Below are 56,753 nucleotides of genomic sequence, written 5' to 3'. Positions count from 1 at the left end.
TCGCCGACGGTCACCAGCGCCCGATCTGGCGGGACAACGGCGACCCGATGCGGCCGACGTTCACGCCGTCGGTGCTGGCCCGCAATGGGCACCGCATGGACAGGGACAAAAAGGAGTGCTGGTGCAACTTCGAGCAGCGGACGGGAAGAAAGTCGCCGTTCAAGTGTGGTATCTGCCATTCGTTCGTGACCGCCGGCCGGATCCAGTTCCTCAGCGATAGCACGCACGAGCTGGCCTGGCAGACGTTCGACCTTCCAGACTGGAGCTGAAGATGGGCATTTTCAATATGGCCGGCGGCGCCGTCGCCGGTGGCATCTGGAAGGTCGCCGCGATCGCTCTGGGCGGCCTGCTGGTGGTCGGAGGCGGCGCTGGCGGCACGGCGCTGTCGCTGGCCAGCTCCGCGCGCGACACGGCAGTCGTCGAGTTGAAGGCGGAGCAGCGCATTGTCGCCGCGTTGCGCGCCGGGGTCGACCTGCAGAACACGCGCATCGTCGAGCTCGGCAAGGAGAAGTTGGCCGCCGAGGCGCGCGGCGCCGCCGCCCGGCAAATCGCCGCGGCGAAGGGCCGCCGCTACGATGCAGCGCTTGCGGCCGCCGGCGCGCGCGCCGCCACCTGCGACGAGGCAATGCCGGCCGTCAACCAGTTGCTGAAGGACGTGAAATGAAATACATCATCCTCACGGTCGCGCTGCTAGCCGGCTGCGGCACGGCCCCATCGGCGACGCAGATCATCGACGTGCCCGTGTACCGGCCATGCCTCATCGAAGTGCCGGGCCGGCCGGCATTCGAGTTCGACAAGCTGCCGCTGGACGCCGCCGCCGGCGATCTCGCGCAACCGCGCCGACACGCAGGCTTGATCCTCTCCAATACCGCCGCCGCGCAGGCGTCCAACAATGGCACATCCCATTTGATTGGAGGTGCTATGCCCCACGTTTATACTGACGTCCACAACCTGGAGGGAAAGCCGACTGTTGGCAACGGGGATTGCGTTGCTTTGGTTCAGACATTCACCGATGTCGGCTGGACGGGCAGTTGGCGACCTTGGGTGCGGGTCATCGACGCCGGCTACATCAGGGTAGGCACCGTGATCGCAACGTTCGATAAGCACGGGCGCTACCCCAACAAGCCGACTGGAAACCATGCCGGTTTTTTTCTTGGAATGGGACCGCTCGATACCAAGACAGGTCGGCCGGATTACTTCATCATCATGAAGCAGTGGAAGGGGCTTCGGGTGATTAAGCAGCGCGCGATATACGGTAGAGGGCGACTTGCCCATATTCCGGGAGGCATGAGTGATTCGAACGTCTACGACAATTTTTGGGTTGTGCAGTAGTGCATTGTTGCTGGCATTGGCAGGGCCTGTCGGCGCAGCACCCCTTGCCCTACAGTGCCCGGCGAAATACCCCGATCTCGACCAGATGCGGACCCTGGCCGAGCGGGGATGGACGGCGCCATTTCCCGGCACGCCGCATGCGCCCCTGGTGCAGGTGGGTGTTTCTGTCGGGCCGGCTGAACGCAACGGCGAGCTGATCGGCGCGCCGCTGCGCGGTGGTGCCGGCTATCGATTCGAATATGACGTCGTCCGGGAGGACCTTGAAAAGTGGGCGTTCTGCGAATACAGCATGCCGCTTGGGTATGTGCGGATAATGTATCGAATTTCCACCGGGGGGCGGGCCTGCGAGATGCGCCTGAAGGAGCGGCGCGGGCGTCTGATCGCCGCCAGCATCTGGTGTGACTAGCGCCGACTATTCCGCCAGCGCCACGGCTTGACCCATCTCCGGACCGTCGGCGCCAGTGTCAGAGCGCGGCTATTTCAAACGATTCTTCGCAGGCGGACGCAAAGCGACGAGCGGCGCGAGGGAAGGACCTTTGTCCTCCCATCGCTCGATCCATTCGTCGATCGCCCGCAGGTTGATCCACAACCGCCCATCGACGATTTTGCACTGGTGCCCGTCGAGCCATTTCCCGACCTTGCGCCGCGACTGTACAGAATCAACGGTGTCGCCGGAGAGCTCCACGTAGCGGTCGAGCTTCACCCAAGTCATCGGGTATTTCTCCTCCGGTGACGTGGGGGAGCATCGCTCGGCCCGCTCGCGGTCATATTCAACTTCTCGGCAGGAACCACTCACTGGCCGCCAGGTCGACGTGCTCCCACCTGGCCATCGACATCTCGCCGACCCGGCACAGCGTCGACAGCATGATCCATATCCCACATTGGGTGGTCCGCTCGAGCGGTTGGGCCGCAAGGCGCTTGTTTGGCGCCGCGTCGTACTCGGCTTGCATTCGATCCAGGGCTACGCGCAGTTCGCGGATCTCGTCCGGCGCCAGCACCCGGTCGCGATAGTTGTCTACAGGTTAGTGACCTCGCAGTGTACTGCCTGGAATCTGCTGCTACAAATTTTTTTGTAACTACATGATTTCAAAGGGGTGCGAATAGGCGTTGACATCGGTTGGAATATGTTGGGGGTAGGAGTAAATCATATGGGGTGCACGGGGGCGGAGGTTCGAATCCTCTCGCCCCGACCAATAGAATCAAAGAGATAGGCCAATCTTCGGATTGGCCTTTTTTTTCATTTGGCTGGTGGCTGATTGCTGGTGAACCACCAGCCGGACCGCCACCAACGCGATTGCATTATCCGCGTCGGCGCCGTGACGCAAAGCCGATAAAGGAGAGGCCGGCGAGGAGCAGGGCGTAAGTTTCGGCTTCAGGCACCGCTGTGACGGGAGCTCCGACCACCCCGTTGGCAACGGAAAACGACTGGATCATTGTCGTAGTGGTGGCGGAAGGGTTGCCCCACAAAAACTGGATTTCTCCTGTTCCAGCTGGATTCAACACGGGGGAATACCACGATACGGAGAAGGGGGTGCCGGAGAAGACTGATTCCGGCGTCATCTGAAAAAGTATCATCCAGGTGAAGTCATAGCCGAGCCCAAATCCGCCTGTCGAGCCTTGGCTTGGTTCCGGACCGGCACCTCCGGTGATCGCACCGTTGTAGAAATTCGTCTCGCTTGACGTTGCCGCGAACAAATTCCCCGTATAAAGAATACTGAGGTAGTTTGTCGCGTAATCGCCTGCTGGCTCGGCGTAGCCAAGCAAGTCGCCGGATATGGTGAATGAAATGCGTTTCGCCTCATAGGCAACATCGGAAACCACGGCGGTCGCTTGCGCATTTCCCAATTGCGATGCGATCAGGGCAAATATAGCTATAAGCTTCTTCATTTCAGCTCCTTTGTGCGGTTATGGGACAGTACTCCCTCGCTGATTCTATTGCCATTTCCGCATCGTGAATATAAATATTTAAATGATAATTTTTCCGTTGCGTTGACGATGCGAATATGCTTCTGGCCGGCGCTTCTGCCCATGCCGGCGTTCACGAGGGGCGGAGCACACGACGCCGCGCGATTTGCGCAGGCGGTGACGGGCGGGCGCTCCGGCGGTGTGCGCCAGGTAACGGTAGGAATCCGCTCACCATGCGATCCTTCAGACATTATTGTTATGGAGGAAATTATGAGCGATGACCTGACCAAAGCTGGCGCGCAAGACCGCGCCCGCATCAATGTCAACGAGGCACATGAAGTGACCTACTGGACCAACGAACTCGGCGTCACCAAGGACCGCCTGCAACAATTGGTCAAGGAAGTCGGGACCAGTGCCAAAGCTGTCCGCGAGAGGTTGGCTGCGGGATAAACTTCGCGGCTTAATCGTCCGACTTGGCCACTTTGGACCGTTCATCGCCGCGCCGGCACTCGCGCAGGCCGCTGTTGGTGGCGGCGACGTAGCAGTAGCCCTCCCCACTTGGCTGACCACTGGCGTCGATGGCGCCGACGAATACCTCGCCGTTGGCGGCAGGCCACACGTAGCGGCCGTACAGCCACTTGCCGCGCACGGTCACAGGCTTGGCCGCCGGCGTGAAGCCGCCTTCGCCATGCGGCTCGCCATTGACGAAGCCGCCCTCGTAGCGGCCGGTCGCGTCGATCAGGACGCCGTGCCCGGATGGCTTGCCCAGCGCGACGCCGCCCGCGTAGCTGGTGGCGGGTGCGCCTTTCGGGTAGCGCAGCGCGCCTTCCCCGCCGGCGATGCCGGCGTCGAACTGGCCTTCGTACTCGCCGCCGCGCGCGCTGACCAACTTGCCGGTCAGCGGCAAGCCGTCGCGGAAGGTCCCTTCGATGTAGCTGCCGTTGATGCGCACCAGCTTGCCCGCGCCGTCCGGCTTGAGGCCGTTCACCTGGCCGACGTAGCGCGTGCCGCTCTTATACGCCAGCCCGTCCGCCGTGGGCGAGGGTGCCGACTCGCGCGCGTCGTTGAGCAGTTCCAGATTGTCGAGCAAGAGCGCGTCCTCGCTGTAACGGGACGGCTTGGTGAAGGTGACCGCGTGGCGCAGCGCCGCCAGCGCCTGGCCGGTATCCCTGGCGCGCAGCGCCAATGTGGCCAGGCCACGGAACATGTCGGGGCTGCGCTGGAAAATCGAGGCGGTGTCGAAGCCGGTGATGCCGTCGTCGAGCGCTTCGCCGTCCGGAAGGTTCAGGTACACCTGGCCCAGGCCACGGTAAGTGGCCGGGTAGCCCGGGTCGGCTTTGGCGGCGAGGCGGAATTGATCGCGCGCCTTGATCATCTGCGCCTGCCAGCCCGGCAGGCCGGCGGCGCGCAGCGCTTCGCCATGGTTGAGCATGGTGTCACCCAGCATGTCCAGCAGCTGCGCGTTGCCCGGGAAGCGCTCGCTCAACGCGCGCACCGTCGCGCCGCCGTAGCCCGTGGGCGAAAAGCGCAGGCGGTCGATGTGCGCCTGCGCGCTGTCCGGATTGTCTTGCAGGTTGCGCGCCACCACCGCCTCGATGGCGTCGCGCGGCATCGACACGCGGGTCAGCACGGCGGCAAGGGCGGCCGTCACGCGTGGCTGGTCCAGGGTCTGCACCTGGATGTCCACCGTTGGGAACTTGAACGGTCCGTCGGTGGCCTTGAATACCCGCACACTCAAGCGTTTGACCAAATACCTGGCGATATCCTTGTCCAGCTCCGCGTAGCTGCGCTTGAAAGCGAGGCGGGCGGCGTGCTCCTGGCCGATGCCGAGGTTGTACAGGCGCAGATAGTGGTTCAGCTGCGCGCGCAGTTCCGGCGACGAATTGAAGTAGTGGACGACAAAGCCGGCCCGCGCGTAAAACGCGTTGATCTCCATTTTGTTGGTTCGGGTGGTCTTGATGTAGTCAAGCTTGGTCGTGTTGAATAATGTCTCGGTGTCGATGTCGATGCCGCCACTGGGACCGAACAGGCCGCTGATACGGCCGGACTGCTCATCGACGTCACCCACGGTGACCGAGGTGTTGTCGTACCGGAAAGTGGAAAAATACTCCGCCAGGCCTTCGTCGCACCACATCGGGTAGGCCACCGTCCGCTCGGTCATGCGGATCAGGAAGTGATGGTATTCGTGCAGCAAGACGTTGCGGGCGAAGGTGGGGGTGTTGCTGTCGCCGACGTAACCCTTGACGTTGCCGATCGCCGCGAAGCCGCGCAGCGTATAGGAAAACAGGCCGCCGTAGTTTTCCGGCAGGCCGAGCTTGTCGAAGAGAGTGGTGTTGCCGATGGCCAGCACCGTCAGCGGCCCGACGGTATCGAGCGCTTCGATGCCCAGCGCGCGCGAGCTGAAGTGGCGCATGTGCTCCAGGTCGTTGACCATCAGGCGGGCGGTTTCGGCATCCTGGTCGGTCACCACCCGGAAGTGCTTGCTTTCAGCTTGTACCCATCGCGCGCGGAACAGCGCGTCGATGTCGGCGCCGAAGGCGGGGAGGCTGCAGAGTGCCGCAGCCAAGGCGAGCGCGCGCGAAAAATTCAACATAGAAAGACTGCCCGGAATAAAAAGTTTCCGATGCTATCAGTCTGTTGCGTTAAATGAAAGTGGCAATCTTCTTTTAGCCGACCTGGTAACGAACCGCAACAGGGATTCAACGGGTCCCTGCGCACACTTAAGGCTCCATGGGGGCTGCGAGTGTGGGGGCGGCGAGAAGCCGACCGGGACGGCGGCGGCCTGCGCCAGGCTCCGGCTGCCGACCACCGCGCCAATCGCTTCTAAGGGTCCAAGTTGACCAGCATCATTGCGCCGCAGCTGCTGAATGGGCGGCGCACTAGCAAACAAGCAACCGCATGCGTTATGCTGCGCCGCATGTAAGCAATCGGAATTCAAGGTAGGGCATATGTCAAAAGAGAAAAATCCAGAGGGCGGTGCTCCGGTCACGCCGCAGTCACGGACCGCGCCGCGCTCGCCGCCACCGTTGCAGGCGTCGCGGCCGGCGTCGCCGGAGGAGGCGGCCGCCAAAAAGCAGGCGCGCGAGCAACGGGATGCGCAGGTCCGGGGCGTCACGTCCATCCAGCAGATGCGCGACGCGATACGAGGCGCCGCGCGCGCGCTGCCGGAGATCTCCGAAGTGCCGCGCGTGCGCGCGCTCGATGCGGCGGCGTTCCGCGCGCGGGCCGCGCAGGGCCTGCCATTCCTGATCACCGGTATCGTCAACCGCTGGCCACTGTGCGCGCTGACGCCGCAAACACTGCGCGATCGCTACAGCGAGGTGCAGGTGCGCGCGCGGGTGGGAGACTACATCAACACCGCCTTCGCGGCCGATCGCGCGATGCGCGACATGTCGATGGGCGAGTATCTCGACCTGGTCGCCGTCGAAACGCAGGACCTGCCGCCGTATCTGGGCAATCTGGAGCTGCGGGAGTTGAACAACATGTGCCACTGGCCGACGTATTTCGACAAAATGGGACCGCCGCGTTTCTGGATAGGCCCGGCCCGCACCGTGACGCCGCTGCATTGCGACTACGACGATAATATCTTCGCGCAGATCTGGGGCACCAAGCGGATTTTCCTGTCGCCGCCCCACCACGACGAATTCCTGTACCCGAGCGAGGCGAACGCCATCCTGTTCGGCTCTCCGTTCGATCCCGAGGCGCCCGATTTCGACCGGTTCCCGCTGGCGCGCCAGGCGACCATGATCGAATGCGTCGTCAATCCCGGCGACATGCTGTACGTGCCGGCGGGCTGGTACCACCAGGTCCGCGCGCTGACGTTTTCGTTGTCCTCGAACCGGTGGGCCAGGTCGATGCCGTTCGCCCTGAACGGCGACGCGTCCCTGCTGCGAAGCGGCCGCTGAGTATCGTTGACGGCGCGTTGTCAACCCGATGACAACCCGTTGACACCCAAAATAAGAGGATGCTATATTCGTGTTCGTGAATTGGTAACGTTTCCAATCATTTGCGGCGCGCCGTGCCACCCCGGCGTTCAAGGAGACTGGATGTTCAAGCAAAGCAGGACTTTGACACGGGCGCGGGCCGCCGGAGCGGCGACGTTGATGGCAGCGGCCGCGATGGCGCCAGCGGCGTCGAGCGCGGCGCCCGCCGGACCGAAAGCGGAAGTGATGCACTGGTGGACCTCGAGCAGCGAATCGGCCGCGGTGCGCAAATTCGCCGACGCCTACCGCGCCGCCGGCGGCGTCTGGGCCGATACGGCGGTCGCCGGCGCCGACCAGGCCAAGTCGGTGGCGATCAACCGCATCGTCGGCGGCAATCCGCCGACGGCCGCGCAGTTCAACACCACCAAACAATTCCGCGACCTGATCGACCAGGGCTCGCTCAACAACGTCGACGACATCGCGCTGCGCGACAAGTGGGACCAGCTGATGCCGGCGCCGATCCTGGACGTCATCAAGGTCAACGGACATTATTACGCGGCGCCGGTCGACATTCATATGTCGACCTGGATCTGGTACTCGAAGGCCGCGTTCAAAAAAGCCGGCATCGTCCAGGAGCCGGCCACGCCGGACGAATTGTTCGCCGCACTGGATAAGCTCAAGGCGGCCGGCGTGGTCGGCCTGGCGCACGGCGGCCAGCCGTGGCAGGAAAACATCCTGTTCCAGGCCATGCTGGCCAACGTCGGTGGCAAGGCGCTGTACCTGTCGGTGCTGCGCGAGCGCTCGCCGCAGGCGATCAATTCCGAGGCGTTTAAAAAGGTGCTGCTGGCCTTCAAGCGGCTGCAAACCTACGTCGATGCCGGCTCGCCGAACCGTAACTGGAACGACGCCACCGCCATGGTGGTCGGCGGCAGGGCGGGAGTGCAGATCATGGGCGATTGGGCCAAGGGCGAATTCGCCGCCGCCAAACAAACCGCAGGCAAGGACTTCGGCTGCATCGCCGGTCTCGGTCCGAACGTGCCGTACCTGATCCAGGGCGACGCCTTCGTCTTCCCCAAAACGAAGAATCCGGAGACGGTCAAGGCGCAAAAACTGCTGGCGACGACGATGCTGGCGCCGGCCGCCCAACTGGAATTCAACAAGCTGAAAGGCTCGTTGCCCATCCTCAGCAACGTCGATACCTCGTCGATGGATGTCTGCGCGCAGGCCGGCATGGCCATCATGAAGGACAAATCCCGCCAGGTGGGCATGATCGAGGTGCATCTGACGCCCGACCAGAACGGCGCGCTGCAGGACGTGCTGACGACTTACTGGAACACCCGCATGCCGGTCGAGAAGGCGCAGAAGAGCATCGCGGCGGCGCTGCGGGACTAGCAATGGGTTGAATCGCGGCTTGCTTGTCACCGTCCGGGGCGATGCGGTATGCTGACCGCCGCATACACTCAACGGATGAGGGAACTCGTGGCAACAATCAAAGACGTCGCCCGGCTGGCGGGCGTGGGGCTGGGCACCGCCTCGCGTGTGGTCAGCGGCAGGGGATCGGTGTCCAAGGCGACGCTCGAGAAGGTGCAAAAAGCCATCGTCGAGCTGGATTTCCGGCCTTCGCACGCGGCGCGCTCGCTGCTGTCCGGCAGTTCGCAAATGATCGGCGTCTACATCCCGTACCTGAGCGGGACGTTTTACACGCCGATCCTGCAGTCGATCTACACGGCGCTGCGGGCGTCGGGATTGAACATGGTGGTCGCGTTCGGCGTCGGCGACGGCAACGAGCGGCAGCAGGCGATCGACGGCGTGAATTTTCTGATCGAGCGTGGAAGCGACGGCTTGCTCGTCATGAGCAATGCGCTGGAGGACGGGGACTTCGCGGCGCTAGGGCCGTTCCAGTCCCGGGTGGCGGTGATCAACCACCGCTACGCCGGCATCGCCGAGCAGTGCTTCACCGTCGACCACAAGGCCGGCGGACGGCTGGCGGCGCGCACGCTGCTGGACAAGAAGCACCGCAAGATCGCCGTCATCGCCGGTCGCGCCAGCGCGCCGGACAACCAGGAGCGCCTGGCCGGCTTCATGGCGGAGCTGGACGAGGCGGGCATCGACAGCGGCAAAGTGTGGGTGGAGGACGGTAACTTCACGCCCGAAGGAGGGTGGGCATGCGCCGAGCGGCTGCTGGCGTCGGGCCGGGAGTTCTCGGCCGTGTTTTGCGCCAACGATGAAATGGCGGTCGGCGCCTTATCGTTCTTCCAGCAGGCGGGTGTCGCCGTGCCGGACCAGGTGTCGGTGCTCGGGTATGACGACACGCACAGCGCGGAGTTCACCGCGCCGCGCCTGACGAGCGTCCACATACCGTGGAGCGAGATGACGATGAACGGCTTGAATTACCTGTTGAACCGGTGCTACGAGACGGACCGCCCGGTCAAGCGCAAATACAAGCTGCACGTGACGGAGCGCGCTTCGCTGGCGAAAGTCCCTTCACGCAAAAGCGCTAAATAACGGGGTGCGCGCTGGCCGCGCACCCTTTTTTTGTAGTATATTGGAAACGATTCCAATTTATGGGGCGGGGCGATGCCGATAACCAGATTACTGAAATGCGCCGGATTCGCGGCGGCGTTGTTGACGCTCGGGCAGCCCTTCGCCCGCGCCCAAACGGGATCGCCGGCGCTGCCGATGCTGCATACGGAGGGTACGCGCTGGCTGGCGGCGGACGGCAGCGTCGCGGCGCTGCGCGGCGTCAACCTGGGAAATTACCTGATCCAGGAATTCTGGATGATGGGGCAGGGCGGCGCCGGCATCGACGACCAGTGCAAGCTGGAGGCGGTGCTCGACAAACGCTTCGGCTATGCGGAGCGCGAGCGCCTGTACGCGCTGTTTCGCGACAACTGGATCAAGCCGCGCGACTGGGACATGCTGCCGAAGCTGAATCTGAATCTGGTGCGCCTGCCGTTCATTTACAGCGTGGTGGAGGACGAAAAGAATCCCCGCCATCTGCGTGCCGACGCCTGGCGCTATCTGGACAACGCCATCGACGAGGCGGAAAAGCGCGGCATCTACGTGGTGCTCGACCTGCACGGCGCCGTCGGCAGCCAGGGCTGGGAGCATCACAGCGGCTGCGCCGGGAAGAACAAATACTGGGACACGCCGGAGTTCCAGGAGCGCACCATCTGGCTCTGGCAGCAGATCGCGGCGCGCTACAAGGACCGTGGCGCGGTCGCCGGCTACAGCGTGCTCAATGAACCCTGGGGTACGACGCCCGAGAATATGGCTGGTGTGGTCGAGACCTTGTACAAGGCGATCCGCGCGGTCGATACCAACCATGTGATCATCCTGCCGGGCCATGTCAAGAACGGCATCGACGCCTATGGCAAGCCGTCGGACAAAGGCATGGTCAACGTCGCCTTCGAGATGCATCCATATCCGGGCCATTTCGGCTGGGGCAAGCCGGGGCTCGCGGTGCACCAGGGCTGGCTGCAATGCGGCGGCGGCGACACGGTCTGCGCCTGGAAGAAGCGGCTCGATGGCCTCGACACCGCGTTCTTCGTCGGCGAGTTCCAGCCGTGGGCTTTCATGGGCGCGGACGCCGGCGGCCAGGTCACGCGCGTGACCTACGACACCTACGTCGCCAACGGCTGGGCGTCCACCGCCTGGTCGTACAAGCTGGTGTCCAACAAAGGCGGGCAGGGAAAGGGAACCTGGGGCATGGTGACCAACGCGCCGGGAGCGAAGATTCCCAAACTCGATTTCAACAAAGCCTCGCTGGCGGAGATCGAAAACCTGTTCCGCCTGTTCGGCAGCGTGCCGTATCAGCCGCAGCAAACCATCATCAAGTGGATGAACTCCACGGTAGCGCCCACTCCCTTCGCAAAACAATAACCCACGATGACCATGACTTTTAACGACTTGACCAAGGCGATAAGCCGCTCGGATTTCGCAAACGACTTCCTGTGGGGCGTGTCGACGTCCGCCTACCAGATCGAAGGCGCGGCCGACATAGGCGGCCGCGTGCCGTCGATCTGGGACACCTTCAGCGCGACGCCGGGCAAGGTCCGCGACGGCTCCACCGGCGCGGTCGCCTGCGACCACTATCACCGCTGGGAGGAGGATCTGGATCTGGCGCAGGCCATGGGACTGAACTCGTACCGTTTTTCGATCGCATGGACGCGCATTTTCAACGGCGTGGACGAACAGCCGAATCCCGAAGGGCTGGCGTTCTATTCGCGCCTGGTGGACGGTATGCTGGCGCGCGGACTGCAGCCGTGGTGCACGCTGTACCACTGGGACCTGCCGCAGTACCTGCAAGACCAGGGCGGTTGGGAGAACCGCGCCACCATCGACGCCTATCTGCGATACGTGGATGTGACGACCACGCACCTTGGGGGCCGCGTCAAGCACTGGATCACCCACAACGAACCGTGGTGCACGGCCATGCATGGCAACTGGGACGGCATGCACGCTCCCGGCAACAAAAGCCTGCCGCTGGCGCTCCAGGTCTGCCACAACGTACTGGTGTCGCATGGCTTGGCGGTGCCGGTCATCCGCGCCAACGTGGCCGATGCGAAGGTGGGGATCGCATTGAGCCTGCACCCGATCAAGCCGGCCAGCGACAGCGCCGCCGACCAGGAGGCGGTGGTACGCCACGACGCGCTGCGCAACCGCTGGTTCCTCGACGCGCTGTATGGCCGGGGCTATCCCGAGCTGGCGTTGCGGCTGGTGGGCGAGGATGCGCCGATGGTGCTGCCCGGCGATATGGAAGCGATCGGCGTTCCATGCGACTTCCTCGGCGTGAACTACTACTTCCCGGAAGTGGTCACCAACGCGCCGGACCAGTACCCGCTGCGCACCGCCATCGTCCATCCGCAGGACCGCCAGCGCACCGACTTTGGTTGGGAGGTGTCGCCACAAGGGCTGGTCGATTTGATGGCGCGCGTGGCGCGGGAGTATCCGACCGGCGATTTGTATGTGACCGAGAACGGTTCCTCCTACGACGACCATGTGGGCGCCGACGGCGCCGTCGACGATACCGCCCGGCGCGACTACCTGATCCGCCATCTGGTGGCGGTGCGCGACGCGATCGCCGCCGGCGCCCATATCAAAGGCTATTTCGCCTGGAGCCTGCTGGATAACTTCGAATGGTCGGAGGGCTATCTGCGGCGTTTCGGCCTGACCTACGTCGACTATCCGACGCAGCGCCGCACCGTCAAGCAAAGCGGCCATTGGTACAGCGCCTTGGTGCGCGGCCAGAATCAACAATAATTCAAACACGGAGACGAGCATCAAATGAAAACACGCCACAACCATATCCTGCGCCGCGCCGTCCTGGCATCCATGCTGGCGCTGGGCGCCCACGCCATCGCCGCCGCACCGGCTCCGGCTTCCGCTCCGCTCACCGACTGGCCGCGCATCACCAGCGCCGTCAAGCAGGACAAATCGATGGAAGCGCGCATCGCCGGCATCGTCGCCGGCATGACACTGGCGCAAAAGGTTGGCCAGATGACGCAGCCCGAGATCAAGTTCATCACGCCGGCGCAGGTGCGCGAGTTCTACATCGGTTCCGTCCTCAATGGCGGCGGCAGCTGGCCGCAGGGGAACAAGTACGCCACCGCCGCCGACTGGGTCAAGCTGGCGGACGCCTACTACGACGCGTCGATGGGTACCGACATGAAGGTCAAAGTCCCGGTCATCTGGGGCATCGACGCCATGCACGGCAACAGCAATATGTATGGCGCCACGCTGTTCCCGCACAATATCGGCCTCGGGGCCGCGCGCGATAAAAAGCTGGTCGAGCAAATGGCGCGCTCGGTCGCCAGGGCGGTGCGCGCCACCGGCATCGACTGGGTGTTCGCGCCAACGCTGGCGGTGGTGCGCGACGATCGCTGGGGACGCACCTACGAGAGCTTCTCGGAGGACCCGGCCATCGTCAAGGACTACGCCGGCGCTTACGTCAGGGGTCTGCAGGGTGATTTGAAAGGCGACGGCACCGTGGTCGCCACCGCCAAACACTTCGTCGGCGACGGCGGGACGGCCGAGGGCAAGGATCGTGGCGTCAACCAGTCCACCAAGGCCGACATGATCAACATCCACGCGCTGGGCTATTTCCCGGCGCTGGAAGCCGGTGTGCAGACCGTCATGGCGTCGTTCAACAGCTGGAACGACCTCGAAGGCGGCGCCGATCAGGGCAAGATGCACGGTAGTAAGGCGCTGCTGACCGACGCCTTGAAAACCAAAATGGGCTTCGATGGATTGATCGTCAGCGACTGGAACGGCATCGCCGAGGTGCCCGGCTGCGCCGAGGACAGCTGCCCGCAGTCGATCAACGCCGGCGTCGACATCATCATGGTGCCGGAGCGCTGGAAGACCTTCATCGCCAACACCATCGCCCAGGTGGAGAAGGGTGAGATTCCGATCGCGCGCATCGACGACGCGGTCACCCGCATCCTGCGCGTGAAGCTGCGCGCCGGCCTGTTCGATGGCAAGAAGCCGTCGAAGAACCGCTACGCCGGCAAACAGGAAGCGTTGCAGGACCGCGCGCTGGCGCGCCAGGCGGTGCGCGAATCGCTGGTGCTGCTGAAGAATAACGGCGGTGTGCTGCCGCTGGCGCGCGGCAAAAAGATCCTCGTGGTCGGCAAGAGCGCCGACAGCATGGCCAACCAGTCGGGCGGCTGGTCGCTGACGTGGCAGGGCACCGACAACAAGAACAGCGACTATCCAATCGGCGACACCATCCTGGCCGGCATTCGCGATGCCGCCGGCAAGGACAACGTCACCTTCAGCGAAAACGCCGCCGGTGTCGATGTCGGCAAGTTCGACGCCGTTATCGCCGTCATCGGCGAAACGCCGTACGCCGAGGGCGATGGCGACATCGGACCATCGGGCACGTTGCGCCTGTCGGGCCGCCATCCGGAGGATCTGGCCGTGCTGCAGGCGGTGGCGGGCAAGGGCAAACCGGTGGTGACGGTGCTGGTGGCCGGCCGCCCGCTGTACGCCAACGACATCCTCAACCTGTCGGACAGCTTCGTCGCCGCCTGGCTGCCGGGCACCGAGGGCAAGGGCGTGTCCGATGTCCTGTTCCGCAAGGCGGACGGCAAGGTCAACGCGGATTTCCGCGGCAAGCTGTCGTTCTCTTGGCCCAAGTCGGCATGCCAGTCGCCGCTCAACGTCGGCGACGCCGGCTACGATCCGCTGTTCAAATATGGTCATGGCCTGACTTACGCCTCCACCGCCGGCCAGGCTGCCCTGCCGACGCTCGACGCCAGCTTCGCGCCTGGCGGCTGCGGCAAGAGCACCGCCATGCCGGTATATGGCCCGGCGGACCGCGCCACCTATGCGCTCCACGTGGAGAGCGGCGGCCAGAAGACGGCGCTGGGCGCGGACCTGAACGCCGTATTCAATCTGCCGACGGTGAAGGTCGAGACGGCGCAGGTGAACACACAACAGGATGCAAAAAGGCTAACCTGGTCCGGTCCTGCTAAACTGTCGGCGCAATCCGCCAAGGCCATGCCGGTTCCCGCGATCGCCGGCACCGACGGCGCGCTGCAATTCGATACCATCGTCACCGGCGCCCCACAAGGGAAAGTCGGCATCTGGATGGAAAACGTGGAACTCGACGCCAGCGCCGTGTTCCAGCGCATGGCCGGCAAAGGCAAACAGACGGTGAAGATACCGCTGTCGTGCTTCAGCGCCAAAGGACTGAAGGCCGACGCGTTGTCAACGCCGTTCGCCGTCTCGGCCGACGGTCCGTTCGCGGCCAGCTTCGCCAACATCCAGATCGTCGGCGGCGCGGCCAAAGACAAGGACGCGTCGGCGTGCGGCGACTTTAAGTAACAACAGCAAATACAACAGAAAGAGCAAGCATGGAACCATTATCGAAAGCTGCCGGCGTGCCGGGCAGCCCGTCGCAGGCCAAGGGCAACACCGGCCCCCTCATCATCATCACGATCCTGTTCTTCATGTGGGGTCTGTTGACGGCGTTGAACGACGTCCTGATCCCGCACCTTAAGTCGATTTACACGCTGACCTATGTGCAGGCCATGCTGGTTCAATTCTGCTTCTTCGGCGCTTATTTCATCGTCTCGCTGCCTGCCGGCGCGTTGATCAAGCGGATCGGCTACCAGAACGGCGCCGTCGCCGGCCTGACCATCGCCGCCGCCGGCTGCGCGCTGTTCTACCCGGCGTCGACCAGCGGCTACGCGCTGTTCCTGTTGGCGTTCTTCATTCTGGCCGGCGGCATCACCATCCTGCAGGTGGCGGCCAACCCTTACGTGACGATCCTGGGCGATCCGCAGACGGCATCGAGCCGCCTGACCTTGACCCAGGCCTTCAACTCGCTGGGCACCACGGTGGCGCCGACCCTGGGCGGTATGCTGATCCTGGCCGGCGGCGTGATGAGCACCGCCGATCTGGCCAAGCTGCCGGCCGACCAGGTGGCCGCTTACTACGCCAACCAGGCGGCCAGCGTGCAAGGTCCGTATCTGGCGCTGGCCGGGGCCCTGCTGGTGCTGGCGATCCTGTTCGCGATGGCGCGCCTGCCGAAGATCGTCGACGCCGAGCAACCGGCCGCCCGGGCGGCCGACGGTGGCGGCTGGAAGCTGGTGCTGCAGCATCGCCACCTGGTACTGGGCGTGGTCGGCATCTTCCTGTATGTGGGTGCGGAGGTGTGCGTCGGCAGCTTCCTGATTAACTTCATCGGCCTGCCGCACATCGCCGGCCTGCCGGAACACCAGGCGGCGCCGTACGTCAGCTACTTCTGGGGCGGCGCGATGCTGGGCCGCTTCATCGGCTTCGCCGTCATGCGCTACGTCAGCCCGGGCAAGGCCCTGGCCTTCAACTCGGCCGCCGCGTTCGCGCTGCTGCTGGTGGCGATTTTCGGCAGCGGCCATACCGCGATGTGGGCGCTGCTCGGCGTTGGCCTGTTCAACTCGATCATGTTCCCGACCATCTTCTCGATGGCGTTGAACAAACTGGGACCGTTGACGGGGCAGGGCTCCGGCTTGCTGTGCATGGCGATCGTGGGCGGCGCGCTGGTGCCGTTCGCGCAAGGATTCCTGGCCGATACCGTCAATCTGCAGATCTCGTTCGTTGTGCCGGCGGCGTGCTACGTCTTCGTGCTGTACTTCGGCTTGAAATACGCCGGCATGTATGCGGACGGCGGCGCGGACAAACCGGCCGCGCGCGCGGGACACTAAAGCTAAAAACACCCGAAGCCCGTAGGGCGGATTAGGCGGAACGCCGTAATCGGCCATGCATGCGCATCGACGGCGCATGCATGGCCGATTACGCTTCGCTAATCCGCCCCACGTGTTTTTGTTTTTGACTATTTTGATCTGGCGCATGGATATGCGTCTTAGAGGGTTTCCTCTCGCGTCTGTCTTGCGCCAGCGAACTATGATGGTCTCATCTCAATCGATAAAGGATGTAGACATGAGTTCCATCAAGGCATATCTGGTCGGCGCGGGCATCGGTTCGTTGTCGGCGGCCGCTTTCATGATCCGCGACGCCGGCGTCCAGGGCGCCAATATCACGATCTTCGAGGCGATGCCGCTGGTTGGCGGCAGCCTCGATGGCGGTGGCGACGCGGAGCGCGGCTACACGCTGCGCGGCGGCCGCATGTTCACCACTGATAACTACGAATGCACCTGGGATCTGTTCAAGAGCATCCCCTCGCTCGAGCATCCCGGGCAGACCGTGTACGACGAAACCATCGCCTTCAACGAGATGCACAAATCGCACTCGAAGGCGCGGCTGGTGGACCGCAACCGCTTCCGGGTCGATGTGACGTCGATGGGCTTTTCGATGAAGGACCGCACCGAGCTGCTGGCGCTGACCGAAGCCGATGAGGAAAAGCTCGGCGACAGTGCCATCACCGACTGGCTCTCGCCGGAATTCTTCGACACCAAATTTTGGTACATGTGGGCCACCACGTTCGCCTTCCAGCCGTGGCACAGCGCGGTGGAGTTCAAGCGCTATCTGCACCGCTTCATGATGGAGTTCTCGCGTATCGAAACGCTGGCCGGCGTCAAGCGCACCGTCTACAACCAGTACGATTCTCTGGTGCGGCCGTTGCAGCACTGGCTGCAGGAGCAGGGCGTGCGCATCGTCCGGAACTGCAAGGTCGACGACCTCGATATCATGGAGGAGGGCGGGGTGTTGACCGTGACGGCGATCCGCTGCACGCGCGAAGGCGTGGCCGAAACGATCGCGGTGGCGCCGCACGACCTGGTGTTCTTCCAGAACGGCTCGATGACCGACGCCTCCAGCCACGGCACCATGCATAGCGCGCCGCCCAAGCTGGACAAGCGTGATAGCCAGGGCTGGGCGCTGTGGGAGAAGCTGGCGGTTGACCGGCCGCAGTTCGGCAATCCGGCCGCTTTCAATTCCAGCATTCCGGAGTCGTGGTGGGAGTCGTTCACGGTGACGTTGAAGGACCCGAGGTTCTTCGACCGCATGGAGCGCTTTAGCGGCAACGTGGCCGGAACCGGCGGGCTGGTGACGTTCAAGGATTCCAACTGGTTGCTGTCGATCGTGCTGGCGCATCAGCCGCACTTCGCCGGCCAGCCGGCGGGCGTGCAGGTGTTCTGGGGCTACTCGCTGCATCCGGACCGCATCGGCAATTTCGTCGCCAAGCCGATGGCCGACTGCACCGGCGAGGAGATTCTGCGCGAGTTGTGCGGGCACCTGAACTTCGACATGGAGGTGATGGAGACGGCCAACTGCATCCCGTGCCGCATGCCGTACATCACCAGCATGTTCATGCCGCGTTTGCGCAGCGACCGGCCGTTGCCCGTGCCGCCCAATTCGCGCAACCTGGCCTTTGTCAGCCAGTTCGTCGAGGTGCCGGAGGACGTGGTGTTCACGGTCGAATACTCGGTGCGGGCGGCGCAGATGGCGGTGTACCAGCTGCTCGACGTCAAGCGCGCGGTGCCGCCGGTCAGCCATCATGATCAGTCGCTCGGGGTCAAGTTCGACGCGCTGATCAAGGCCTTCACGTAGCCGCGGCTAGGCCAGGGCGCCCATCAGCTTTTGCATCGGACTTAGCGGGATCAGCGCTTCCGGTTCGTCGATCTCCAACACGACGTCGTTGTAGGCGACGGGACGCAGTGGTTCGATTTCGGCGGTGTCCGATAGCCGTGCCTCGTCGAGCATCTGTCGAAGCTTGGCGGCATCTACCATGTTGACCTTCGCCAGCAATGCGCCGTACTTGCGCACGTCCGCCTCGTTGGCCGCGATCTTGTCCGCCGGGCGCAGCGCCAGATTGATGCAGCCGAAGATGGCGAATACGCCCAACAGCCATGCGGACGGCACGGGCAACTGTGCGGCGAGTGCCGCGACGGCACTGCTGCCGGCAAGCAAGCTGATGAAGGTCAGCGTGGTTCGCAGGCGCCGGTAGAGGCGGGCCGTGCGCTGGCGGAGCCGCTGCGCATAACGCGGGCTGAACTGCAATTCTTCCTTGGTTTCATCCATGACTAGTTCCCTTTTTGCTTGGGAGGCGGCACCGGCGCGGGCATCGGCGGCGGCGCAGGCTTGCGCGGCTTGCGCTTAGGGGCCGGGCGGGGCGGCTGATGCGACTTCGAATCGAGGCATTTCATTGTAGGCCGTTCCGCAGCCGCCACCGGCGCCCGATTACATCATGCAAGCAGTTTATGGTGGCGCATTGCGGCAGGTCAGCCGTCGGCAGCCTGTTGCATTCAATGCTAGACTTGCTGAGTTCAAATAAAGTAGCGAGGCTGGCATGATGACGGGCATCAACCGGAAAAGCGTGTTCGGTTTAATCGTCTTGGTGGCGATGGCCGGGCACTACGCCTTGTTGCGCGTGCCGTTCGTCGGCAACGATTTCGGTCGCGACATCGCCGAGTGGCCGCTGCTGGCAGATCTGGTGATCACTTTCCCGCTGCTTTACTATTTCATGTTTCGCCCGTCGCCCAAGGCGTTTTTTCTGCGATGGCTGACCTTCGCCGCGTTGAGTTTGTGGTTCGGCAGCCTGATGATCCCCGACGAAGGCAAGGTGATCTGGCGCGGCGTCGAACGCTTGTGGCCCCTGTATATCGCGCTGCAGGCGGCGCTCGAGTTGTATGTCCTGGTTTTCCTGGTCCGTAAGATACGTGCGCTCGCGCGCATGGGCGGTGACGTCGATGAGGCGATGGAGCAGACCATCCGAGGGCGGCTTGGGCGCGGCGCCACCGGCTGGTTCGCCTTGTTCGAAGCGCGCATCTGGTATTACGGGCTGTTCATGCGCAAGGGTTCGCAGTTGCGCCTTCGCGGCGAGCAGCACTTCAGCTACGACAAGAACGAGGGCAACGCGTCCAACCAGATCGCGGTGATCATGATGCTGCTGTTCGAGATGCCGCTATCGCACTTGCTGCTGCATCTGGTCGCGGTCAAGCCTGTGCTGGCGTGGATCGTCGATGGACTGACGCTGTGGTCCATGCTGTACATCGTGGCGGAGTACCGCGCCACGCATTGGCGGCCGGTGTCGCTCGATAAGGATGCGCTGTTGATACGCTATGGCGTGTTTGCCGCGGACCGCGTGGTTCCATACTGGATGGTGGAGTCGATCTCGCGTCGCGGCGGGTACGTCCCGCGCGAGCGCGGTGTGCTTCGCTTGTACCAGTTCGGCGGCGCCAACGTGGAGATCCGATTGCGTCCGGGCAGCCGGCTTCCCGGGTTCGCCGGACGCGAGCAAGTGGTGACGCGGATTTGCATCGGCATCGACAAGCCGGACGCCTTCATCGATGCGGTCCGCGCAAAGCTCCAGCAGTCATAAACGTCGGGGTCAAGTCTGACATTCGGACACGAGCTTATCTAAACGTCGGGGTCAAGTCTGACATTCGGACACGAGCTTATCTGTAAAACCGCATCACGGCAGAGCCTGTGTCCGAATGCCAGACTTGACCCCGGGGGGTATGGTAGAGCCTGTGTCCGAATGCCAGACTTGACCCCGGGGTTAGAGGAAGCGGTCGAGGATTTTTTTGCCGTGCTTGTCGAGCTCGCGCACGTCGCGGATCAGGTAGTGGATGCCGTGGATGTCGGAGATCAGCAGCGTGTCGACCGTCAGCCGGCGGATGTCCTCTTCGCCGCGCAGCACGAATTCGGTGTCGCCACGGTCCGTCTCCACCGTCCATGTGCACGGCGTGGCGAAGCTCGAGACGTCGACGATGCGCGAGATCTCGGGCATGAATTCACGGCTCGCCAGCTCTTCGCGCACCAGCTCTCCGATCTGCTGCGGCAGCTCTTCGATGCGGTCGATCCATGCCACTTCCTTGCCGTCGCCGCTAACCAGCGCGATGCCGTCCTCCGGCGCCTGCACCGGGAAGGCGCGCACCGCCGCCACGCCTTCGTGCACGGCGCCTTCGCCGGTCGTCAGCACCAGCCGGCCGAAGGGATTGCGTACCAGTTCAAATTTTGTCGTCGTCATGTGGTTCTCAGTTGCTTCCCTGGTTATTCCTTGCCGCCGCTGTCGCCCATGTCGGTGTCGACATTGCGGGCTTGCGCTTGATACAGGCGGTAGTAGGCGCCTTCGCGCTCCATCAGCACGTCGTGCGAGCCTTCCTCGACCACCACGCCGCGATCGAGCACCACCAGGCGGTCGGCCTTTTGCAACGTCGACAGGCGGTGGGCGATGGCGATCGTGGTGCGACCCTTCACCAGGTTTTCCAGCGCGCGCTGGATTTCTTTTTCGGTCTCGGAGTCGACCGAGGACGTGGCCTCGTCGAGGATCAGGATCTTCGGATCGATCAGCAGCGCGCGGGCGATCGAGATGCGTTGGCGTTCGCCGCCCGACAACCCTTGTCCACGCTCGCCGACCATCGAGTCGTACCCCTGCGGCAGGCGCAGGATGAATTCGTGCGCGTGCGCGGCGCGCGCGGCGGCGATGATTTCTTCGCGCGTCGCATCCGGTTTGCCGTAGGCGAGGTTCTCGGCGATGGTGCCGAAGAACAGGAACGGCTCCTGCAGCACCAGGCCGATGTTGCGGCGGTAGTCCGACACCGCGAACGAGCGGATGTCGACGCCGTCGAGCATGATGGCGCCTTCCGAGACGTCGTAGAAGCGGCAGATCAGATTGACCAGTGTCGATTTGCCGGAGCCCGAGTGCCCAACCAGGCCGACCATCTCGCCGGCCTTGATATCGAGGCTGATGCCGCGGTTGACGGCGCGGTTGCCGTAGCGGAAACCGACTTCGCGCAAGGTGATGTTGCCGTCGACCTTGGCCAGCTTGACCGGGTTGGCCGGCTCCGGCACCGACGACACGTGGTCGAGGATGTCGAAGATGCGCTTGGCGGCCGACGCCGATTTCTGCGTGACCGAGACGATGCGGCTCATCGAGTCCAGGCGGCCGTAGAAGCGGCTGGAGTAGGCGATGAACGCCGACAGCACACCGACGGTGATATTCCCCTTCGAGACCTGGTAGATGCCGAACACCCAGATCACCAGCAGACCGAGTTCGGTCAGGAACGATACCGTCGGCGAGAACAGCGACCAGATTTTATTGAGTTTGTCGTTGACGGCCAGGTTGTGCTGGTTGGCGGTGCGGAAGCGCGCCGCTTCGCGCGTCTCCTGCGCGAAGGCCTTGACCACGCGGATGCCGGGGATGGTATCGGCCAGTACGTTGGTGACCTCGCCCCATACCCGGTCGATCTTTTCGAAGCCCTGGCGCAGGCGGTCGCGCACCACGTGGATCAACCAGGCGATGAACGGCAGCGGCAGCAACGTGAAGATCGCCAGCCACGGGTCGATCGAGAACAGGATCACGCCGGTCATGATGATCATCAGGCAGTCGGACGCGAAGTCGAGCAGGTGCAGCGACAGGAACACGCAGATCCTGTCGCTCTCGCTGCCGATGCGCGACATCAGGTCGCCGGTGCGCTTGCCGCCGAAGTATTCCAGCGACAGGCGCAAAAGGTGGTCGTAGGTTTCGGTGCGCAGGTCGGCGCCGATGCGCTCCGACACCAGCGCCAGCACGTACGTCTTGGCCCAGCCCAGGATCCACGCCATCACCGCCGAGGCGACCAGGCCGGACATGTACAGCGCCACCATCGAGGTGTCGACCGGCTTGCCGTTCTGGTACGGGATCAGCACATTGTCCATCAGCGGGATGGTCAGGTACGGCGGGATCATGTGCGCGCCGGTGCTGAGCAACATCAGCGAGAAGCCCAGCGCGAGCTGGAATTTGTACGGCCTGGCGAAGCGCCACAGGCGGAACAGGGTCCACGTCGACGGCGGCGTGTAGATCACCTTGGTGCAGACCGGGCATTCCTCCTGGTCCGGGTCCAGCGGCGCCTTGCAGCTCGGGCAGATGCTTTTTTCTTCGACGATGACCGGCACGCCGCTGGCGTGGCTGTCCAGGTGCGCCGAGAAGGCTTCCACCAGGCGGATCGCGTTGAGGTTCTGGCCCAGGGTGAAGCGCCACGCCGCCAGGCGGCCGCCAGCGCCGATCAGCTCCAGGTGGCCGACGCCGGCGTGGTCGTGGTGCTGCAGCGTCAGGTCATGCGAAAAAGGCCACGATTGCCATTGTTCCTGGCCCGGCGCGCGCGCCAGCAGGCGCGTGGCGGTGACGACGATGACGCCCTTGGCGAAACGAAGTTGCTGATCCAGGTCAACCTCCAGGGCACTTACAACGTTTTCCTCTTTGGAAAGCTGTGCCTGTATCTCGGAGCGCCAGCGTTCGGGAAGCTCGCCAAGGCTGGAGACGGTGGAAAGTTGTTGGGTTGTCATCGTGCGGCTTACTCCGGGTCGAAAAAATGGTGAAACTAGCATCGGCACTCTACAACAATCGCTTTGCCAATAAGGTGTTGCGGCTGGTATAAGTAATTATTTACAGTATTCTGTCAGTGCATCAACAGTCGAGTCGGACATTTGACTCGCGCCAGAAATAAACCGGGCTTTTGTACTGGCGGCAAGTATAACGCACAGACATCGGGGTCGGTGGACGTGATGAACTTGGTCAAGCTACGGGGTGGGCCAAATACGATTTGGCGGGAAGCGGTGGTACGGGTTTAAAATACGGCGCAGGCTGGCCACGGCTGATAACAAAGACACAAGAATAGAAACATGACCAAGAAGAAAGACATTGAAGTCCTCCGCGTAACCCATTTGCGCGGTCCCAACATCTGGACCTATCGCCCGGTGATCGAGGCGTGGCTGGATATTGGCGAACTGGAAAAATATCCGTCGAATTTGTTGCCGGGCTTGTACGAGCGCCTCACCGCGATCCTGCCCGGCCTGATCGTGCACCGCTGCGGCGTGGGCGAGGTCGGCGGCTTCCTCGAGCGCCTGCGCGACGGCACCTACGCCGGCCACATCCTCGAACACGTGGTGCTGGAGTTGCAGAACCTGGCCGGCATGAAGACCGGTTTCGGCAAGACGCGCCAGATCGGCGAGGACACCGGCTTGTACAAGATGGCGTTCCGCACCCGCCAGGAGCAGGTCGGCCGCGCCGCGCTGGAGGCGGGCCGCGACCTGCTGATGGCGATGATCGAGGACCGCCCGTACGACCTGGCCGCCAAGGTGGCCGAGCTGACCGACATGGTCGAGTCGCTGTGCCTGGGGCCGAGCACCGCCAACATCGTCGATGCCGCCACCGACCGTAAAATCCCGTCGATCCGTCTGACCGACGGCAACCTGGTGCAGCTGGGCCACGGCGCCGCGCAACGCCGCATCTGGACCGCCGAAACCGAACAGACCAGCGCCATCGCCGAAGGCATCGCCAGCGACAAGGACCTGACCAAAAGCTTGCTGGCATCGTGCGGCGTGCCGGTGCCCGAAGGTGAACTGGTCACCAGCGCCGACGCGGCGTGGCAGGCGGCCGAGGACATCGGCGTGCCGGTGGTGGTCAAGCCGTACGACGGCAACCACGGACGCGGCGTCTCGCTCAACCTGATGACGCAGTCCGATGTGGCCAAGGCCTATCACCTGGCGGCGCAAAAGGGCGGCAGCAAGAACGTCATCGTCGAACGCTTCATTCCCGGCGACGAGCACCGCCTGCTGGTGGTGGGCAAGCGCCTGATCGCCGCCGCCGGCGGCGAATCGCTGTGGGTCGTCGGCGACGGCAAGCAGAATATCCTCGAGTTGTGCAATACGCAGATCAACACCGATCCGCGCCGCGGCGAAGTCGAGGACGCGCCGCTGGGCGTGGTCAAGCCGCACGAATCGGGCGAGATCATTCTGGAGCTGGAGCGCCAGGGCATGACGTGGCAATCGGTGCCGCTGGAGGGCCAGAAGGTCTTGATCCAACCGAACGGCAACGTCGCCACCGACGTCACCGACCGGGTGCACCCGCAGGTGGCCGCGATGGCCACCCTGGCCGCGCGCGTGGTCGGCCTGGATATCGCCGGCATCGATCTGGTGGCCTCCGATATTTCGCGTCCGCTGCACGAGCAGGGTGGCGCCATCATCGAAGTCAACGCCAGCCCGGGTTTGCTGGCGCACCTGAAGCCGGCCAACGGCGAGCCGCGCAACGTCGGCGAGGCGATCGTCGACCACCTGTTCGCGCAGGAGGAGAGCGGCCGCATGCCGATCGTCGGCATCGCCGGCAAGCACGGTACGACGATGGCGTCGCGCCTGATCGCCTGGCTGCTGCAAATCAGCGGCAAGAAGGTCGGACTGACCTGCGCCGACGGTTTGTTCGTCAACGGCCGCCTGCTGCCGCGCGACGGCTTTAGCGACTGGGAAACCGGCGAGCGCCTGCTGTTGAACAAAAACGTCGAGGCGGCGGTGTTCGAATCGAGCGCGCGCATGATCCTGACCGAGGGCCTGGCCTACGACAAATGCGCGGTGGGCGTGGTCACCGACGTCAGCGACTTCGGGGAACTGGGCGAGTTCTATATCGATAGCGCCGACAAACTGTATGGCGTGCTGCGTACCCAGGTCGACGTGATCCTGCCGAGCGGCGTGGCGGTGCTCAACGCCGCCGACGAACAGGTCGTCGACATGGCCCGCCTGTGCGATGGCGAAGTGATTTTCTACGGCGTCGACGAGCACCTGCCGGCCATCGCCGCTCACCGCCAGGACAGCGAGCGCGTGGTGTTCCACCGCAAAGGGGGCGACATGAGCTGCATCGTCATGGCCCGGGGCCACGACGAGGTGGCGAGCCTGCCGCTGTCGCCGCTGGTGCCGCCGGAAGCCGTGCTGGCCGCCATCGCCGCCGGCTGGGCGCTGGGACTGACGCCGGATCTGATCGGCGCCGGCCTGCGCACCTTCGATGCGAATCCGAAGCGCATCCATCACTGATAACTTCACTGAAAGAACACGAAGATTTATGGAAGTTAAACGCACCCGTGCCCTTCGCGGCCCCAATCTCTGGAGCCATCACACGGCGGTCGAAGTCATCGTCTCATGCCCGCCTGAAGAGCAGTCGATCGCGCTGCTGCCCGGTTTCGAGCAGCGCCTGCACGCGCGCTTCCCGGCCATCGGCGCGCTGCGCACGACCGGCCGCGCCGACGCCGTGCCGATGGCCCGCGTGCTGGAAGTGGCGACCCTCAGCCTGCAGGCGCAGGCCGGCTGCCCGGTCACCTTCAGCCGCACCAGCGCCACGCTGGAAGAAGGCATCTACCAGACCGTGGTCGAATACACCGAGGAGGCGGTCGGCCTGCTGGCCGTGACCCTGGCCGAAAACCTGATCAACGCCGCGCTGGCCGACACCCCGTTCGACCTGACCGGCGCGCTCAACGAACTGCGCGACCTCGACGAGGACGTGCGCCTGGGCCCGAGCACCGGCGCCATCGTCAGCGCCGCCATCGCCCGCGACATTCCGATCCGCCGCCTGACCGAGGGCAGCATGGTGATGTTCGGCTGGGGCTCGAAGCAGCGCCGCATCCAGGCCGCGGAAATGGACAGCACCAGCGCCATCGGCGAAGCGATCGCCCAGGACAAGGAATTGACCAAGAAGCTGCTGCACGCGGCCGGCGTGCCGGTGCCGATCGGCCGCTCGGTCGAGGATATCGAGGACGCCTGGGCCGCCGCGCAGGAGATCGGCCTGCCCGTCGTGGTCAAGCCGAAGGACGGCAACCAGGGCAAGGGCGTCACCGTCAACGTGATGACCAAGGAGCATCTGGCGCAGGCCTTCAACACCGCGCGCGAATTCCGCGACGACATCATGGTCGAGCGTTACCTGCCGGGCCACGATTTCCGCCTGCTCGTCATCGGCAACAAGCTGATCGCCGCCGCGCGCCGCGATCCGCCGCAAGTGGTCGGCGACGGCACCCACACGGTGCGCGAGCTGGTCGACATCGTCAACGCCGATCCGCGCCGCGGCAGCGGTCATTCGACCTCGCTGACCAAGATCCGTTTCGACGACATCGCCCTGGCGCGCCTGGCGCTGCAGGACCTGGACGCCGACTCCGTGCCGGCCAAGGGCCAGCGCGTCATCCTGCGCAACAACGCCAACCTGTCGACCGGCGGCACCGCCACCGACGTCACCGACGACGTGCACCCTGAAGTGGCGGCGCGCGCGGTCGAGGCGGCGCAAATGATCGGCCTCGATATCTGCGGCGTCGACGTGGTGTGCGAAGGCGTGCTGCAACCGTTCGACAACCAGCGCGGCGGCGTGGTCGAAGTCAACGCCGCCCCCGGCCTGCGCATGCACATCGCGCCGTCGTACGGCAAGGGCCGCGCCGTTGGCGAGGCGATCGTCAACACCATGTTCGCGCCGGGCGAGAACGGCCGCATTCCCGTGGTCGCCGTCACCGGCACCAACGGCAAGACCACCACCGTGCGCCTGATCGCCCACCTGCTGACGGCCAGCGGCCTGCGCACCGGCATGACCAACACCGACGGCGTGTATATCGAAGGCCGCCAGACCGACAGCGGCGACTGCAGCGGTCCGCGCAGCGCCCGCAACGTGCTGCTGCATCCCGATGTCGACGCGGCGGTGTTCGAAACCGCGCGCGGCGGCGTGCTGCGCGAAGGCCTGGCCTTCGACCGCTGCCAGGTGGCGGTGGTCACCAACATCGGCAGCGGCGACCATCTCGGTTTGAACTACATCACCACGGTCGAAGACCTGGCGGTGCTCAAGCGCGTAATCGTGCAAAACGTCTCCGAAAGCGGCTTCGCGGTGCTCAACGCGGTCGATCCGATCGTCGCCGGCATGGCGGCCACCTGCCGCGGCAAGGTGATCTTCTTCGGCGCCGACCGCGGCCACCCGGTGATCGCCACCCATCGCGCGCAGGGCAGCCGCACCGTGTACGTCGAGGACGGCCATATCGTCGCGGCCGAGGGCAAGGAGTTGAACAAGATCGCGCTGTCGCAGGTGCCGATCACCCGCAACGGCGCGATCGGCTTCCAGGTCGAAAACGTGATGGCCTCGGTGGCCGCCGCGTGGGGCGTGGGCATCAGCTGGGACGCCATCCGTCTCGGCCTGAAGACCTTCGCCAACGATTCGGACAACGCGCCGGGCCGTTTCAACGTCTTCGATTACAAGGGCGCGACCGTGATCGCCGACTACGGCCACAATCCGGACGCCATCCTGGCGCTGGTGCAGGCGGTGGAGACCATGCCGGCCAAGCGCCGCGCGGTGGTGATCTCCGGCGCCGGCGACCGCCGCGACCAGGACATCACGCAGCAGACCGAGATCCTCGGCCGCGCCTTCGACGACGTGATCCTGTACGAAGACCAGTGCCAGCGCGGACGGGTCGACGGCGAAGTGGTGGCCTTGCTGCGTTCCGGCCTGGACGGCGCGCCGCGCACCTCGCACGTGCAGGAAATCTACGGCGAGTTCCTGGCCATCGACACGGCGCTGGCGCGCCTGGGCGAGGGCGACCTGTGCCTGATCCTGATCGACCAGGTGGAAGACGCGCTGGCGCACATCGCCAAACGCATCGCGGAGGTGTAAGCACGGCTTATTGTCTTTGGCTATCAAATCCATAGTTTTATATAGCTTTGAACTATGGATTTGCCTCGTTACAATAGTCCCATACTATCAACGAGGACCCAAGCATGAGCCAGCCACCTATCACCACCGCGTCCGGCATCCCGGTCGCCGACAACCAGAATTCCATCAGCGCGGGCCCGCGCGGCCCGTTGCTGCTGCAGGACTTCCACCTGATCGAGAAGCTGCAGCACTTCAACCGCGAGCGCATTCCGGAGCGCGTGGTCCACGCCAAAGGTTCGGGCGCCTACGGCACCTTCACCGTCACCCACGACATCACCAGATTCACCAAGGCGAAGCTGTTCTCGGCGATCGGCAAGCAGACCGATACCTTCGTGCGCTTTTCCACCGTCGGCGGCGAAAAGGGCAGCGCCGACACCGAGCGCGATCCGCGCGGATTCGCCATGCGCTTCTACACCGAAGAAGGCAACTGGGACCTGGTCGGCAACAACACGCCGATGTTCTTCATCAAGGACGGAATCAAGTTCCCGGACTTCATCCACACGCAAAAGCGCGACCCGCAAACCAACCTGAAGTCGCCGACGATGATGTTCGACTTCTGGAGCAAGACCCCGGAAAGCCTGCACCAGGTGACGATGCTGTTTTCGGACCGCGGCACGCCGGACGGCTACCGCCACATGGACGGTTTCGGCAGCCACACCTTCAGCTTGATCAACGATGCCGGCGAGCGTGTGTACTGCAAATGGCACCTGAAGACCAAGCAAGGCATCAAGAACCTGCCCGCGTCCGAGGCGAGCCGCCTGGCCGGTGAAGACCCGGACTACGCGCAGCGCGACCTGTTCGGCGCCATCGCCGCCGGCGACTTCCCGCAGTGGGAGGTGAAGCTGCAGGTAGCGACGGAGGTGGAACTGGCCGCGTGGGAAGCGCGCACCGGCTGGAACCCGTTCGACCTGACCAAGGTGTGGCCGCACAAGGACTTCCCGCTGATTCCGGTGGGCGTGTTCGAGTTGAACCGCAACCCGCTGAACTACCACGCGGAAGTGGAGCAGGCGGCGTTGTCGCCGTCAAACGTGGTGCCGGGCCTGGGCTACTCGCCGGACAAGATGCTGCAGGCGCGCCTGTTCGCCTACCACGACGCCCAGTTGTACCGCGTCGGCACCAACCACCAGCACCTGCCGGTCAACGCGCCACGCTGCCCGGTGCACAACCAGCAGCGCGACGGCGCGATGGCGATCGCCAACGGCGGCTCGGCGCGTAACTACCAGCCGGTCGACTCGAACGGCAGCAATCCGCAAGGCCTCGGCAACGGCGAACCGGCGCTGGCGCTGGACGGCGGCGCGGCGCGCTATGACGGTCGCGGCAAGGAAGACGATTACACGCAGGCCGGTAATCTGTTCCGCCTGCTGCCGGCCGAGGAAAAGCTCAACCTGTTCAACAACATCGCAGGTCCGTTGAGCCAGGTGAACGCCGAGATCATCGCCCGCCAGCTGGCTCACTTCGACCAGGCCGATCCGGCATACGGCGCGGGCGTGCGGGCGGCGCTCAAGGCCAAGGGCGTCGACCTGGCCTGAGCCGGGGAGTCGCGCACTGCGGATTAGCGCAGCGTAATCGGCCAATGCATGCGCCGCCGGCGTCGCATGCATGGCCGATGACGGCGTTCCGCCTAATCCGCCCTACGGATCTTTACGCGCCACGGCTGGTAAAATAGCGTCATCGGTATTCACTTATATTGGATCGACATGACCATCAAAATCAGCCAGAACTTCGACTCCGGCGCCATCGAGGTGCTGCGCGCCGACAGCGCCGCCACCATCGAACTGAATCTGCGCAAGGACTCGCACGCGGACATCCACCAATGGTTTCACTTCCGCCTGCAGGGCGCGCGCGGCCAGCAGGTGACGATGCGCTTCCTCAACGCCGGCCAGGCGACCTACGCCAAGGGCTACGAGAACTACCAGGCCGTGGCCAGCTACGATAGCGAGAACTGGTTCCGCGTGCCGACCACGTTCGACGGCGCCGTCATGACGATCCGCCACACGCCGGACCTCGACAGCGTCTACTACGCCTACTTCGAGCCGTATTCGTTCGAGCGCCATCTGCGCCTGCTGGGCGAAGTGGCGGAGAATCCGTTGGCGCGCGTGCTCGATCTGGGCAGCACCGTCGACGGCCGCGACATGAACCTGGTTGTCATCGGCAAGCCGGAAGCGGAAAAGAAAATCTGGTTCATCGCGCGCCAGCATCCGGGCGAGTCGATGGCCGAGTGGTTCATCGAAGGCCTGATCGATACGCTGCTGGACGACTCGAACCCCATCTCGCGCAAGCTGCTGCAGCGCTGCGTGTTCTACATCGTGCCGAACATGAATCCGGACGGTTCGGTGCGCGGCAACCTGCGCACCAACGCCGCCGGCGCCAACCTCAATCGCGAGTGGATGACGCCATCGGCCGAGCGCAGCCCGGAAGTGCTGTACGTGAAGCAGAAGATGCACGAGACCGGCATCGACATGTTCTTCGATATCCATGGCGACGAGGCGCTGCCGTACAACTTCGTGGCCGGTAACGAGATGCTGGAGAACTTCAGCGACGAGCGCCGCGCCAAGCAGCAGGCCTTCATCGACCGCTATAAAAACGCCAGCCCGGACTTCCAGGACAAGGTCGGCTACGCGGCCAGCAAGTACAAGGAAGACATGCTGACGTTGGCGTCCAAGTATGTTGGCCACCACTTCGGTTGCCTGGCGCTGACGTTGGAGATGCCGTTCAAGGACAACGCCGATCTGCCCGATCCGCACGTGGGCTGGAACGGTGCGCGCAGCGCGGCGCTCGGCGCGGCGATCCTGCAGCCGATCCTGCTGTCGCTGGACGATTACTGATCGTGGGCGTCGAGATCGAGCGCAAGTTCCTGGTGCGCGGCGACGCGTGGAAGTCCCTTGGCGAGCCGGTGTTCTTTCGCCAGGGGTATTTGTCGTCTCATAAGGAGCGGGTGGTGCGCGTGCGCATCGAGGGCGAGCGGGCGGTGATGACGATCAAGGGCCGCAACGTCGGCGCCACGCGCGGCGAGTGGGAGTACCCGATCCCGATGGCCGACGCGGCCGAGCTGCTCGACGGCCTGTGCGAGCAGCCGCTGATTGAAAAATACCGCCGCCGCATCGACTTCGCCGGCAATGTGTGGGAGGTCGACGAGTTCCTCGGCGCCAACGCCGGGCTGGTGGTGGCCGAGATCGAATTGGGCTCGGAGGACCAGGCGTTCGACAAGCCGGAGTGGGTGGCGCAGGAAGTCACGGACGACCTGCGCTACCTCAATTCGAGCCTGATCAAGCACCCGTTTTCGGCTTGGTAGTGGGCCGGATGTGGTCTAGGCTGATGGTATGGACAGCGAAGTTGCAGCGCTCAAGGCGCATATCGATGCAATCGTGCCGACGTTAGCGACGAAGGCCGATATCGAGGTCTTGCGCGCTGAAATGCATAAGATGTCGGCCGAGGGCTACCGCTGGATGGTGGCATCGATGATCGGCATGTTCATTGGGTTCGGCGGCTTGTATTTCGCGGCCAGCAGATCGTTCGAGACGCGGCCGGCGGCGCAGCCCGCACCGCAGCGCCAGGCGCCAATTGTCATGTATCTTCCGCAACCACAACCACAACCACAACCAACGCCAAAATAAAAAAAGCCCCGAAGGGCTTTTTTTATTAATGGAAATGCTCGGTGCCGCTGGGCGCGTCTTCCGGCATTTCGGCATGCGCCAGTTCGCCGACCGGGTCGGCGAACAACGGCGCGCCGCAATCATCGCAGAACTCGGCCACATAGCGTTCCGCGTGCTTCTTGATCTGCGTGATGCCGGCGGCGTTCAGGTGCTCGACGATCTCTTCCACCGGCGTCACCGGCTTCTGCACCACGCCGCCCGGACCGCCTTGCAGTGGGCCTTCCGGCGGCGTGCCTTCCTCGTCTTCCTGTCCGTACAGCGGCCACACCACGCCGTAGATCACGTCCGGCGTCGAGCGCTGCGTGAACGCCACGCGGTACTCGTCGATCTGGCCGTCGGCGTTTTCCTCGCCGAAGCCGGCGATGACCGCGCGCAGCTCCGACGGTTCGACCGCCAGGGTATGCGTCAGGTAGTGCACGGCGGCGCGGATCGACACCGGACGGATCAGTTTGTCCGCCTCGCGGCACGCCATGTAGTAGGCCTCCGGCAGCAGCAGCTCGATGCCGCAGCCCGGCAGCAGACGGGTGACCGTCGGCGTGACCTGCTCGCGCCATTGCTCCAGCGCGGTGGCGCGCTCGTTGGCGAAATTGCTTTGATTCGACGGCATCTGCCAGCGGAACAGCGGGGCGCCGGCCGGTGCCACCACCGCCACCAGCAGGTAGCGCGTATCGGCCAGGAACGGCGCCGTCTCCGGCACCTTGGTGTCGGCCTTGAGCACGGTACCCTTGATCGCGGCTTGCGCCAGCTTGTGCACCTTGCCGTAGGTCTCGACGTGGCTGCGCGGCAGCTGGTCGATCGAGAACAAGGTCGGCGACATCGCCATGCGCGTGCCGTCGGCCAGCAGGTGGGCGCTGAAATGCGCCGACAAGGTTTGCAGGATGTCGGCCGGGATCGCGCCCGAGGCGATCGAGAAGCGGGTCCACGCCAGGATCGGCGCGGCCACCAGTAGCACGTCGTATTGCTTGGCCACGCCGTCGGCGGTGTCGATGGTGATGCTGCTCGATTCGCTGACCGCTTCGACGCCATCCATCAGCACGTCGTAGGCGTTCAAGTCTTCCTTGAACAGCGCGTTGAGCGTGGCGTCGATGGTGTCCTGATGGCCGGTTTTGAGAAGTTTCTGGAGCTGTGCATCGAGGTTGTGTTCCCACGACCGCTCTTCGAGCCGGCTGGCCGCCTGACCGACCGCCTGGGCGTAGGTGACGAGACGCTGGCTTTCGACAGACAATTTATGGGATGAATCTTTAGATGGACGACGCATAGCGCAATAAGAGTCTTATAAAATTAGTGAAAAAAGCGGATCAGTCATGCAGATGATAACCCTTATGACACGTATTGTAGTTGATTCGCCCGGCTAACCCGTATTAGTTCGGGACAGCGGGGCGGAAAACAAGTCCGCGCGCCACCGCCGGCCTTGCTGCCGGCGCATGGACAGGGCCGTTGCCTTTACGCGGACGCCAACGCGTCCGCCCGCGCCGCCGTCATCGCCGGCCAGGAGGTTCGAGAGCAAGCTCGTCATGCGGGATCGTCGTTCGCCGATCCCATCAGCAATTTCAGCGCGCCATACGCCAAACCCACGAAAATCGTCATGAGCAGAGTAAAACCCAGGCACTGAACGCCAAGCGACACCGGGTTGGATGACCATGTTTGACAGCGGTACCGAGGTCTGCATATCTCGCCTTCGACAACAATCGCGTACAGGTCTTTTCCAACCCACACCGTAAGCGCGATAGCCGCCAGCAACACGACAAGCGACACCAGCGCAGGCATGCTGGTTGGCACCGGCTGACCGTTCGGCGTGGATTGCGACGGAGTGTCAGCGCCCGGATTGGCTGGCTTGGGCGCGGACACGTGATTTCGGTGCCTCTTTCTCGACATAGTCTGTTTCCAATGGTGGATTACGGTGGGGCGCTGAAACGGTGGCCGCCAGGAAAGTTCGACCAGTGTACGACGGCGATTGCTTTTCTCCCAACACCTTTCACGTTCTTCCCGACAGGGTATGCGGGACGAAAAAAAACACCCTGCCGCCGAAGCGGGCAGGGTGCCTTTAGCGTGAGACCGGCGGATTAAGCAGCCAGCAGCTGACGCAGCACGAATGGCAGGATACCGCCGTGCTTGTAGTAATCGACTTCGATCGGGGTGTCGATACGCAGCAGCACGCGCACTTCCTGGCTCGAGCCGTCGGCGCGGTGGATCACCAAGGTGGCCAGCTGTTGCGGCTTGATGTCGCCTTCCAGGCCCTTCAGGTCGTAGGTTTCCTTGCCGGTGATGCCCAGCGATTCCACGCTGTCGGTGCCGATGAATTGCAGCGGCAGCACGCCCATGCCGACCAGATTGGAGCGGTGGATACGTTCGAACGAACGCACGATCACGGCCTTCACGCCCAGCAGCTGGGTGCCCTTGGCCGCCCAGTCGCGCGACGAGCCGGTGCCGTACTCTTCGCCGCCGAACACCATGGTCGGGGTGCCTTCGGCAACATACTTCATCGCCGCGTCGTAGATCGACAGCTGTTCGCCCGACGGCTGGTGGATCGTGATGCCGCCTTCAACCGCCGAACCGTCCGCTTTTGGCGGGATCATCTTGTTCTTGATACGCACGTTGGCGAAGGTGCCGCGCATCATGATCTCGTGGTTGCCGCGACGCGAGCCGTAGGAGTTGAAGTCCGCCTTCAGCACGCCGTTGGCCAGCAGCCATTTGCCCGCGGGACCGTCTTCCTTGATCGAGCCGGCAGGGGAGATGTGGTCGGTGGTGATCGAGTCGCCGAACACGCCCAGCGCGCGCGCGCCTTCGATACCGGTGGCGACCGCTTTCGGGGTCATCTCGAAGCCGTCGAAGAACGGCGGCTCGGCGATGTAGGTCGACGCCGGCCAGTTGTACACTTGGCCTTCGGTGGTCGACACGTGTTCCCACAGCTTGCCCGGGTTGCCCTTGACGTCGGCGTAGTTGGTCTTGAACACTTTCGAGTTCATCGCGAACTTCATCAGCTTGGCGATCTCTTTCGAGGTCGGCCAGATGTCGCCCAGGTACACGTCCTTGCCGTTGGTGCCCTTGCCGACCGGCTGGGTCATCAGGTCGACGGTCATGTTGCCGGCGATGGCGTAGGCCACCACCAGCGGTGGCGAGGCCAGGAAGTTCGAACGGATGTTCGGGTGGATCCGCGCTTCGAAGTTACGGTTACCGGACAGCACGGCCGAAGCGACGATGTCGTTCGAGGTGATGGCGGCGTTCAGTTCCGGGGTCAGGTCGCCGGCGTTACCGATACAGGTGGTGCAGCCGTAGGCGGTCACGCCGAAGCCCAGTTGCTCCAGGTATGGCAGCAGGCCGGCGGCGGTCAGGTACTCGGTGACCACGCGCGAGCCGGGGGCCAGCGACGACTTGATGTGCGGGGCGACCGTCAGGCCGGCTTCGACGGCCTTCTTGGCCAGCAGGCCGGCGGCCAGCAGCACGCTCGGGTTCGAGGTGTTGGTGCACGAGGTGATCGCCGCGATCAGCACGTCGCCGTTCTTCACGTCCACGCCGTTGGTGGTGGTGTAGGTCTTGGTCAGGTCTTCCGGCTTTTTGTTGAAGCCGTTTTCGGTGGTCGGTTTCGAGAACAGTTCGGTGAAGTTGTTTTTCACGTTGCCGATTTCGATACGGTCCTGTGGACGCTTCGGACCGGCCAGCGAAGGGGTGACGCTGGTCAGGTTCAGTTCCACCACGCGGGTGTAGTCGATATCGCCGGCTTTCGAAACGCCGTACATGCCCTGCGCCTTGAAGTAGGCGGCGAAGGCGTCGATTTCGGCCTTGGTGCGGCCGGTGCCTTCGAAGTATTCGATGGTGGCGTCGTCGACCGGGAAGAAGCCCATCGTCGCGCCGTATTCAGGTGCCATGTTGGCGATGGTGGCGCGGTCGGTGACCGACAGCGTCTCGGTGCCTTCGCCGAAGAACTCGACGAATTTGCCGACGACTTTTTCCTTGCGCAGCAGTTCGGTGATGGTCAGCACCAGGTCGGTCGCGGTGCAGCCTTCGCGCAGCACGCCGGTCAGGTTGACGCCGATCACGTCCGGGGTCAGGAAGTAGACCGGCTGGCCCAGCATGCCGGCTTCGGCCTCGATGCCGCCCACGCCCCAGCCGACCACGCCGATGCCGTTGATCATGGTGGTGTGCGAGTCGGTGCCGACCAGCGAATCAGGGTAGTACACGCCGGCCGCATCCTTGTGCACGCCGCGCGCCAGGTATTCCAGGTTGACCTGGTGGACGATGCCGAAGCCCGGCGGCACCACGCCGAAGGTGTCGAACGCTTGCATGCCCCATTTCATGAACTGGTAGCGCTCGTTGTTGCGCGAGAATTCCAGCTTCATGTTCAGGTCCAGCGCGCCAGGCTCGCGGAAGTGGTCGATGGTGACCGAGTGGTCGACCACTAGGTCGACCGGCACCAGCGGCTCGATCTTCTTGGCGTTGATACCCATCTTGTAGGCGACGTTGCGCATCGCGGCCAGGTCGGCCAGCAGCGGCACGCCGGTGAAGTCCTGCAGCACCACGCGGGCGACGACGAACGGGATCTCGTCGGTGCGCTCGCCGGTCGGGCTCCAGTTGGCCAGCTGCTTGATGTGCTCTTCGGTGACCTTCTTACCGTCGCAGTTGCGCAGCACGGATTCCAGCACAACACGGATCGATACCGGCAGGCGGGAGATTTTGGCGCCCAGGCTCTTCTCCAGTGCAGGCAGCGAATAGAACTTCGCCTTCTTGCCCGAAATGTTGAAATCCTTAAGCGTGTTCAGAGTGTTGCGGGACATGACCTCTCCTTCAGTGGGTATCGTCTATTTGTTGAAGTACTACGTTGTGCAAGCGCCCGTGGCGGCGCGCCCGTTTTGGAACCGTGCTGTATTAAGTTTTACTGACTGCGTGTTACTGGACCGTGGTCTTGACGCTGGTCGGCTCCGCGTCGGAGGTGACGACCGGCTTCAATTGTTCGGCGTTGCGGCATTCGTTGGCCAGCTGGCGGTTCAGTTTGGAATCGAGCAGCATGCCCTTGGCCGGAATGCCGATCCAGATCAAACCGTACAATTTGTTCTCGAAGCGCTGGGCGCCGGTGGTCGTGCCCACGCGCGTCAGGCGGTGCAGCCGCTTCTTCCAGCGCAGCGCGATGTGCGACTCGTCGGTGGTGTTGGCGTAGATCGTGATCTTGTTGCCCAGTTCGCAGTCGAACTCGGTGACGGCCGAATCGGTGACGGCCGGTTCGTCGGCTTCCTCGTCCGGGGTCTTCGGCACGGCTTCCTCCACCGGCTTGGCGGCCTTCTTGGCGGATTTTTTCACGGCCTTCTTGACCGGGGTTTTGGTGGTTTCCGCGGCGGCGTGGGCGCCGGCGGCGAGCGACAGCGAGGCCAGCGCGAGGCTGCAGGCCAGGAATAGTTTGGAGATCGACATCAGTTTGTTTCCAGTGGGTGGTCGGCGGGGTTCATCAGCGCGGCCACCGACTCGGGCAAGCTCAGCCCGGCCAGTTTGGCGCGCTGTAAAACGGTCCAATAATATCGGTAGCTGGCGCGGTCGTGCAAGCGCCCGTTTTGCGCGATCGGCCCCCATTGCCCGGCCGCCGCCTCCAGCAGGATGGCGGCCGCCTCGTTGACTTCGGAGAGGCGCGGCGTGAAGGTCTTGATGATCGGCTTGATCTGGTTCGGGTGGATGCTCCACATGCGCGTGTAGCCGAATTCGGCGGCGGCGCGCTGGGCGTCGTTGGCGGCGACGGCGGTGTCCTTGATCTCGGTGGTGACGTTATGCGACGGCACCTTGCCGTGCGCGTGGCAGGCGGCCGAGATTTCCAGCTTGGCGCGCACCACCAGCGGATGCGTGAACTGGCCTGGCGTGCGCATGGCCGCGCCGGGAATGGCGCCGTAGTGCGACGAGATGAAGTCCATGATGCCGAACGACAGGCACTGCACTTGCGGAATGGCGGCGATGTCGTAGGCCTGGCGCAGCGCGCCGTGGGTTTCGATCAGCACGTGGATCGGCAGGTCTTTGCGGCCGGCTTGTTCGGCGTGCCGGTTGATCAGGACGATGGCGTCGAGCACTTCCTGCGCGCCGTGGACCTTCGGCAGCACCAGGTAGGCCAGGCGCTGGGCGGCGGCGCAGATGATCTCGACGTCCTGGGCGAAGAACGGGCTGCCGACGTCGTGCACGCGGGCGCCGATGCGGTTGAATTTGTTGTCGTCGGAGGCCAGCAGCTCGGCCACCAGGCGCGCGTGGGCGGCCTCGTTGCCGGCGCTGGCGCCGTCCTCGCAGTCGAGCGTGATGTCGAACAGCGGGCCAAGTTCTTGTTGCAGAGCGATCGATTTACGCATCAGCTTTTCGGAGCCGGCGTAGTGGTCGCAGGCCGGCAGCAGCAGCGGCTGGCGATTGCCCTGGAATAAAACCTCGGATGGGTGCATGCGGGTGTGGTCTGGAATGGCGGTTGGCTGAATGGCTGGTGTGGCGGATAGGTCTGATACGGGCTGAACAACAGCCGCGCTGCTCTCGGCAGCGCGGCGGGTGCGGCGGATCGGTGGTTTAACCGGTTCCACTTAATGCACGAGGGAAGATTACGGCAGCAGGTGCTTGACGCCTTCGCGCTCTTCGGTCAGTTCCTTCAGGGTCAGGTTGATGCGCTCTTGCGAGAAGGCGTCGATTTCCAGGCCCTGGACGATTTTGTATTCGCCGTTTTCGGTGGTGACAGGGAAGCCGAACATGGTGCCTTCCGGGATGCCGTACGAACCATCCGACGGAACGCCCATCGTGGTCCACTTGCCGTTGGTGCCCAGCATCCAGTCGTGCACGTGGTCGATGGCGGCGTTGGCGGCCGACGCGGCCGACGACAGGCCGCGCGCTTCGATGATGGCGGCGCCGCGCTTGCCGACGGTCGGCAGGAACACGTTGGCGTTCCATTCCTGGTCGTTGATCAGGTCCTTGACGGCCTTGCCGCCGACGGTGGCGAAACGGTAGTCGGCGTACATCGTCGGCGAGTGGTTGCCCCACACGGTCAGCTTCTCGATGTCTTTCACGGCGGTGCCGGTCTTGGCGGCCACTTGCGACAGCGCGCGGTTGTGGTCCAGGCGCAGCATGGCGGTGAAGTTCTTGGCCGGCAGCGACGGCGCCGATTTCATGGCGATGTAGGCGTTGGTGTTGGCAGGGTTGCCGACCACCAGCACTTTAACGTTGCGCGACGCGACGGCGTCGAGCGCCTTGCCCTGCACGGTGAAGATCTGGGCGTTCGCTTCCAGCAGGTCCTTGCGTTCCATGCCAGGGCCGCGCGGACGGGCGCCGACCAGCACGGCGACGTCGACATCCTTGAAGGCGGTCATCGGGTCGGAGTGGGCGGTCATTTCGGTCAGCAGCGGGAACGCGCAGTCGTCGATTTCCATCATGACGCCCTTGAGGGCTTTCTGTGCCTTTTCGTCGGCGATTTCCAGCAGTTGCAGGATGACCGGCTGGTCTTTGCCCAGCATGTCGCCGTTGGCGATGCGGAACAGCAGAGCGTAACCGATTTGACCGGCGGCGCCGGTGACAGCAACACGCATTGGGGTTTTAGCCATGATGAATCTCCAAAGTGGGAATGAAAGTGTTCTAGACCGCGTTCTTAAATCCGGCCCGTGCCGGCCCGGGAAAACCTAATCCATAATGATACTGCAAATCCACAGCATATAAGCGCATGGCTGCGGAGTGTAGGCGCGTAACCAGCTTCTGTCAATCATATCTTATGTCTTATATAAGACAGATAAGTTGTTGCCGGTTTTGCTGGACGGAAGCGGTCGTTTGTGGTGAAATCTCGGTCTATGAATCCCGCCCCGCCCAATCCGAACAGCAGCAGCCCAGCCTCAAGCGCCGGTGGCGCGGCAGGAGCGTCGGCGGGGTCGGCGACAACATCGCCGGCCGCTGCCACGACGGGGGCGGCGGGTGCGCCGGGCCTGCCGGCCGGCAGTTCGCCGACATTCTCCCCACTTTACCAGCAAATCAAGGCGCTGATAACTCAAAGCCTGCAATCGGGGGAGTGGAAGCCGGGCGAGTTGATCCCCAGCGAGGTCGAGCTGGCCAACCGCTTCAAGGTCAGCCAGGGCACCGTGCGCAAGGCGATCGACGAGCTGGCCGCCGAGAACCTGGTCATGCGCAAGCAGGGCAAGGGCACTTTCGTCGCCACCCACCACGAGGCGCGCGCCCATTTCCGCTTCCTCAAGCTGCTGCCCGACGAGGGCGTACCGCACTATCCTGAAAGTAAGTTCATCGAGGTCAAGCGCATGCGCGCGCCCGCCGACGTGGCGCGCCTGCTCGACCTGAAGTCCGGCGACGCCGTCATCTTCATCAAGCGCGTGCAGTCGTTCGACAGCGTGCCCACCATCGTCGAGGAGATGTGGCTGCCCGGCGTCACGTTCAAGGGCTTGACCGCCGAGCGGCTGGTCGAATACAAGGGCCCGATGTACGGGCTGTTCGAGTCCGAATTCGGCACCCGCATGATCCGCGCCACCGAGAAGATCCGCGCCGTGTGCGCCGACGCCGGCGCGGCCGCGCTGCTGCACATCGCCCAGGGCACGCCGCTGCTGGCGTCGGAGCGGGTGTCGTTCACGTATGGCGACAAGCCGGTGGAGTTGCGCCGGGGCCAGTATTTGACCGAGCGCCACCATTATCACAATGAGCTGAACTAAGTGAACTGAACTGAGTGAGCGCGACTGAGTGAACGCAACTGAGTGAACGCAACTCAGTGAACGCAACTGAGTGAGCCGAATTGAACCCATCGGGGGGAGCAGGAGACCCTGGCGCGCGGAATAGCGCGTCAGGTAGCGTACAACGGCCCGTGCGTCACACCACGGTAGCATTGTTGCGCTGATAATACGTTGAGCTGCGGAAAGCGGCCGCCGGACAGTGTTGCGAAACACTATTTTAGTTATATGTAACAATAGATATTGGTTATCGGCGCGGAAATCGGCGAAAATCGCGGTCTAACCAATTTTTGTTTAAGCCTGAGGAGGTCTTGTTATGTCAGAAGCCGTAAGGGAAGTCCCTAAAAAAGAACGGCGGGAATTCCGTAATATCCATGTTACAGAATTGCTCAACTATCGCCAGCCCCTGGCCGCCATCGTCTCCATCCTGCACCGCATCAGCGGCGCGCTGATGTGTCTTTTGCTGCCATTCACGCTGTATTTGTTGCAAGAGAGCCTGCGTTCCGAGATCTCCTTCGCGCACTATCAAGGCTTCATCACCTATCCGCTGGTCAAGCTGATCATCCTGGCGCTGTGCTGGGGCTACTTCCACCACTTCTGCGCTGGCGTACGCCACCTGGTGATGGACACCCACATCGGCCTGGACAAGGATTCGGCGCGCAATTCGTCGGCCGCCGTGCTGGTCATCAGCCTGGTCCTGACCGCGCTGGTCGCCCTGAAACTGTTTGGAGTGTTCTGAAATGGCTAACAATAACATCGGACCGAAGCGCATGGTCGTCGGCGCGCACTACGGCATGAAAGACTGGCTGGCGCAGCGCGTGACCGCCGTCGTCATGGTGCTCTACACCGCCATCCTGCTGATCGCCTTCCTGACCGGCCAGAACTTCACCTATGAGGGCTGGGCCGCGCTGTTCGCCCAGCAATGGTTCAAATTGATTTCCGCCGTGACGCTGCTGGGCCTGTTCTATCACGCCTGGGTCGGCATGCGCGACATCTGGATGGACTACGTCAAACCCGTCGGCCTTCGCCTGACCCTGCAAATCGCCACCATGCTGTGGTTGATCGCTTGTGCCGTATGGTCGGTACAGATACTCTGGAGTGTGTAATCGTGGCAGCTATTAAAACTGGAATTCCAACCCGCCGCTTTGACGCGGTAATCGTCGGCGCCGGCGGCTCCGGCATGCGCGCATCGCTGCAACTGGCCGAAGCCGGCCTGAACGTCGCCGTGCTGTCGAAAGTCTTCCCGACCCGCTCGCACACCGTCGCGGCGCAGGGCGGCATCGGCGCCTCGCTGGGCAACATGGCCGAGGACAACTGGTTCTGGCACATGTTCGACACCGTCAAGGGCGGCGACTACCTGGGCGACCAGGACGCGATCGAATTCATGTGCCGCGAAGCACCGAAGGTCGTCTACGAGCTGGAACACTTCGGCATGCCGTTCGACCGCAATCCCGACGGCACCATCTACCAGCGTCCGTTCGGCGGCCACACCGCCAACTTCGGCGAGAAAGCCGTGCAGCGCGCCTGCGCCGCGGCCGACCGCACCGGCCACGCGCTGCTGCACACCCTGTACCAGCGCAACGTCCGCGCCCGCACCCACTTCTTCGTCGAATGGATGGCGCTCGACATCATCCGTGACGCCGAAGGCGACGTCGTCGGCGTGGTGGCCCTGGAAATGGAAACCGGCGAAACGATGATCCTGGAAGCGAAGACCACCATCTTCGCCACCGGCGGTGCCGGCCGCATCTTCGCAGCCTCCACGAACGCGTTCATCAACACCGGCGACGGCATGGGCATGGCCGCGCGCGCCGGCCTGCCGCTGCAGGACATGGAGTTCTGGCAGTTCCACCCGACCGGCGTGGCCGGCGCCGGTGTCCTCATCACCGAGGGCGTGCGCGGCGAGGGCGGTATCCTGATCAACTCCGAAGGCGAACGCTTCATGGAGCGTTATGCTCCGACGCTGAAGGATCTGGCGCCGCGCGACTTCGTCTCGCGCTCGATGGACCAGGAGATCAAGGAAGGCCGCGGCTGCGGTCCGAACAAGGACCACGTCATGCTGGACCTGCGCCACATCGGCGCCGAGACCATCGCCAAGCGCCTGCCGTCGATCCTGGAAATCGGCCACAAGTTCGCCAACGTCGACGCCACCAAGGAACCGATTCCCGTCGTGCCGACCATCCACTACCAGATGGGCGGTATTCCAACCAACATCCACGGCCAGGTCGTCACGCCCAACGGCGACGGCACGCAGAAGATCGTCAACGGCCTGTACGCGATCGGCGAATGCGCCTGCGTGTCGGTGCACGGCGCCAACCGCCTGGGCACCAACTCGCTGCTCGACCTGGTGGTGTTCGGCCGCGCGGCCGGCAACCACGTGGTCGCGTCGAACCTGAAGCAGAAGGAAAACAAGCCGCTGCCGAAGGACGCCTCCGACTACGCGATGGACCGCCTGAACAAGCTGGAAACGTCGACCGGTTCGGAGCGCGTGCAGAACGTCGCCAACGACATCCGCGCCACGATGCAGAAGTACTGCGGCGTGTTCCGCACCGAAGAGATGATGACCCAGGGCGCCAAGGAAATCATGGTGCTCGACGAGCGCCGCAAGCACGTCTCGTTCAAGGACAAATCGAAGGTGTTCAACACCGCGCGCGTCGAAGCGCTGGAACTGGACAACCTGATCGAAACGGCCAAGGCGACCATCACGTCGGCCGTGGCCCGCAAGGAATCGCGCGGCGCCCACGCCCACAACGATTTCCCGCAGCGCGACGACGACAACTGGATGAAGCACACCCTGTGGTACTCGGAAGGCAACCGCCTGGATTACAAGGCGGTCGTGACCAAGCCATTGACGGTTGATACCTTCAAACCGAAACCACGTACTTTCTAAGGCTAGACCATGGCACGCACTCTCAAACTGAAAATTTACCGTTACGATCCGGACCAGGACGCCAAGCCGTACATGCAGGACGTGACGGTCGAGCTGAAAGACACCGACAAGATGCTGCTCGACGCGCTGCAGCGCATCAAGTCCGACGTCGACGATTCGCTGGCCCTGCGCCGCTCGTGCCGCGAAGGCGTGTGCGGTTCGGACGCGATGAACATCAACGGCAAGAACGGCCTGGCCTGCACCACCAACCTGAACGAGCTGACCGAGCCTATCGTGCTGCGTCCGCTGCCGGGCCTGCCGGTGATCCGCGACCTGATCGTCGACATGACCCAGTTCTTCAAGCAGTACGATTCGATCAAGCCGTACCTGATCAACGACTCGATCCGTCCCGAAAAGGAACGCCTGCAGTCGCCGACCGAGCGCGAAGAGCTCGACGGCCTGTACGAGTGCATCCTGTGCGCGTGCTGCTCGACGTCGTGCCCGTCGTTCTGGTGGAATCCGGACAAGTTCGTCGGCCCGGCCGGCCTGCTGCAAGCCTACCGCTTCATCGCCGACTCGCGCGACGAAGCGACCGGCGCGCGCCTGGACAACCTGGAAGACCCGTACCGCCTGTTCCGCTGCCACTCGATCATGAACTGCGTCGATGTTTGCCCTAAGGGTTTGAACCCGAACAAGGCGATCGGCAAGATCAAAGAGTTGATGGTACGCCGGGCGATCTAAGCGCCATTGCGGGCGGCCTGAGCGCCGCCCGTTTCACGTGTCCGTTCCTGTTTAGTAGTAGCGCTCCAGCACGATTGGCGCGCGCAGTGTAAAGTAGTGACCCATGACTGAACCGAACCAATCTGCGCATCAGTCGGACCCAGCCAACAGAGCGCGCCTGCGCTGGCGCTCACGCCGGGGTCTGCTGGAAAACGACATCATCCTCACCCGTTTTCTCGATGCGCATGAAACCGAATTGACCGACGAAGAAGTGGACGCGTTCACGCGGCTCCTCGATTTGTCGGACAATGCCCTGATGGATCTGGTACTGGCCCGTAAAGAGCCGGAAGGCGAGGTCGACCTGCCGCACGTGCATGCATTGCTGCAACGACTAAGACTGGCCTGAGACTACGAAGGCAACCAGAATTTTCGCGTTTTATTTACCTTCATCTCCCTAAAAAAGGAAGAGTCCATGAATATTTCTGACAACAAAGCCACCCTGTCGTTCTCCGATGGCAGCCCCGCGGTGGAATTCCCGATCTACAAAGGTACCGTCGGTCCCGACGTGATCGACATTCGCAAGCTGTACGCCGGCACCGGCAAGTTCACCTACGATCCGGGCTTCATGTCGACCGCCGCGTGCAACTCGACGATCACCTACATCGACGGCGACAAGGGCGAGCTGCTGTACCGCGGCTACCCGATCGAACAGCTGGCCGTGAACGCCGACTTCATGGAATCTTGCTACCTGCTGCTGAACGGCGAACTGCCGAACAGCGTGCAGAAGGACGAGTTCGTCGAGACGGTCACCAAGCACACCATGGTGCACGAGCAGATGCAATTCTTCTTCCGCGGCTTCCGCCGCGACGCGCACCCGATGTCGGTACTGGTCGGCACCGTCGGCGCGCTGGCGTCGTTCTACCACGACTCGCTCGACATCAACGACGCCAAGCAGCGTGAAATCTCGGCCATCCGCCTGATCGCCAAAATGCCGACCCTGGTCGCGATGGCGTACAAGTACTCGATGGGCCAGCCGTTCATGTATCCGCGCAACGATCTGTCGTACAGCGCCAACTTCATGCGCATGATGTTCGGCAATCCGTGCGAAGAATACAAAGTCAACGACGTGCTGGTGCGCGCCCTCGACCGTATCCTGATCCTGCACGCGGACCACGAGCAGAACGCATCGACCTCGACCGTCCGTCTGGCCGGTTCGTCGGGCGCCAACCCGTTCGCCTGTATCGCCGCCGGTATCGCCTGCCTGTGGGGCCCTGCCCACGGCGGCGCCAACGAAGCCGCGCTGACCATGCTCAAGGAAATCGGCACCGTCGACAAGATCCCCGAGTTCATCGCGCAAGTCAAAGACAAGAACTCCGGCGTCAAGCTGATGGGCTTCGGTCACCGCGTGTACAAGAACTTCGACCCGCGCGCCAAGCTGATGCGCGAGACCTGCTACGAAGTGCTGGAAGAGCTGGGCCTGCAGGACGACCCGCTGTTCAAGCTGGCGATGGAACTGGAAAAGATCGCGCTGAGCGACGAATACTTCGTCTCGCGCAAGCTGTACCCGAACGTCGACTTCTACTCGGGCATCGTGCAATCGGCGCTGGGCATCCCTGTGTCGCTGTTCACCGGTATCTTCGCCATGGCCCGCACCATCGGCTGGATCGCCCAGTGGAACGAAATGATCGCCGATCCGGAACAGAAAATCGGCCGTCCACGCCAGCTGTTCGTCGGTTCGACCACCCGCGACGTCAAGCCGCTGGATCAGCGTTAATCTTCGCCTTCGCAGCGAACAAAAAAACGGGCTTCGGCCCGTTTTTTTTTGCCCGTATCAGGGAGTGAAGATGGTTTCGATCTTGGTATCGAACAGTTTTGCGATCGCGAACGCCAGCGGCAGGCTGGGATCGTAGCGGCCCGTTTCGATGGCGTTGACGGTTTGGCGCGAGACGGCCAACTGGTCGGCCAGGTAGGCCTGGCTCCAGCCGCGCTCGGCGCGCAGTTCGCGGATCGTGTTGTTCATCGGCAGGTCTTCCAGCAGCGCAGCAGCCCGATGGCCAGCCAGGAAAAGCCCATCACGCCCCAGACGTAGAACATGCTCAGGCGCGGGTAGCCGGCGTTCTCCATGAAGCCGTAGGTGAAGGTGACGGCGGCCGTCAACGCTGCCGCCAGCGCGAACGTCTCGAGCATGACGATGCGCTGGTATTCGTCCATCCGGCCGATATGGCGCGCGATCGCCCAGATCATCAGCACAAAACCGGTCATCGGGCACATCAGCGCGGCGGTCTTCAGCGGGCCGGCGTCCATCGCCGGGCCATACATGATCGAGGGGACCAGCAGTGCGATGTAGACGGCGATACTGCCGAATAGCTCGCGCAGATAGGCCGCCCCGGCCTTGCGTTCTGCTGCGGAAAACCTGGGTTCGGTCCGGGTGTGCATCATGTACCTCCATGTGTAAAGTATGCTTTACATCATAGGACGGCAAAAATCCGATGTCAAGCAAACTTTACATGGCGGTTGGCGCGGGCGCTTAGGCGGGTTCTTGCAGCAGTTGGCGGATGACGTCGACGCTGCCGTGGTCGAGGCGCAGGAACTGGACGCCGGTCTTGTAGCCCAACTCGGCGTCCGGGTCGCTGTAGACGACCTGGCCCATCGCCAGCACTTTGTGGGCGCCGTCCTTCAATTGCACTTGGAACGACACCGCGCAGTATTGCGCAAGCCGGATCTGGCTCGCCGTTTGCAGGCTGACGCCGCCTTGCGACAGGTCCAGCGTGTGGGCTGGAAGGGTGGTTTCGTCGGTCATCGTCAACGTTGCCGCATGACGGACCGGGTGGCGGCGCGTGCCTCGTGCTTTCTGACTCATGGCGCGGACCTCGAATAGTGTAATGTGAACAAGACTATCAGAATTGCGTCCTGGACAGCAAGTTCTTATCGGCAACTGTGCGTGTCAATGCCATTTCTGCGCGGAATTTCCCGGAGTGGTTCTTATTTCAGCTGACGCCGGTCGGGCCGGATCACCAACAGCCACCAGCACAACACGCCCAACGTCAGTTGCGGCAGGTTGAACAGGAACTTGCCAAACGTGGCGTCGCGCCGCTGCGGCCAGGCCGCGTCGGCGGTCTCGACGATGATATTGGTGTGATACAGACACAGTCCCAGCAGGATCAGCGCCGCGACGCCCCACAGCACCGGCAGACTGGTGACGCGATGGCGCAGCACGGCCGCGACAGGGTAGGCCAGCACGCAGGCGAACACATACGCGAACAGATTGGGCATCAGGTTGGCCAGGTTGGCGTGCGGCAGCACGACCGGGACGGCGCAGATCGCCACGGCGAGCATGACGGCGATGACGGGGTGTGGGTATTCGGGCCAGGAGTTGAAGCGGCTGATCATTGTGACGGACGTGGGAAGAAAAGGACTCCATTGTAGGGGAAATAGAGCGGGTGGCGCGGCAGCCGCCATGTGTCCCCGCGCTGAATACATGGGTATGACGTCAGACAAACAGAGGTCGATTGGATGAACTTTAATAGTTGAGCTCAGGTCTAACTATTTTGATCACACACAAGTAGGTGCAACCATGGACTTCGTCACTGCAGAACCATTGATGCTGAAGTACGGCATCACGCCGCGGCAGATCAGCGAGTTGAAAGCCCTGGCAGCAAAACTGCCGGCAGATTTTGTTGATGGGACGCGTATGCCGATGCCTAAAATGCCTGGACTAAGTGCTTCCGAATCCGAGTTGTTGATGGCCCGTATGCTTGATGCGATTGCGCCGTTGCTCGGCGTGCCGGTTGAGGACCCCTATCTGTTCGATGAGTTGGGCTTGCCAACTATGCAGGAGTTGATGCGAACCGCTGATCAGCGTAAAGAAGCTGCGCGCCAGCGGCGTCAGGGTTTCCGGCTTGGTCCGGTCAAGCCCGCGCAGAAAGACGCATCCGCCGATGAGTCTGCAACAAACCGTGAACATGTTTGAACATGGACTTGAATTGGCTGATTGCGGTGCGTAAAGCACTCACAGTCGTGGGTGCGCTGCAGCCGTTCGCGAAGCGCGCGTGCGCGCTGTTGGCTCGTCTTTTCAACATCGATGTTTGGCGGGAAGGAGAGCGGCTCGGTCACGAAGCTGATGAGCTACGGAACATGCATGTCTATGGCAAGGTTGTAGCGGAGTACGCGCGACAGATGAAAACCTCCGGCGGTAACAATGTGGAGGTCGACGCATTGGTAGCTGCCCTATTGTTGGCGAGATTGCGAAGTTATATGCGCGCACGCGGGATCGTGGCGCTCAGAATGCCGCGCACGGTAAAAAGGCGCAGATCAACAACGGTCATTCCCGCTGATGGGCACAGGGCCGAACTTGGGGTCCCGCCGGCGTTGATAGAAAGGCGAAATGCTGAGCGCCGCGCTCAGCGAACAGGTCGGGACGAGGATGGTGTCGTGTAATGAAGAGAGGCAAGTGTGACGGCGTAGTGGGCGTATCTCTACTTTTCCTGATCCAGCAACGCCTGGATTTCCGCTCGCTCCTTCTTGCTGACATGGCCGCCGCGCAGGGCGGCCAGCACCAGCGCCTTGCCGGAGCCGGAGAAAGCCTTCTGTATCAAGTCTTTCAGCAGGTTGGTCTGAATCGAATCCTGTTCTTGTGCGGGCGCGTAGACGTGGGCGCGCTGGCCTTCGTCGCGCGTCAGCAGGCCCTTGGTGTGCATCACTTGCAGCAGGCGCAGCACGGTGGCGTAGTTCATGTCCGGCCGCGTTTCGAGCGCGGCGGCGTGCACCTGCTTGGCGGTGGCCGGGCCGAGCGCGAACAGCAGGCGCAACATCTCCAGCTCGGAGGCGGTCGGTTTGGGTGGGGCTACGGTGGTCATGGATGTAGAATAAAATATCTAGAACGTCTTGTCTAGTCCTGTTTCAGCGTGCGCAGCTGCGTTTCGATGTCGTCGAATAGCGGGCGCGCCGCGCTGCTGGCATGCAGACAGGCGTCGCGAAGTTGACGAAGACGCGCCAGCGCCGGCTCGGCCGCCGCCGTGGCGTCGCAGCGCTCGGCGAGCTCATCCAGCAGGAAGCCGAAGGCGCGCACTTCGAGCCGTTGCAGCGGCAGGGCTTCGGGCGACGCGGGATCGTAGAACGAGGCGGCGCCGAAGTCCCCCAGCAACGTTCGGCCTTGGCCGCAATGCATGATGTTGTGTCCGTACAGGTCGCCGTGCATGATGCCGCGCTGGTGCAGGCGGGCGGCGGCGGAGGCGATGCCATGGGCGATTTCCAGCGTGGAGGCCAGGTCGAAGCGCTTGCCCGCGTCGTAGACGTCACGCGTGCAGCTTTCCAGACTGGGCGGCCCGGCCAGGTTGATGAAGTCGGGATCGATCAGCGACATGACGAGGCCATGCGCGCCATCCGGATGGCGCTCCAGGTGGCCCAGCACCGGGATCAGGTTCGGATGCGCGCCGGCGCCGATGCAGGCGGCCATCTCGCACAGCGGCGAGCCGTCGCTGGTCATCGCGCCTTTGAACAGCTTGACGGCGACGTCTTCCGTCGCGCCGTCGTGCATGTAATCCGCGCGGTGGATCACGCCCGATGCGCCTTCGCCCAATTTTTGTTTTAGCTCCAGTTGTTCCCAGCCGATGGCGGCGGACGGCGTGCCGGTCATCGCGACTTCGCGCTGTTCGCAGAACGGATTGCCGGCGTACGCCAGCCAGGTCAGCCGGGGAAGCGCGGGCAGCCATGCGGGAAATTCGGTCAACTGGTTGGCGGCGATGCGCAGCAGTTCGAGGCGGTGCAGTTGCGCCATGCCGGCGGGCAGGGCGCGCAGACGGTTCCCGGCCAGCATCAGCTTCTGTAGCGCCGGACGTTCCCCGAGCTCGGCGGGCAGTTCCTCGATCAGATTATCCGTCAGCACCAGCCAGCGCAATTGCGCCGGCAGCGACGCGGGCGGGACCGTGCGTATCTTGTTGGCTTTGAAGCCGACCATCGTCAAAGCAGGGCACGCGCCCAGCACCGCCGGCAATTCGGTGAACTGATTGTCGGAACAGAAGATGATGCGCAGCTTGCGCAGGCGCGGCAGGTCGTCGGGCAGCGACGACAGCGCGTTGCCGGACAGGTCGAGGATTTCCAGCGAGTCGGCCAGATCGAAGATTTCGCGCGGGAATTCGGTGAGACCGCCGCGCATTTGCAGGCGCTGGACGCCGCTCAGGGCGCCAGCGCGCAACTGCTCTAGGGTATGCATGTCAGGTGGCGGTGAAGGTCAATGTTGAAGTTTATCACTTCACCGCCGCTCGCCGAGGATGCTTAGCGTCGGCTTACCACTTCATTTCGCCCTTGGCGACCTTGGAGCCGGTCTCAAGCGCAGCGTTCAGGCCGGCGTCCGGATACAGCTCCTTCATGCGGGCGATCAGCGCGGCGGAGTTGGCGGCCTTGGCGGTCTCGGCTTCGAAGTGGACCAGGTAGTCGCGGGTAAACGCGACGCTGTCGGGCGTCAGCGGGGCGCCGACCTTGAAGTGGCCCGGCACGACGGTCGTAGGCTTCAGCGAGGCGATATGGTCGAGCGTGGCCAGCCAGTTCCTGCGCGACTCGGCGCTCTGCGTGTCGGCGGTCCACACGTGCAGGCCGCTGAAAACCACCACCCCGCCGGCGATCGCTTTGATCGATGGAATCCAGACATAGCTGCGGTCCGGCGTCGCGCCGTTCAGGCCTTCGATCTTCAGCGTTTCGCCTTCGAGCTTGATGGTGTCGCCCTGCAAAGCCTGCGGCACGATGATGCTCTTGGGTGCGTTGTCTTTCAAGATCGGCGACCAGTAGGCGACCTTGGCATCCTTTTTCTTTTCGATGCCGGCGATGGTTTGCGGCGTGGCGACGATCTTCGCTTCTGGGAAGGCGGCGTGGATCACGTCCAGACCGAAGTAGAAATCCGGATCGCTATGGCTGACATAAACAGTCGTCAGGCGTTTGCCGCTGGCACGGATTTTTTCCACCAGCTTGACCGCTTCCCCGCGCGAGAACTGGGCGTCGATCAGCACCGCGTCCTTGGCACCGGTCACCAGTACCGAGGCGACCGGGAAAATGGCGGCTTCACCGGGATTGAAAACGTCGAGCCTCAGCGGCGCGGCGACGGCGCCACCAACGGTTGCGGCAAGGGCGGCGGACATCAGGGTTTGCTTGATCATCATCGTCTTTCATCATGGTTGGAAGTGAAGTCATCATAAATTTCTTTATCCGGCAGAAAAACCGGATAATCTGCGCTTGTTAATTGCATGGATCGAACGAATATGGATCGCATCACCGCCGCCAAGGTATTTGTCGCCATCACCGAGCGGGGCAGCATGATCGCCGCCGCCGACGCGCTCGACATGTCGCGGGCAATGGTCACGCGCTATTTGGCCGAGATGGAAGAGTGGGCCGGCGCGCGCCTGCTGCACCGGAGCACGCGCCGGCTGAGCCTGACCGATGCCGGCGATGTCACGCTGGCGCGTTGCCGCAAGCTGCTGGAGGTGGCTGGCGGAATGGAAGTGGCGGCCGAGGACGACGACACGCCGAAAGGGCTGCTGCGCATCACCTGCTCGCCGTCCCTGGCGCATGCGCAGCTCGCCAGTGCGGTGACCGCCTTCCTCAAGCGCTACCCACGTACCTCGGTTGATTTACAGGGCAGCAACAGGGCGGTGAATCTGGTCGAGCAGCGCATCGATCTGGCGTTGCGCATCACCAATGCGTTGGAGCCGAACCTGATCGCCCGGCAACTTGGGCATTGCGATTCGGTGGTGTGTGCAGCGCCGTCCTATCTTGCCGAGCGCGGCGCGCCGCAGCGGGTCGAGGATCTGGCGTCCCACAACTGCCTTGCGTACACATATTTTGGGCAGAGCCTATGGCAGTTCACGCGCCAGGACGGGGAGGAGGTCACCGTGCCGGTTAGCGGCAACTTGTCGGCCAACGATGACCATATTCTGCTGAAAGCGGCGGTGGAAGGGGCGGGCATCGCCCTGCAGCCGTTGTATAGCGCCGGTCCGCTGATCGCGCAAGGCAAGCTGGTCGCGTTGCTTTCAGGCTACAAAACGCAGCAGATGGGGATCTATGGAATTTATACGTCGCGCCAGCATATGTCGCCCGCGCTGCGGGCGCTGCTGGATTTCTTGGTGAATTGGTTCGGCGGCAGCAACCTTAGCGGTAAATATGGTGTTGGGAATATGTAAATGTTACCCGCGACGCGGCTTGCCCGGCGACTTAGGTGAAAATTAATAGTGGCGGTCTCGGTACATAAATGGTTGTTGCGATACAATACCGGTGCTATCCTGAATGACCGTTTTTTGTACTACTGAAGAACTTTAGCCCTTCCCCACAACTTGATGTGCAATCCGCTAACCGGTCAGGCCGTGTCGCGGAAGGTTAGATTAACCCGCTAATTCCTCGCGAAGCGCGAAGAAAGGTGAGCAGCAAATGCAACAATACACGTCCAACTCCTACCTGTTTGGTGGGAACGCTCCGTACGTCGAAGAACTGTACGAGGCGTATCTCAACAACCCAGGTTCCGTGCCAGATAATTGGCGCTCGTACTTCGATGCCATGCAGCACGTGCCGGCCGTCGATGGCACCAACAAGCCAGACGTCGCTCACGCCTCCGTCATCGCTTCCTTCGCGGAACGCGCCAAATCCGGTCCTATCCGCACCGTCGTGGCCTCGGCCGACGCCGAGATGGGCCGCAAGCGTGTTGCAGCTACGCAACTGATCGCCGCCTACCGCTACCTGGGTTCGCGCTGGGCCAATCTGGACCCGCTGCAACGCCAGGAACGTCCGGCCATCAACGAGCTGGAGCCTAGCTTCTACGGCTTCACCGATGCGGACATGGACACCGTCTTCAACATCAGCAACACCTATTTCGGCCCAGAGACCGCGACCCTGCGCGACCTGCTGAACTACCTGCGCGACACCTATACCCGTTCGATCGGCGCAGAGTACATGTACATCTCCGATCCGACCGAAAAGCGCTGGCTGCAAGAGCGCCTGGAGTCGATCCGTTCGACCCCGAATTTCACGGCGGAAAAGAAAAAGCACATCCTGGAGCGTCTGACCGCGGCCGAAGGCCTGGAACGCTACCTGCACACCAAGTACGTCGGCCAGAAGCGCTTCTCGCTCGAAGGCGGCGAGACCTTCATCGCGTCGATCGATGAGATCATCCAGCGCGCCGGCGAAAAAGGCGTGCAGGAGATCGTCATCGGCATGGCCCACCGTGGCCGTTTGAACGTGCTGGTCAACACCCTGGGCAAGGCTCCTAAAGAGCTGTTCGAAGAATTCGAAGGCAAGCACGGCGACGACCTGCCGGCCGGCGACGTCAAATACCACCAAGGTTTCTCGTCCGACATCTCGACCCAGGGCGGTCCGGTCCACCTGTCGCTGGCGTTCAACCCGTCGCACCTGGAGATCGTCAACCCGGTCGTCGAAGGTTCGGTCAAAGCCCGCATGGATCGCCGCGGCGACCACCTGGGCAAGCAAGTGCTGCCGATCCTGGTGCACGGCGACGCCGCCTTCGCAGGCCAGGGCGTTGTCATGGAAACGCTGAATCTGGCGCAGACCCGCGGCTACGGCACGGGCGGCACGGTGCACATCGTCATCAACAACCAGATCGGTTTCACCACCTCCGACCCGCGCGATGCCCGTTCGACCATCTACTGCTCGGACGTCGTCAAGATGATCGAAGCGCCGGTGCTGCACGTGAACGCCGACGATCCTGAAGCCGTCGTGCTGGCTTCGCAGATCGCGATGGACTACCGTCTCGAGTTCCAGAAGGACATCGTTGTCGACATCATTTGCTACCGCAAACTGGGCCACAACGAGCAAGACACGCCAGCGCTGACCCAGCCGCTGATGTACAAGAAGATCGGCCAGCACCCAGGCACCCGCAAGCTGTACGCGGACAAGCTGGTTGCCCAGACCGTGATCGCGGCCGACGGCGGCGAACAGATGCAAGCCGCCTACCGCGACGCGATGGACGCCGGCAAGCACACCGTCGATCCGGTCATCTCGAACTTCAAGAACAAGTACGCCGTCGATTGGCTGCCGTTCCTGAACCGCAAGTGGACCGACTCGGCCGACACCGCCGTGCCGATGACCGAACTGAAACGCCTGGCCACCCGCATCACCACGGTGCCGGACGGCTTCAAAGTGCACTCGCTGGTCGAGAAAGTACTGGGCGATCGCGCCACCATGGGTCGCGGCGAACTGAACCTGGACTGGGGCATGGGCGAACACCTGGCCTACGCGTCGCTGGTCGCTTCGGGCTACGCAGTGCGCCTGACCGGCCAGGATGCCGGCCGCGGCACCTTCGTGCACCGCCACGCCGTGCTGCACGACCAGAACCGCGAGCGTTGGGACGCCGGCACCTACGTGCCGCTGCAAAACATCGCCGAGGGCCAGGCGCCATTCACCGTCATCGACTCCGTGCTGTCGGAAGAAGCGGTGCTGGGCTTCGAATACGGTTACTCGACCGCCGAGCCGAACACGCTGACGATCTGGGAAGCCCAGTTCGGCGACTTCGTCAACGGCGCGCAAGTGGTCATCGACCAGTTCATCAGCTCCGGCGAAGTGAAGTGGGGCCGCGCTTCCGGCCTGGTCATGATGCTGCCGCACGGTTACGAAGGCCAGGGTCCCGAGCACTCGTCGGCGCGTCCCGAGCGTTTCCTGCAGCTGTGCGCAGACAACAACATGCAAGTCGTGCAGCCGACCACCGCCGCGCAGATCTTCCACGTGCTGCGTCGCCAGATGGTGCGCCAGTTCCGCAAGCCGCTGGTCATCCTGACCCCGAAATCGCTGCTGCGCAACAAGGAAGCGGGCTCGTCGCTGAACGAACTGGCCAAGGGCGCCTTCCAGACCGTCATCGGCGAAGTCGACGAGAAAATCGACGCCAAGAAGGTCAAGCGCGTGGTCGCCTGCTCGGGCAAGGTCTACTACGACCTGGTCAACGCACGCAAAACCCGCGGCCAGACCGATACCGCCATCATCCGTGTCGAACAGCTGTATCCGTTCCCGCACAAGTCGTTCGCCGCCGAACTGAAAAAGTTCCCGAACCTGACCGAAGTGGTGTGGGCGCAGGACGAGCCGCAGAATCAGGGCCCATGGTTCCAGATTCAGCACAACATCTTCGAGAGCATGGACGCCGGTCAGCGCCTGGCCTACGCCGGTCGCCCAGCGTCGGCATCGCCGGCCGTCGGTTACTACGACAAGCACTATGCCCAGCAAAAAGACCTGCTGGAAACGGCGTTCTCGAAGCTCAAAGGTTTCATCCTGACGAAATAAGCGTTAAGGGGCCGCGCGCTGGGTGCGGCCTCTCTTACCTCACATAACTAACGGAGCGCCGCCTTGCGCGTTGTGAAAACAACCCTGGGATGGCGCCGTAATAACAAATATACGGAGTTTTACAATGGCACAAATCGAAGTCAAAGTTCCTCAATTGTCGGAATCGGTCGCTGAAGCAACCATGCTGACGTGGCATAAAAAAGTCGGCGACGCCGTCGCGCGCGATGAAAACCTGATCGATATCGAAACCGACAAGGTCGTTTTGGAACTGCCCGCGCCCGCGGCCGGCGTGCTGGTCAAGATTATCAAGGGCGACGGTAGCACCGTTGTCGCCGACGAACTGATCGCCGTGATCGACACCGACGCCGCCGCAGCCGCCGCCGCTCCTGTCGCCGCCGCAGCTCCAGCCGCCGCGCCAGCGCCGGCCGCCGCGCCAGCAGCCGCGACCGGTGGCAGCAAGGGCGATGTCGCCATGCCTGCAGCCGCCAAGATCCTGTCCGAAAAAGGCCTGAGCGCCGGCGATGTCGCCGGTTCGGGCAAAGACGGCCGCGTGACCAAGGGCGACGCCCTGGGCGCTTCGGCTCCAGCCACCCCGGCCGTCGCGCCGCTGGCCGCCGCCGTTCCGAAGCCAGCGCTGCAACAGATCGCTTCGCCGAGCGTCGCCAGCCTGGGCGAGCGTCCGGAAGAGCGCGTGCCGATGAGCCGTCTGCGCGCCCGTATCGCCGAGCGCCTGCTGCAGTCGCAATCGACCAACGCCATCCTGACCACGTTCAACGAAGTGAACATGGCGCCAGTGATGGAGCTGCGCAACAAGTACAAAGACAAGTTCGAGAAAGAGCACGGCGTCAAGCTGGGCTTCATGTCGTTCTTCGTCAAGGCCGCCGTCGCAGCCCTGAAAAAGTACCCGATCATCAACGCTTCGGTTGACGGCAACGACATCATCTACCACGGCTACTTCGACATCGGTATCGCCGTCGGTTCGCCACGCGGCCTGGTGGTGCCTATCCTGCGCAATGCCGACCAGATGTCGATCGCCGAAATCGAAAAGAAAATCGGTGAATTCGGCGCCAAGGCCAAGGAAGGCAAGCTGACCCTGGACGACCTGACCGGCGGCACGTTCTCGATCTCGAACGGCGGCACCTTCGGCTCGATGCTGTCGACCCCGATCATCAACCCGCCACAATCGGCCATCCTGGGCGTGCACGCGACCAAGGACCGCGCCGTGGTCGAAAACGGCCAGATCGTGATCCGTCCGATGAACTACCTGGCGATGTCCTACGACCACCGCATCATCGACGGCCGCGAAGCCGTGCTGGGCCTGGTCGCCATGAAAGAAGCGCTGGAAGATCCTGCACGCCTGCTGCTGGACCTGTAAGCGACCGCCTTCGATACGCCGGCCGTACCCCGGAGCCGTTCGGTTCCGGGGAACCCAGAGGACACGCAATGAGCGTTGCTGAAGAAATCAAGCGTTTGCACGAACTGCATCAAGCCGGCGCCCTGTCGGACGCGGAATTCGCGGCCGCCAAGGCGCGCCTGCTCGATGCCGAGCCTTACCGGCCGGGC

At 63.2% G+C, this 56,753-nt stretch carries 53 protein-coding genes (2 of these 53 cut by a window edge); 33 read left to right on the top strand and 20 right to left on the bottom strand.

Translation table 11 applies throughout. The annotated features are described in order from the left end of the window. The 4 genes in view from BMX85_RS05665 to BMX85_RS05650 are tightly spaced (at most 4 nt apart) and all read left to right on the top strand, a layout consistent with a single transcriptional unit that may run on beyond the window. Positions 1 to 269, top strand: partial view of a ubiquitination-like system serine protease family protein gene (locus tag BMX85_RS05665; protein ID WP_229210288.1) — the 3' portion only. 130 nt of this gene lie to the left of the window's left edge; only the last 269 of its 399 coding nucleotides appear in the window; the start codon falls outside the window, past its left edge; it ends in the stop codon at positions 267 to 269. Between the two features lie 2 nt (positions 270 to 271). Beyond that, complete coding sequence (locus BMX85_RS05660) at positions 272 to 664, top strand: hypothetical protein (protein ID WP_090314652.1); 393 nt, start codon at positions 272 to 274, stop codon at positions 662 to 664. Beyond that, positions 661 to 1,332: a BPSL0067 family protein gene (locus BMX85_RS05655; protein WP_090314651.1), complete on the top strand. Its 672-nt coding sequence runs from the start codon at positions 661 to 663 to the stop codon at positions 1,330 to 1,332. Before BMX85_RS05660 ends, BMX85_RS05655 begins: the two co-directional genes overlap by 4 nt. Before the next feature lie 4 nt (positions 1,333 to 1,336). Continuing rightward, on the top strand, positions 1,337 to 1,738 hold the full coding sequence (locus BMX85_RS05650) for an STY0301 family protein (RefSeq protein ID WP_090314650.1): 402 nt from the start codon (positions 1,337 to 1,339) through the stop codon (positions 1,736 to 1,738). A gap of 69 nt (positions 1,739 to 1,807) precedes the next feature. Here BMX85_RS05650 and BMX85_RS05645 read toward each other — a convergent pair whose 3' ends face one another. The 3 genes from BMX85_RS05645 to BMX85_RS05635 form a co-directional block, all read right to left on the bottom strand. Beyond that, the gene (locus tag BMX85_RS05645; protein WP_218147302.1) at positions 1,808 to 2,044 is read right to left on the bottom strand and encodes a hypothetical protein; all 237 of its coding nucleotides are present in this window, start codon (positions 2,042 to 2,044) and stop codon (positions 1,808 to 1,810) included. 58 nt (positions 2,045 to 2,102) lie between these two features. Continuing rightward, complete coding sequence (locus BMX85_RS05640; RefSeq protein WP_143067902.1) at positions 2,103 to 2,282, bottom strand: hypothetical protein; 180 nt, start codon at positions 2,280 to 2,282, stop codon at positions 2,103 to 2,105. Positions 2,283 to 2,631: 349 nt separating this feature from the next. Beyond that, positions 2,632 to 3,219, bottom strand: a complete 588-nt coding sequence (locus BMX85_RS05635) for a PEP-CTERM sorting domain-containing protein (protein WP_090314648.1) — start codon at positions 3,217 to 3,219, stop codon at positions 2,632 to 2,634. 288 nt (positions 3,220 to 3,507) lie between these two features. On the opposite strand from BMX85_RS05635, the gene BMX85_RS05630 reads away from it, so the two are divergent. Then, positions 3,508 to 3,687: a DUF3606 domain-containing protein gene (locus BMX85_RS05630; protein ID WP_090315257.1), complete on the top strand. Its 180-nt coding sequence runs from the start codon at positions 3,508 to 3,510 to the stop codon at positions 3,685 to 3,687. Between the two features lie 10 nt (positions 3,688 to 3,697). On the opposite strand, the gene BMX85_RS05625 is transcribed toward BMX85_RS05630, so the two are convergent. Continuing rightward, complete coding sequence (locus BMX85_RS05625; protein ID WP_090314647.1) at positions 3,698 to 5,830, bottom strand: hypothetical protein; 2,133 nt, start codon at positions 5,828 to 5,830, stop codon at positions 3,698 to 3,700. A 355-nt stretch (positions 5,831 to 6,185) separates the two neighbouring features. Here BMX85_RS05625 and BMX85_RS05620 point away from each other — a divergent pair, with 355 nt between their 5' ends. The 8 genes from BMX85_RS05620 to BMX85_RS05585 all read left to right on the top strand — a co-directional run bounded on the left by BMX85_RS05620 (position 6,186) and on the right by BMX85_RS05585 (position 18,155). Continuing rightward, positions 6,186 to 7,142 carry a cupin-like domain-containing protein gene (locus BMX85_RS05620; protein ID WP_090314646.1) on the top strand — a complete coding sequence of 319 codons (957 nt, stop codon included), beginning with the start codon at positions 6,186 to 6,188 and terminating at the stop codon, positions 7,140 to 7,142. 141 nt (positions 7,143 to 7,283) lie between these two features. Next, positions 7,284 to 8,552, top strand: coding sequence for an ABC transporter substrate-binding protein (locus BMX85_RS05615; RefSeq protein ID WP_373923235.1), 1,269 nt, complete (start codon positions 7,284 to 7,286; stop codon positions 8,550 to 8,552). Between the two features lie 87 nt (positions 8,553 to 8,639). Beyond that, the gene (locus BMX85_RS05610) at positions 8,640 to 9,665 is read left to right on the top strand and encodes a LacI family DNA-binding transcriptional regulator (RefSeq protein WP_090315256.1); all 1,026 of its coding nucleotides are present in this window, start codon (positions 8,640 to 8,642) and stop codon (positions 9,663 to 9,665) included. Positions 9,666 to 9,737: 72 nt separating this feature from the next. Beyond that, entirely contained in the window at positions 9,738 to 11,042 is a 1,305-nt protein-coding gene (locus BMX85_RS05605) for a glycoside hydrolase family 5 protein (protein ID WP_090314644.1), read from the top strand. 12 nt (positions 11,043 to 11,054) lie between these two features. Then, positions 11,055 to 12,422, top strand: a complete 1,368-nt coding sequence (locus BMX85_RS05600) for a GH1 family beta-glucosidase (RefSeq protein ID WP_229210287.1) — start codon at positions 11,055 to 11,057, stop codon at positions 12,420 to 12,422. 24 nt (positions 12,423 to 12,446) lie between these two features. Further along, positions 12,447 to 14,990: a glycoside hydrolase family 3 protein gene (locus tag BMX85_RS05595; RefSeq protein ID WP_090314642.1), complete on the top strand. Its 2,544-nt coding sequence runs from the start codon at positions 12,447 to 12,449 to the stop codon at positions 14,988 to 14,990. Between the two features lie 29 nt (positions 14,991 to 15,019). Then, on the top strand, positions 15,020 to 16,351 hold the full coding sequence (locus BMX85_RS05590) for a sugar MFS transporter (RefSeq protein WP_090314641.1): 1,332 nt from the start codon (positions 15,020 to 15,022) through the stop codon (positions 16,349 to 16,351). A gap of 202 nt (positions 16,352 to 16,553) precedes the next feature. Then, complete coding sequence (locus BMX85_RS05585) at positions 16,554 to 18,155, top strand: oleate hydratase (protein WP_090315254.1); 1,602 nt, start codon at positions 16,554 to 16,556, stop codon at positions 18,153 to 18,155. Between the two features lie 6 nt (positions 18,156 to 18,161). Here BMX85_RS05585 and BMX85_RS05580 read toward each other — a convergent pair whose 3' ends face one another. After that, complete coding sequence (locus BMX85_RS05580) at positions 18,162 to 18,626, bottom strand: hypothetical protein (protein WP_090314640.1); 465 nt, start codon at positions 18,624 to 18,626, stop codon at positions 18,162 to 18,164. A 268-nt stretch (positions 18,627 to 18,894) separates the two neighbouring features. Between BMX85_RS05580 and BMX85_RS05575 the strand changes: the two genes are divergently transcribed. Beyond that, on the top strand, positions 18,895 to 19,926 hold the full coding sequence (locus tag BMX85_RS05575; protein WP_090314639.1) for a hypothetical protein: 1,032 nt from the start codon (positions 18,895 to 18,897) through the stop codon (positions 19,924 to 19,926). Between the two features lie 180 nt (positions 19,927 to 20,106). On the opposite strand, the gene BMX85_RS05570 is transcribed toward BMX85_RS05575, so the two are convergent. Then, positions 20,107 to 20,577, bottom strand: a complete 471-nt coding sequence (locus tag BMX85_RS05570) for a cyanophycin metabolism-associated DUF1854 family protein (protein ID WP_090314638.1) — start codon at positions 20,575 to 20,577, stop codon at positions 20,107 to 20,109. 23 nt (positions 20,578 to 20,600) lie between these two features. Continuing rightward, positions 20,601 to 22,874, bottom strand: a complete 2,274-nt coding sequence (locus BMX85_RS05565) for a cyanophycin metabolism-associated ABC transporter (RefSeq protein ID WP_090314637.1) — start codon at positions 22,872 to 22,874, stop codon at positions 20,601 to 20,603. Between the two features lie 336 nt (positions 22,875 to 23,210). Between BMX85_RS05565 and cphA (BMX85_RS05560) the strand changes: the two genes are divergently transcribed. The 6 genes from cphA (BMX85_RS05560) (at position 23,211) to BMX85_RS05535 (ending at position 31,640) form a co-directional block, all read left to right on the top strand. Next, positions 23,211 to 25,388, top strand: a complete 2,178-nt coding sequence (gene cphA, locus BMX85_RS05560) for a cyanophycin synthetase (protein ID WP_090314636.1) — start codon at positions 23,211 to 23,213, stop codon at positions 25,386 to 25,388. Between the two features lie 28 nt (positions 25,389 to 25,416). Next, positions 25,417 to 27,987 (top strand): cyanophycin synthetase, encoded by a 2,571-nt coding sequence (gene cphA, locus BMX85_RS05555; protein ID WP_090314635.1) that lies wholly within the window; start codon positions 25,417 to 25,419, stop codon positions 27,985 to 27,987. 104 nt (positions 27,988 to 28,091) lie between these two features. Further along, positions 28,092 to 29,555: a catalase gene (locus BMX85_RS05550; protein WP_090314634.1), complete on the top strand. Its 1,464-nt coding sequence runs from the start codon at positions 28,092 to 28,094 to the stop codon at positions 29,553 to 29,555. Positions 29,556 to 29,723: 168 nt separating this feature from the next. Further along, complete coding sequence (locus tag BMX85_RS05545; protein ID WP_090314633.1) at positions 29,724 to 30,851, top strand: M14 family metallopeptidase; 1,128 nt, start codon at positions 29,724 to 29,726, stop codon at positions 30,849 to 30,851. Between the two features lie 2 nt (positions 30,852 to 30,853). Beyond that, complete coding sequence (locus BMX85_RS05540; protein WP_090314632.1) at positions 30,854 to 31,318, top strand: CYTH domain-containing protein; 465 nt, start codon at positions 30,854 to 30,856, stop codon at positions 31,316 to 31,318. 28 nt (positions 31,319 to 31,346) lie between these two features. Continuing rightward, a complete protein-coding gene (locus tag BMX85_RS05535; protein WP_090314631.1) occupies positions 31,347 to 31,640 on the top strand; it encodes a hypothetical protein in 294 nt (97 codons plus the stop codon). 25 nt (positions 31,641 to 31,665) lie between these two features. Here BMX85_RS05535 and BMX85_RS05530 read toward each other — a convergent pair whose 3' ends face one another. The 6 genes from BMX85_RS05530 to BMX85_RS05505 all read right to left on the bottom strand — a co-directional run bounded on the left by BMX85_RS05530 (position 31,666) and on the right by BMX85_RS05505 (position 39,220). Further along, positions 31,666 to 32,937, bottom strand: coding sequence for a DUF2863 family protein (locus BMX85_RS05530; protein ID WP_090314630.1), 1,272 nt, complete (start codon positions 32,935 to 32,937; stop codon positions 31,666 to 31,668). A 254-nt stretch (positions 32,938 to 33,191) separates the two neighbouring features. Beyond that, positions 33,192 to 33,527 carry a hypothetical protein gene (locus tag BMX85_RS05525; RefSeq protein WP_143067901.1) on the bottom strand — a complete coding sequence of 112 codons (336 nt, stop codon included), beginning with the start codon at positions 33,525 to 33,527 and terminating at the stop codon, positions 33,192 to 33,194. A gap of 215 nt (positions 33,528 to 33,742) precedes the next feature. After that, positions 33,743 to 36,451: an aconitate hydratase AcnA gene (gene acnA, locus BMX85_RS05520; protein WP_090314628.1), complete on the bottom strand. Its 2,709-nt coding sequence runs from the start codon at positions 36,449 to 36,451 to the stop codon at positions 33,743 to 33,745. Positions 36,452 to 36,563: 112 nt separating this feature from the next. After that, positions 36,564 to 37,082 carry a hypothetical protein gene (locus BMX85_RS05515; RefSeq protein ID WP_090314627.1) on the bottom strand — a complete coding sequence of 173 codons (519 nt, stop codon included), beginning with the start codon at positions 37,080 to 37,082 and terminating at the stop codon, positions 36,564 to 36,566. Next, positions 37,082 to 38,080, bottom strand: coding sequence for an HpcH/HpaI aldolase/citrate lyase family protein (locus BMX85_RS05510; protein ID WP_090314626.1), 999 nt, complete (start codon positions 38,078 to 38,080; stop codon positions 37,082 to 37,084). The genes BMX85_RS05515 and BMX85_RS05510 overlap by 1 nt, the downstream gene beginning before the upstream one ends. 150 nt (positions 38,081 to 38,230) lie before the next feature. Then, positions 38,231 to 39,220, bottom strand: a complete 990-nt coding sequence (locus BMX85_RS05505; RefSeq protein ID WP_090314625.1) for a malate dehydrogenase — start codon at positions 39,218 to 39,220, stop codon at positions 38,231 to 38,233. A 240-nt stretch (positions 39,221 to 39,460) separates the two neighbouring features. Here BMX85_RS05505 and BMX85_RS05500 point away from each other — a divergent pair, with 240 nt between their 5' ends. The 7 genes from BMX85_RS05500 (at position 39,461) to gltA (ending at position 45,699) form a co-directional block, all read left to right on the top strand. Beyond that, a complete protein-coding gene (locus BMX85_RS05500; RefSeq protein ID WP_090314624.1) occupies positions 39,461 to 40,324 on the top strand; it encodes a GntR family transcriptional regulator in 864 nt (287 codons plus the stop codon). Between the two features lie 331 nt (positions 40,325 to 40,655). Further along, on the top strand, positions 40,656 to 41,078 hold the full coding sequence (gene sdhC, locus BMX85_RS05495; RefSeq protein ID WP_090314623.1) for a succinate dehydrogenase, cytochrome b556 subunit: 423 nt from the start codon (positions 40,656 to 40,658) through the stop codon (positions 41,076 to 41,078). A gap of 1 nt (position 41,079) precedes the next feature. After that, positions 41,080 to 41,445, top strand: coding sequence for a succinate dehydrogenase, hydrophobic membrane anchor protein (gene sdhD, locus BMX85_RS05490; RefSeq protein ID WP_090314622.1), 366 nt, complete (start codon positions 41,080 to 41,082; stop codon positions 41,443 to 41,445). Positions 41,446 to 41,447: 2 nt separating this feature from the next. Then, entirely contained in the window at positions 41,448 to 43,226 is a 1,779-nt protein-coding gene (gene sdhA, locus BMX85_RS05485) for a succinate dehydrogenase flavoprotein subunit (RefSeq protein WP_090314621.1), read from the top strand. A gap of 9 nt (positions 43,227 to 43,235) precedes the next feature. Beyond that, a complete protein-coding gene (locus BMX85_RS05480; RefSeq protein ID WP_090314620.1) occupies positions 43,236 to 43,946 on the top strand; it encodes a succinate dehydrogenase iron-sulfur subunit in 711 nt (236 codons plus the stop codon). A 103-nt stretch (positions 43,947 to 44,049) separates the two neighbouring features. Continuing rightward, positions 44,050 to 44,331 (top strand): FAD assembly factor SdhE, encoded by a 282-nt coding sequence (locus BMX85_RS05475; RefSeq protein ID WP_090314619.1) that lies wholly within the window; start codon positions 44,050 to 44,052, stop codon positions 44,329 to 44,331. 66 nt (positions 44,332 to 44,397) lie between these two features. After that, on the top strand, positions 44,398 to 45,699 hold the full coding sequence (gene gltA, locus BMX85_RS05470; RefSeq protein ID WP_090314618.1) for a citrate synthase: 1,302 nt from the start codon (positions 44,398 to 44,400) through the stop codon (positions 45,697 to 45,699). A gap of 57 nt (positions 45,700 to 45,756) precedes the next feature. Here gltA and BMX85_RS05465 read toward each other — a convergent pair whose 3' ends face one another. The 4 genes from BMX85_RS05465 to BMX85_RS05450 form a co-directional block, all read right to left on the bottom strand. Continuing rightward, on the bottom strand, positions 45,757 to 45,945 hold the full coding sequence (locus BMX85_RS05465; RefSeq protein WP_090314617.1) for a helix-turn-helix transcriptional regulator: 189 nt from the start codon (positions 45,943 to 45,945) through the stop codon (positions 45,757 to 45,759). Then, positions 45,942 to 46,364 carry a hypothetical protein gene (locus BMX85_RS05460; protein ID WP_229210285.1) on the bottom strand — a complete coding sequence of 141 codons (423 nt, stop codon included), beginning with the start codon at positions 46,362 to 46,364 and terminating at the stop codon, positions 45,942 to 45,944. The genes BMX85_RS05465 and BMX85_RS05460 overlap by 4 nt, the downstream gene beginning before the upstream one ends. Before the next feature lie 88 nt (positions 46,365 to 46,452). Next, positions 46,453 to 46,785, bottom strand: a complete 333-nt coding sequence (locus tag BMX85_RS05455; RefSeq protein ID WP_090314616.1) for a PilZ domain-containing protein — start codon at positions 46,783 to 46,785, stop codon at positions 46,453 to 46,455. Between the two features lie 122 nt (positions 46,786 to 46,907). Next, positions 46,908 to 47,315 carry a hypothetical protein gene (locus tag BMX85_RS05450; protein ID WP_090314615.1) on the bottom strand — a complete coding sequence of 136 codons (408 nt, stop codon included), beginning with the start codon at positions 47,313 to 47,315 and terminating at the stop codon, positions 46,908 to 46,910. Between the two features lie 184 nt (positions 47,316 to 47,499). Between BMX85_RS05450 and BMX85_RS05445 the strand changes: the two genes are divergently transcribed. Together BMX85_RS05445 and BMX85_RS05440 are read left to right on the top strand one after the other, a co-directional pair. Then, a complete protein-coding gene (locus tag BMX85_RS05445) occupies positions 47,500 to 47,895 on the top strand; it encodes a hypothetical protein (protein ID WP_090314614.1) in 396 nt (131 codons plus the stop codon). Between the two features lie 8 nt (positions 47,896 to 47,903). Beyond that, complete coding sequence (locus tag BMX85_RS05440) at positions 47,904 to 48,362, top strand: hypothetical protein (protein ID WP_143067900.1); 459 nt, start codon at positions 47,904 to 47,906, stop codon at positions 48,360 to 48,362. A gap of 38 nt (positions 48,363 to 48,400) precedes the next feature. Here the strand turns inward: BMX85_RS05440 and BMX85_RS05435 are convergent, their stop codons facing one another. The 3 genes from BMX85_RS05435 to BMX85_RS05425 form a co-directional block, all read right to left on the bottom strand. After that, positions 48,401 to 48,781 (bottom strand): BlaI/MecI/CopY family transcriptional regulator, encoded by a 381-nt coding sequence (locus BMX85_RS05435; RefSeq protein WP_090314612.1) that lies wholly within the window; start codon positions 48,779 to 48,781, stop codon positions 48,401 to 48,403. A gap of 32 nt (positions 48,782 to 48,813) precedes the next feature. Beyond that, a complete protein-coding gene (locus BMX85_RS05430) occupies positions 48,814 to 50,136 on the bottom strand; it encodes a leucine-rich repeat-containing protein kinase family protein (protein WP_090314611.1) in 1,323 nt (440 codons plus the stop codon). A 73-nt stretch (positions 50,137 to 50,209) separates the two neighbouring features. Next, entirely contained in the window at positions 50,210 to 51,073 is an 864-nt protein-coding gene (locus BMX85_RS05425; RefSeq protein WP_090315251.1) for an MBL fold metallo-hydrolase, read from the bottom strand. A 102-nt stretch (positions 51,074 to 51,175) separates the two neighbouring features. On the opposite strand from BMX85_RS05425, the gene BMX85_RS05420 reads away from it, so the two are divergent. From BMX85_RS05420 to BMX85_RS05405, 4 genes are all read left to right on the top strand, one after another. Beyond that, positions 51,176 to 52,093: a LysR family transcriptional regulator gene (locus BMX85_RS05420; RefSeq protein WP_090314610.1), complete on the top strand. Its 918-nt coding sequence runs from the start codon at positions 51,176 to 51,178 to the stop codon at positions 52,091 to 52,093. A gap of 244 nt (positions 52,094 to 52,337) precedes the next feature. Beyond that, positions 52,338 to 55,190: a 2-oxoglutarate dehydrogenase E1 component gene (locus tag BMX85_RS05415; protein ID WP_090314609.1), complete on the top strand. Its 2,853-nt coding sequence runs from the start codon at positions 52,338 to 52,340 to the stop codon at positions 55,188 to 55,190. A 124-nt stretch (positions 55,191 to 55,314) separates the two neighbouring features. Continuing rightward, positions 55,315 to 56,565, top strand: a complete 1,251-nt coding sequence (gene odhB / locus BMX85_RS05410) for a 2-oxoglutarate dehydrogenase complex dihydrolipoyllysine-residue succinyltransferase (protein ID WP_090314608.1) — start codon at positions 55,315 to 55,317, stop codon at positions 56,563 to 56,565. 68 nt (positions 56,566 to 56,633) lie between these two features. Further along, positions 56,634 to 56,753: the beginning of a PspC domain-containing protein gene (locus BMX85_RS05405; protein WP_090314607.1), read on the top strand. The gene runs 213 nt beyond the window's last position; only the first 120 of its 333 coding nucleotides appear in the window; the start codon lies at positions 56,634 to 56,636; its stop codon lies beyond the right edge, outside the window.

The sequence above is a fragment of the Duganella sp. CF517 genome, assembly GCF_900110275.1.
GTDB lineage: Bacteria > Pseudomonadota > Gammaproteobacteria > Burkholderiales > Burkholderiaceae_D > Rugamonas.
The sequence above is the reverse complement of the archived record's forward strand: the minus strand, read 5'-3'. Positions and strand labels throughout refer to the sequence as shown.

Excerpts from the sequence above, each read along its gene's own strand:
- BMX85_RS05585 (WP_090315254.1), top strand. The coding sequence starts at position 16,554 with ATGGTCTCATCTCAATCGATAAAGGATGTAGACATGAGTTCCATCAAG.
- BMX85_RS05645 (WP_218147302.1), bottom strand. The coding sequence starts at position 2,044 with ATGACTTGGGTGAAGCTCGACCGCTACGTGGAGCTCTCCGGCGACACC.
- BMX85_RS05655 (WP_090314651.1), top strand. The coding sequence starts at position 661 with ATGAAATACATCATCCTCACGGTCGCGCTGCTAGCCGGCTGCGGCACG.
- BMX85_RS05415 (WP_090314609.1), top strand. The coding sequence starts at position 52,338 with ATGCAACAATACACGTCCAACTCCTACCTGTTTGGTGGGAACGCTCCG.
- BMX85_RS05615 (WP_373923235.1), top strand. The coding sequence starts at position 7,284 with ATGTTCAAGCAAAGCAGGACTTTGACACGGGCGCGGGCCGCCGGAGCG.
- BMX85_RS05465 (WP_090314617.1), bottom strand. The coding sequence starts at position 45,945 with ATGAACAACACGATCCGCGAACTGCGCGCCGAGCGCGGCTGGAGCCAG.
- BMX85_RS05630 (WP_090315257.1), top strand. The coding sequence starts at position 3,508 with ATGAGCGATGACCTGACCAAAGCTGGCGCGCAAGACCGCGCCCGCATC.
- BMX85_RS05425 (WP_090315251.1), bottom strand. The coding sequence starts at position 51,073 with ATGATCAAGCAAACCCTGATGTCCGCCGCCCTTGCCGCAACCGTTGGT.
- BMX85_RS05505 (WP_090314625.1), bottom strand. The coding sequence starts at position 39,220 with ATGGCTAAAACCCCAATGCGTGTTGCTGTCACCGGCGCCGCCGGTCAA.
- BMX85_RS05605 (WP_090314644.1), top strand. The coding sequence starts at position 9,738 with ATGCCGATAACCAGATTACTGAAATGCGCCGGATTCGCGGCGGCGTTG.
- BMX85_RS05435 (WP_090314612.1), bottom strand. The coding sequence starts at position 48,781 with ATGACCACCGTAGCCCCACCCAAACCGACCGCCTCCGAGCTGGAGATG.
- BMX85_RS05620 (WP_090314646.1), top strand. The coding sequence starts at position 6,186 with ATGTCAAAAGAGAAAAATCCAGAGGGCGGTGCTCCGGTCACGCCGCAG.
- odhB (WP_090314608.1), top strand. The coding sequence starts at position 55,315 with ATGGCACAAATCGAAGTCAAAGTTCCTCAATTGTCGGAATCGGTCGCT.
- BMX85_RS05535 (WP_090314631.1), top strand. The coding sequence starts at position 31,347 with ATGGACAGCGAAGTTGCAGCGCTCAAGGCGCATATCGATGCAATCGTG.
- BMX85_RS05450 (WP_090314615.1), bottom strand. The coding sequence starts at position 47,315 with ATGATCAGCCGCTTCAACTCCTGGCCCGAATACCCACACCCCGTCATC.
- BMX85_RS05430 (WP_090314611.1), bottom strand. The coding sequence starts at position 50,136 with ATGCATACCCTAGAGCAGTTGCGCGCTGGCGCCCTGAGCGGCGTCCAG.
- BMX85_RS05590 (WP_090314641.1), top strand. The coding sequence starts at position 15,020 with ATGGAACCATTATCGAAAGCTGCCGGCGTGCCGGGCAGCCCGTCGCAG.
- BMX85_RS05625 (WP_090314647.1), bottom strand. The coding sequence starts at position 5,830 with ATGTTGAATTTTTCGCGCGCGCTCGCCTTGGCTGCGGCACTCTGCAGC.
- BMX85_RS05530 (WP_090314630.1), bottom strand. The coding sequence starts at position 32,937 with ATGCGTCGTCCATCTAAAGATTCATCCCATAAATTGTCTGTCGAAAGC.
- BMX85_RS05500 (WP_090314624.1), top strand. The coding sequence starts at position 39,461 with ATGAATCCCGCCCCGCCCAATCCGAACAGCAGCAGCCCAGCCTCAAGC.
- BMX85_RS05600 (WP_229210287.1), top strand. The coding sequence starts at position 11,055 with ATGACTTTTAACGACTTGACCAAGGCGATAAGCCGCTCGGATTTCGCA.
- sdhD (WP_090314622.1), top strand. The coding sequence starts at position 41,080 with ATGGCTAACAATAACATCGGACCGAAGCGCATGGTCGTCGGCGCGCAC.
- BMX85_RS05445 (WP_090314614.1), top strand. The coding sequence starts at position 47,500 with ATGGACTTCGTCACTGCAGAACCATTGATGCTGAAGTACGGCATCACG.
- BMX85_RS05545 (WP_090314633.1), top strand. The coding sequence starts at position 29,724 with ATGACCATCAAAATCAGCCAGAACTTCGACTCCGGCGCCATCGAGGTG.
- BMX85_RS05460 (WP_229210285.1), bottom strand. The coding sequence starts at position 46,364 with ATGATGCACACCCGGACCGAACCCAGGTTTTCCGCAGCAGAACGCAAG.
- BMX85_RS05515 (WP_090314627.1), bottom strand. The coding sequence starts at position 37,082 with ATGTCGATCTCCAAACTATTCCTGGCCTGCAGCCTCGCGCTGGCCTCG.
- BMX85_RS05635 (WP_090314648.1), bottom strand. The coding sequence starts at position 3,219 with ATGAAGAAGCTTATAGCTATATTTGCCCTGATCGCATCGCAATTGGGA.
- BMX85_RS05550 (WP_090314634.1), top strand. The coding sequence starts at position 28,092 with ATGAGCCAGCCACCTATCACCACCGCGTCCGGCATCCCGGTCGCCGAC.
- acnA (WP_090314628.1), bottom strand. The coding sequence starts at position 36,451 with ATGTCCCGCAACACTCTGAACACGCTTAAGGATTTCAACATTTCGGGC.
- BMX85_RS05580 (WP_090314640.1), bottom strand. The coding sequence starts at position 18,626 with ATGGATGAAACCAAGGAAGAATTGCAGTTCAGCCCGCGTTATGCGCAG.
- cphA (WP_090314636.1), top strand. The coding sequence starts at position 23,211 with ATGACCAAGAAGAAAGACATTGAAGTCCTCCGCGTAACCCATTTGCGC.
- BMX85_RS05570 (WP_090314638.1), bottom strand. The coding sequence starts at position 20,577 with ATGACGACGACAAAATTTGAACTGGTACGCAATCCCTTCGGCCGGCTG.
- BMX85_RS05640 (WP_143067902.1), bottom strand. The coding sequence starts at position 2,282 with ATGCAAGCCGAGTACGACGCGGCGCCAAACAAGCGCCTTGCGGCCCAA.
- BMX85_RS05480 (WP_090314620.1), top strand. The coding sequence starts at position 43,236 with ATGGCACGCACTCTCAAACTGAAAATTTACCGTTACGATCCGGACCAG.
- BMX85_RS05510 (WP_090314626.1), bottom strand. The coding sequence starts at position 38,080 with ATGCACCCATCCGAGGTTTTATTCCAGGGCAATCGCCAGCCGCTGCTG.
- BMX85_RS05455 (WP_090314616.1), bottom strand. The coding sequence starts at position 46,785 with ATGAGTCAGAAAGCACGAGGCACGCGCCGCCACCCGGTCCGTCATGCG.
- BMX85_RS05420 (WP_090314610.1), top strand. The coding sequence starts at position 51,176 with ATGGATCGCATCACCGCCGCCAAGGTATTTGTCGCCATCACCGAGCGG.
- gltA (WP_090314618.1), top strand. The coding sequence starts at position 44,398 with ATGAATATTTCTGACAACAAAGCCACCCTGTCGTTCTCCGATGGCAGC.
- BMX85_RS05575 (WP_090314639.1), top strand. The coding sequence starts at position 18,895 with ATGATGACGGGCATCAACCGGAAAAGCGTGTTCGGTTTAATCGTCTTG.
- sdhC (WP_090314623.1), top strand. The coding sequence starts at position 40,656 with ATGTCAGAAGCCGTAAGGGAAGTCCCTAAAAAAGAACGGCGGGAATTC.
- cphA (WP_090314635.1), top strand. The coding sequence starts at position 25,417 with ATGGAAGTTAAACGCACCCGTGCCCTTCGCGGCCCCAATCTCTGGAGC.
- BMX85_RS05475 (WP_090314619.1), top strand. The coding sequence starts at position 44,050 with ATGACTGAACCGAACCAATCTGCGCATCAGTCGGACCCAGCCAACAGA.
- BMX85_RS05660 (WP_090314652.1), top strand. The coding sequence starts at position 272 with ATGGGCATTTTCAATATGGCCGGCGGCGCCGTCGCCGGTGGCATCTGG.
- BMX85_RS05565 (WP_090314637.1), bottom strand. The coding sequence starts at position 22,874 with ATGACAACCCAACAACTTTCCACCGTCTCCAGCCTTGGCGAGCTTCCC.
- BMX85_RS05595 (WP_090314642.1), top strand. The coding sequence starts at position 12,447 with ATGAAAACACGCCACAACCATATCCTGCGCCGCGCCGTCCTGGCATCC.